General features: G+C 57.7%; 65 protein-coding genes (2 of these 65 running past the window's edge). 26 read left to right on the forward strand and 39 right to left on the reverse strand.

Translation table 11 applies throughout. The features are described 5' to 3' along the window. From dnaA to mutM, 4 genes are all read right to left on the reverse strand, one after another. Window positions 1-300, reverse strand: partial view of a chromosomal replication initiator protein DnaA gene (gene dnaA / locus AC2FIO_RS18895; RefSeq protein ID WP_058276502.1) — the 5' end (the start) only. The gene continues 1,086 nt to the left of window position 1, outside the view; the window shows 300 of its 1,386 coding nt (coding positions 1-300); the start codon lies at window positions 298-300; its stop codon lies beyond the left edge, outside the window. 540 nt (window positions 301-840) lie between these two features. Next, entirely contained in the window at window positions 841-1,104 is a 264-nt protein-coding gene (gene rpsT / locus AC2FIO_RS18900; protein WP_058272970.1) for a 30S ribosomal protein S20, read from the reverse strand. 232 nt (window positions 1,105-1,336) lie between these two features. Then, window positions 1,337-2,113, reverse strand: coding sequence for an acryloyl-CoA hydratase (gene acuK / locus AC2FIO_RS18905; RefSeq protein ID WP_058276503.1), 777 nt, complete (start codon window positions 2,111-2,113; stop codon window positions 1,337-1,339). A gap of 66 nt (window positions 2,114-2,179) precedes the next feature. After that, a complete protein-coding gene (gene mutM / locus AC2FIO_RS18910; protein ID WP_109311257.1) occupies window positions 2,180-3,031 on the reverse strand; it encodes a bifunctional DNA-formamidopyrimidine glycosylase/DNA-(apurinic or apyrimidinic site) lyase in 852 nt (283 codons plus the stop codon). 86 nt (window positions 3,032-3,117) lie between these two features. Here mutM and ubiE point away from each other — a divergent pair, with 86 nt between their 5' ends. Next, window positions 3,118-3,870: a bifunctional demethylmenaquinone methyltransferase/2-methoxy-6-polyprenyl-1,4-benzoquinol methylase UbiE gene (gene ubiE, locus AC2FIO_RS18915; RefSeq protein WP_058272973.1), complete on the forward strand. Its 753-nt coding sequence runs from the start codon at window positions 3,118-3,120 to the stop codon at window positions 3,868-3,870. Next, the gene (ubiB, locus tag AC2FIO_RS18920; RefSeq protein WP_496699596.1) at window positions 3,870-5,399 is read left to right on the forward strand and encodes a 2-polyprenylphenol 6-hydroxylase; all 1,530 of its coding nucleotides are present in this window, start codon (window positions 3,870-3,872) and stop codon (window positions 5,397-5,399) included. The genes ubiE and ubiB overlap by 1 nt, the downstream gene beginning before the upstream one ends. A 95-nt stretch (window positions 5,400-5,494) precedes the next feature. Here ubiB and AC2FIO_RS18925 read toward each other — a convergent pair whose 3' ends face one another. Further along, on the reverse strand, window positions 5,495-6,670 hold the full coding sequence (locus AC2FIO_RS18925; RefSeq protein WP_496699598.1) for an acetyl-CoA C-acyltransferase family protein: 1,176 nt from the start codon (window positions 6,668-6,670) through the stop codon (window positions 5,495-5,497). Between the two features lie 118 nt (window positions 6,671-6,788). Here AC2FIO_RS18925 and AC2FIO_RS18930 point away from each other — a divergent pair, with 118 nt between their 5' ends. From AC2FIO_RS18930 to AC2FIO_RS18950, 5 genes are all read left to right on the forward strand, one after another. Next, complete coding sequence (locus AC2FIO_RS18930; RefSeq protein ID WP_496699600.1) at window positions 6,789-7,352, forward strand: helix-turn-helix domain-containing protein; 564 nt, start codon at window positions 6,789-6,791, stop codon at window positions 7,350-7,352. Window positions 7,353-7,462: 110 nt separating this feature from the next. Beyond that, window positions 7,463-8,647 carry a glycine C-acetyltransferase gene (locus tag AC2FIO_RS18935; RefSeq protein WP_496699602.1) on the forward strand — a complete coding sequence of 395 codons (1,185 nt, stop codon included), beginning with the start codon at window positions 7,463-7,465 and terminating at the stop codon, window positions 8,645-8,647. Window positions 8,648-8,661: 14 nt separating this feature from the next. Then, window positions 8,662-9,690: an L-threonine 3-dehydrogenase gene (gene tdh, locus AC2FIO_RS18940; RefSeq protein ID WP_282170894.1), complete on the forward strand. Its 1,029-nt coding sequence runs from the start codon at window positions 8,662-8,664 to the stop codon at window positions 9,688-9,690. Window positions 9,691-9,753: 63 nt separating this feature from the next. After that, entirely contained in the window at window positions 9,754-10,635 is an 882-nt protein-coding gene (locus tag AC2FIO_RS18945; RefSeq protein ID WP_282120891.1) for a tryptophan 2,3-dioxygenase, read from the forward strand. A gap of 3 nt (window positions 10,636-10,638) precedes the next feature. Beyond that, window positions 10,639-11,466: an alpha/beta hydrolase gene (locus AC2FIO_RS18950; protein WP_282120892.1), complete on the forward strand. Its 828-nt coding sequence runs from the start codon at window positions 10,639-10,641 to the stop codon at window positions 11,464-11,466. A gap of 154 nt (window positions 11,467-11,620) precedes the next feature. On the opposite strand, the gene AC2FIO_RS18955 is transcribed toward AC2FIO_RS18950, so the two are convergent. From AC2FIO_RS18955 to pip, 9 genes are all read right to left on the reverse strand, one after another. After that, window positions 11,621-12,958 carry a metal-dependent hydrolase family protein gene (locus tag AC2FIO_RS18955; RefSeq protein ID WP_282120893.1) on the reverse strand — a complete coding sequence of 446 codons (1,338 nt, stop codon included), beginning with the start codon at window positions 12,956-12,958 and terminating at the stop codon, window positions 11,621-11,623. A 270-nt stretch (window positions 12,959-13,228) separates the two neighbouring features. Then, complete coding sequence (gene infB, locus AC2FIO_RS18960; RefSeq protein ID WP_058272980.1) at window positions 13,229-15,712, reverse strand: translation initiation factor IF-2; 2,484 nt, start codon at window positions 15,710-15,712, stop codon at window positions 13,229-13,231. Window positions 15,713-15,720: 8 nt separating this feature from the next. Then, window positions 15,721-16,344 carry an RNA-binding protein gene (locus tag AC2FIO_RS18965; protein ID WP_058272981.1) on the reverse strand — a complete coding sequence of 208 codons (624 nt, stop codon included), beginning with the start codon at window positions 16,342-16,344 and terminating at the stop codon, window positions 15,721-15,723. A gap of 22 nt (window positions 16,345-16,366) precedes the next feature. Further along, on the reverse strand, window positions 16,367-17,974 hold the full coding sequence (gene nusA, locus AC2FIO_RS18970; RefSeq protein WP_282152819.1) for a transcription termination factor NusA: 1,608 nt from the start codon (window positions 17,972-17,974) through the stop codon (window positions 16,367-16,369). Continuing rightward, window positions 17,974-18,564 (reverse strand): ribosome maturation factor RimP, encoded by a 591-nt coding sequence (rimP, locus tag AC2FIO_RS18975; RefSeq protein WP_058272983.1) that lies wholly within the window; start codon window positions 18,562-18,564, stop codon window positions 17,974-17,976. The genes nusA and rimP overlap by 1 nt, the downstream gene beginning before the upstream one ends. Before the next feature lie 164 nt (window positions 18,565-18,728). Beyond that, the gene (locus AC2FIO_RS18980; protein ID WP_472722368.1) at window positions 18,729-18,899 is read right to left on the reverse strand and encodes a hypothetical protein; all 171 of its coding nucleotides are present in this window, start codon (window positions 18,897-18,899) and stop codon (window positions 18,729-18,731) included. Between the two features lie 9 nt (window positions 18,900-18,908). Further along, window positions 18,909-19,787 carry a hypothetical protein gene (locus AC2FIO_RS18985; protein WP_496699608.1) on the reverse strand — a complete coding sequence of 293 codons (879 nt, stop codon included), beginning with the start codon at window positions 19,785-19,787 and terminating at the stop codon, window positions 18,909-18,911. Between the two features lie 132 nt (window positions 19,788-19,919). Then, window positions 19,920-20,741 (reverse strand): ABC transporter substrate-binding protein, encoded by an 822-nt coding sequence (locus AC2FIO_RS18990; protein ID WP_496699610.1) that lies wholly within the window; start codon window positions 20,739-20,741, stop codon window positions 19,920-19,922. Continuing rightward, entirely contained in the window at window positions 20,738-21,715 is a 978-nt protein-coding gene (pip, locus tag AC2FIO_RS18995) for a prolyl aminopeptidase (RefSeq protein ID WP_282170832.1), read from the reverse strand. Before pip ends, AC2FIO_RS18990 begins: the two co-directional genes overlap by 4 nt. A 48-nt stretch (window positions 21,716-21,763) precedes the next feature. On the opposite strand from pip, the gene ubiG reads away from it, so the two are divergent. After that, a complete protein-coding gene (ubiG, locus tag AC2FIO_RS19000; protein ID WP_496699611.1) occupies window positions 21,764-22,510 on the forward strand; it encodes a bifunctional 2-polyprenyl-6-hydroxyphenol methylase/3-demethylubiquinol 3-O-methyltransferase UbiG in 747 nt (248 codons plus the stop codon). A 10-nt stretch (window positions 22,511-22,520) separates the two neighbouring features. Next, a complete protein-coding gene (locus tag AC2FIO_RS19005; RefSeq protein WP_496699613.1) occupies window positions 22,521-23,102 on the forward strand; it encodes a hypothetical protein in 582 nt (193 codons plus the stop codon). Window positions 23,103-23,202: 100 nt separating this feature from the next. On the opposite strand, the gene AC2FIO_RS19010 is transcribed toward AC2FIO_RS19005, so the two are convergent. From AC2FIO_RS19010 to AC2FIO_RS19025, 4 genes are read right to left on the reverse strand one after another with little or no spacing between them, the layout of a single operon-like run. After that, window positions 23,203-23,643, reverse strand: a complete 441-nt coding sequence (locus tag AC2FIO_RS19010) for a MarR family winged helix-turn-helix transcriptional regulator (RefSeq protein WP_472722373.1) — start codon at window positions 23,641-23,643, stop codon at window positions 23,203-23,205. Between the two features lie 14 nt (window positions 23,644-23,657). Further along, window positions 23,658-24,488, reverse strand: coding sequence for a carbon-nitrogen hydrolase family protein (locus AC2FIO_RS19015; RefSeq protein ID WP_496699616.1), 831 nt, complete (start codon window positions 24,486-24,488; stop codon window positions 23,658-23,660). Further along, window positions 24,488-24,745, reverse strand: a complete 258-nt coding sequence (grxC, locus tag AC2FIO_RS19020; RefSeq protein WP_108861637.1) for a glutaredoxin 3 — start codon at window positions 24,743-24,745, stop codon at window positions 24,488-24,490. The genes AC2FIO_RS19015 and grxC overlap by 1 nt, the downstream gene beginning before the upstream one ends. Window positions 24,746-24,782: 37 nt before the next feature. Next, the gene (locus tag AC2FIO_RS19025; protein WP_496699619.1) at window positions 24,783-25,511 is read right to left on the reverse strand and encodes a double zinc ribbon domain-containing protein; all 729 of its coding nucleotides are present in this window, start codon (window positions 25,509-25,511) and stop codon (window positions 24,783-24,785) included. Between the two features lie 16 nt (window positions 25,512-25,527). On the opposite strand from AC2FIO_RS19025, the gene AC2FIO_RS19030 reads away from it, so the two are divergent. Together AC2FIO_RS19030 and hemH are read left to right on the forward strand one after the other, a co-directional pair. Further along, window positions 25,528-26,358, forward strand: coding sequence for a methyltransferase domain-containing protein (locus AC2FIO_RS19030; protein ID WP_282170835.1), 831 nt, complete (start codon window positions 25,528-25,530; stop codon window positions 26,356-26,358). A 57-nt stretch (window positions 26,359-26,415) separates the two neighbouring features. Continuing rightward, window positions 26,416-27,465 carry a ferrochelatase gene (hemH, locus tag AC2FIO_RS19035; protein ID WP_496699621.1) on the forward strand — a complete coding sequence of 350 codons (1,050 nt, stop codon included), beginning with the start codon at window positions 26,416-26,418 and terminating at the stop codon, window positions 27,463-27,465. 76 nt (window positions 27,466-27,541) lie between these two features. On the opposite strand, the gene AC2FIO_RS19040 is transcribed toward hemH, so the two are convergent. Both AC2FIO_RS19040 and AC2FIO_RS19045 read right to left on the reverse strand, forming a co-directional pair. After that, the gene (locus tag AC2FIO_RS19040; protein WP_010442520.1) at window positions 27,542-27,724 is read right to left on the reverse strand and encodes a hypothetical protein; all 183 of its coding nucleotides are present in this window, start codon (window positions 27,722-27,724) and stop codon (window positions 27,542-27,544) included. Between the two features lie 140 nt (window positions 27,725-27,864). Continuing rightward, complete coding sequence (locus tag AC2FIO_RS19045) at window positions 27,865-28,464, reverse strand: L,D-transpeptidase (RefSeq protein WP_109311276.1); 600 nt, start codon at window positions 28,462-28,464, stop codon at window positions 27,865-27,867. 169 nt (window positions 28,465-28,633) lie between these two features. On the opposite strand from AC2FIO_RS19045, the gene dalA reads away from it, so the two are divergent. Beyond that, the gene (gene dalA, locus AC2FIO_RS19050) at window positions 28,634-29,149 is read left to right on the forward strand and encodes a divisome-associated lipoprotein DalA (RefSeq protein WP_282120905.1); all 516 of its coding nucleotides are present in this window, start codon (window positions 28,634-28,636) and stop codon (window positions 29,147-29,149) included. A 62-nt stretch (window positions 29,150-29,211) separates the two neighbouring features. Here the strand turns inward: dalA and AC2FIO_RS19055 are convergent, their stop codons facing one another. From AC2FIO_RS19055 to AC2FIO_RS19085, 7 genes are all read right to left on the reverse strand, one after another. Further along, entirely contained in the window at window positions 29,212-29,676 is a 465-nt protein-coding gene (locus AC2FIO_RS19055) for a PTS sugar transporter subunit IIA (protein WP_058273066.1), read from the reverse strand. A gap of 60 nt (window positions 29,677-29,736) precedes the next feature. Then, window positions 29,737-30,300, reverse strand: a complete 564-nt coding sequence (gene hpf, locus AC2FIO_RS19060; protein WP_058273067.1) for a ribosome hibernation-promoting factor, HPF/YfiA family — start codon at window positions 30,298-30,300, stop codon at window positions 29,737-29,739. A gap of 253 nt (window positions 30,301-30,553) precedes the next feature. Next, window positions 30,554-31,312, reverse strand: coding sequence for an LPS export ABC transporter ATP-binding protein (lptB, locus tag AC2FIO_RS19065; protein ID WP_058276524.1), 759 nt, complete (start codon window positions 31,310-31,312; stop codon window positions 30,554-30,556). Then, window positions 31,312-31,803: an LptA/OstA family protein gene (locus tag AC2FIO_RS19070; RefSeq protein WP_058272997.1), complete on the reverse strand. Its 492-nt coding sequence runs from the start codon at window positions 31,801-31,803 to the stop codon at window positions 31,312-31,314. Before AC2FIO_RS19070 ends, lptB begins: the two co-directional genes overlap by 1 nt. 3 nt (window positions 31,804-31,806) lie before the next feature. Next, window positions 31,807-32,406 carry an LPS export ABC transporter periplasmic protein LptC gene (gene lptC / locus AC2FIO_RS19075; protein ID WP_058272998.1) on the reverse strand — a complete coding sequence of 200 codons (600 nt, stop codon included), beginning with the start codon at window positions 32,404-32,406 and terminating at the stop codon, window positions 31,807-31,809. A 15-nt stretch (window positions 32,407-32,421) separates the two neighbouring features. Continuing rightward, a complete protein-coding gene (locus AC2FIO_RS19080; RefSeq protein ID WP_496699625.1) occupies window positions 32,422-33,384 on the reverse strand; it encodes a KpsF/GutQ family sugar-phosphate isomerase in 963 nt (320 codons plus the stop codon). Beyond that, the gene (locus AC2FIO_RS19085) at window positions 33,381-33,995 is read right to left on the reverse strand and encodes a ribonuclease D (RefSeq protein WP_496699626.1); all 615 of its coding nucleotides are present in this window, start codon (window positions 33,993-33,995) and stop codon (window positions 33,381-33,383) included. Before AC2FIO_RS19085 ends, AC2FIO_RS19080 begins: the two co-directional genes overlap by 4 nt. Before the next feature lie 134 nt (window positions 33,996-34,129). On the opposite strand from AC2FIO_RS19085, the gene AC2FIO_RS19090 reads away from it, so the two are divergent. The 8 genes from AC2FIO_RS19090 (at window position 34,130) to AC2FIO_RS19125 (ending at window position 41,148) form a co-directional block, all read left to right on the forward strand. After that, entirely contained in the window at window positions 34,130-34,393 is a 264-nt protein-coding gene (locus AC2FIO_RS19090) for a metal-sensing transcriptional repressor (RefSeq protein ID WP_496699627.1), read from the forward strand. A 3-nt stretch (window positions 34,394-34,396) separates the two neighbouring features. Further along, window positions 34,397-35,629 carry an MFS transporter gene (locus AC2FIO_RS19095; RefSeq protein WP_496699628.1) on the forward strand — a complete coding sequence of 411 codons (1,233 nt, stop codon included), beginning with the start codon at window positions 34,397-34,399 and terminating at the stop codon, window positions 35,627-35,629. Window positions 35,630-35,663: 34 nt separating this feature from the next. Further along, window positions 35,664-36,092, forward strand: coding sequence for an Lrp/AsnC family transcriptional regulator (locus AC2FIO_RS19100; RefSeq protein WP_108861647.1), 429 nt, complete (start codon window positions 35,664-35,666; stop codon window positions 36,090-36,092). A gap of 73 nt (window positions 36,093-36,165) precedes the next feature. Beyond that, window positions 36,166-36,855, forward strand: coding sequence for a lytic transglycosylase domain-containing protein (locus AC2FIO_RS19105; protein ID WP_496699629.1), 690 nt, complete (start codon window positions 36,166-36,168; stop codon window positions 36,853-36,855). A 9-nt stretch (window positions 36,856-36,864) separates the two neighbouring features. After that, window positions 36,865-38,952, forward strand: coding sequence for a flagellar biosynthesis protein FlhA (gene flhA / locus AC2FIO_RS19110; RefSeq protein WP_496699630.1), 2,088 nt, complete (start codon window positions 36,865-36,867; stop codon window positions 38,950-38,952). Beyond that, complete coding sequence (locus AC2FIO_RS19115; protein ID WP_496699631.1) at window positions 38,949-39,722, forward strand: flagellar biosynthetic protein FliR; 774 nt, start codon at window positions 38,949-38,951, stop codon at window positions 39,720-39,722. The genes flhA and AC2FIO_RS19115 overlap by 4 nt, the downstream gene beginning before the upstream one ends. After that, complete coding sequence (gene flhB / locus AC2FIO_RS19120) at window positions 39,719-40,804, forward strand: flagellar type III secretion system protein FlhB (protein ID WP_282152838.1); 1,086 nt, start codon at window positions 39,719-39,721, stop codon at window positions 40,802-40,804. Before AC2FIO_RS19115 ends, flhB begins: the two co-directional genes overlap by 4 nt. Then, the gene (locus tag AC2FIO_RS19125; protein ID WP_282152839.1) at window positions 40,804-41,148 is read left to right on the forward strand and encodes a hypothetical protein; all 345 of its coding nucleotides are present in this window, start codon (window positions 40,804-40,806) and stop codon (window positions 41,146-41,148) included. Before flhB ends, AC2FIO_RS19125 begins: the two co-directional genes overlap by 1 nt. Window positions 41,149-41,185: 37 nt before the next feature. On the opposite strand, the gene AC2FIO_RS19130 is transcribed toward AC2FIO_RS19125, so the two are convergent. Genes AC2FIO_RS19130 through AC2FIO_RS19170 form a run of 9 tightly spaced genes read right to left on the reverse strand, consistent with a single transcriptional unit; the run spans window position 41,186 to window position 45,754 of the window. Beyond that, window positions 41,186-41,713 (reverse strand): flagellar basal body-associated protein FliL, encoded by a 528-nt coding sequence (locus AC2FIO_RS19130; protein WP_496699632.1) that lies wholly within the window; start codon window positions 41,711-41,713, stop codon window positions 41,186-41,188. Between the two features lie 12 nt (window positions 41,714-41,725). Then, window positions 41,726-42,457 carry a flagellar basal body L-ring protein FlgH gene (gene flgH / locus AC2FIO_RS19135; protein ID WP_496699633.1) on the reverse strand — a complete coding sequence of 244 codons (732 nt, stop codon included), beginning with the start codon at window positions 42,455-42,457 and terminating at the stop codon, window positions 41,726-41,728. Beyond that, window positions 42,457-42,873: a flagellar basal body P-ring formation chaperone FlgA gene (flgA, locus tag AC2FIO_RS19140; protein WP_472722387.1), complete on the reverse strand. Its 417-nt coding sequence runs from the start codon at window positions 42,871-42,873 to the stop codon at window positions 42,457-42,459. Before flgA ends, flgH begins: the two co-directional genes overlap by 1 nt. Then, a complete protein-coding gene (gene flgG / locus AC2FIO_RS19145) occupies window positions 42,873-43,658 on the reverse strand; it encodes a flagellar basal-body rod protein FlgG (RefSeq protein ID WP_496699634.1) in 786 nt (261 codons plus the stop codon). Before flgG ends, flgA begins: the two co-directional genes overlap by 1 nt. A gap of 21 nt (window positions 43,659-43,679) precedes the next feature. Beyond that, window positions 43,680-44,390, reverse strand: a complete 711-nt coding sequence (locus AC2FIO_RS19150) for a flagellar hook-basal body complex protein (RefSeq protein ID WP_282170850.1) — start codon at window positions 44,388-44,390, stop codon at window positions 43,680-43,682. Next, window positions 44,390-44,662, reverse strand: coding sequence for a flagellar biosynthetic protein FliQ (locus tag AC2FIO_RS19155; protein ID WP_282170851.1), 273 nt, complete (start codon window positions 44,660-44,662; stop codon window positions 44,390-44,392). Before AC2FIO_RS19155 ends, AC2FIO_RS19150 begins: the two co-directional genes overlap by 1 nt. Window positions 44,663-44,666: 4 nt before the next feature. Next, window positions 44,667-44,957, reverse strand: coding sequence for a flagellar hook-basal body complex protein FliE (fliE, locus tag AC2FIO_RS19160; protein ID WP_282120920.1), 291 nt, complete (start codon window positions 44,955-44,957; stop codon window positions 44,667-44,669). 11 nt (window positions 44,958-44,968) lie between these two features. Then, window positions 44,969-45,355, reverse strand: a complete 387-nt coding sequence (gene flgC / locus AC2FIO_RS19165) for a flagellar basal body rod protein FlgC (RefSeq protein ID WP_282120921.1) — start codon at window positions 45,353-45,355, stop codon at window positions 44,969-44,971. 12 nt (window positions 45,356-45,367) lie between these two features. Then, entirely contained in the window at window positions 45,368-45,754 is a 387-nt protein-coding gene (locus AC2FIO_RS19170) for a FlgB family protein (RefSeq protein WP_496699635.1), read from the reverse strand. Window positions 45,755-45,840: 86 nt separating this feature from the next. Between AC2FIO_RS19170 and AC2FIO_RS19175 the strand changes: the two genes are divergently transcribed. The 6 genes from AC2FIO_RS19175 to AC2FIO_RS19200 all read left to right on the forward strand — a co-directional run bounded on the left by AC2FIO_RS19175 (window position 45,841) and on the right by AC2FIO_RS19200 (window position 53,081). Continuing rightward, on the forward strand, window positions 45,841-47,175 hold the full coding sequence (locus tag AC2FIO_RS19175; protein ID WP_496699636.1) for a FliI/YscN family ATPase: 1,335 nt from the start codon (window positions 45,841-45,843) through the stop codon (window positions 47,173-47,175). 87 nt (window positions 47,176-47,262) lie between these two features. Then, window positions 47,263-48,099 (forward strand): flagellar motor protein MotB, encoded by an 837-nt coding sequence (locus AC2FIO_RS19180; protein ID WP_496699637.1) that lies wholly within the window; start codon window positions 47,263-47,265, stop codon window positions 48,097-48,099. Between the two features lie 99 nt (window positions 48,100-48,198). Beyond that, on the forward strand, window positions 48,199-49,494 hold the full coding sequence (locus AC2FIO_RS19185) for a flagellar hook protein FlgE (protein WP_282120925.1): 1,296 nt from the start codon (window positions 48,199-48,201) through the stop codon (window positions 49,492-49,494). Between the two features lie 34 nt (window positions 49,495-49,528). Continuing rightward, on the forward strand, window positions 49,529-50,980 hold the full coding sequence (gene flgK / locus AC2FIO_RS19190) for a flagellar hook-associated protein FlgK (protein WP_496699638.1): 1,452 nt from the start codon (window positions 49,529-49,531) through the stop codon (window positions 50,978-50,980). 2 nt (window positions 50,981-50,982) lie between these two features. Continuing rightward, the gene (locus AC2FIO_RS19195; RefSeq protein ID WP_282120927.1) at window positions 50,983-51,990 is read left to right on the forward strand and encodes a flagellin; all 1,008 of its coding nucleotides are present in this window, start codon (window positions 50,983-50,985) and stop codon (window positions 51,988-51,990) included. Continuing rightward, the gene (locus AC2FIO_RS19200) at window positions 51,987-53,081 is read left to right on the forward strand and encodes a flagellar basal body P-ring protein FlgI (RefSeq protein ID WP_496699639.1); all 1,095 of its coding nucleotides are present in this window, start codon (window positions 51,987-51,989) and stop codon (window positions 53,079-53,081) included. Before AC2FIO_RS19195 ends, AC2FIO_RS19200 begins: the two co-directional genes overlap by 4 nt. 62 nt (window positions 53,082-53,143) lie before the next feature. Here AC2FIO_RS19200 and AC2FIO_RS19205 read toward each other — a convergent pair whose 3' ends face one another. The 3 genes in view from AC2FIO_RS19205 to AC2FIO_RS19215 are tightly spaced (at most 11 nt apart) and all read right to left on the reverse strand, a layout consistent with a single transcriptional unit that may run on beyond the window. Further along, on the reverse strand, window positions 53,144-53,788 hold the full coding sequence (locus AC2FIO_RS19205; protein WP_496699640.1) for a DUF1523 family protein: 645 nt from the start codon (window positions 53,786-53,788) through the stop codon (window positions 53,144-53,146). An 11-nt stretch (window positions 53,789-53,799) separates the two neighbouring features. Next, on the reverse strand, window positions 53,800-54,066 hold the full coding sequence (locus AC2FIO_RS19210) for a hypothetical protein (protein ID WP_109311285.1): 267 nt from the start codon (window positions 54,064-54,066) through the stop codon (window positions 53,800-53,802). Further along, a protein-coding gene (locus AC2FIO_RS19215; protein WP_496699641.1) for a DUF6638 family protein crosses the window boundary here: on the reverse strand, window positions 54,067-54,417 show its end. Its footprint extends 987 nt past the window's final position; only the last 351 of its 1,338 coding nucleotides appear in the window; the start codon falls outside the window, past its right edge — the gene reads right to left on this strand; the stop codon is at window positions 54,067-54,069.

Here is a 54,417-nt window from a genome sequence, read left to right on the forward strand (position 1 = left end):
TGCATCCCGCACAACAGTCGGCTCGGATTCGGTGTCTACTTTAGGGCGCGCCGGTGAGTTAGCAGCGACGCGAAAGGCCAGTCGTTGAACCGTTTCCCCTGCGGTGTTCATCTCATACAGTATGAGATCCGCAAAGTTCTGACTGACATAGTTGCCCATGAAATTAGTCGGCACGGAAAACACCGCTACGCCGTCCTGCAACTCTTGGAATTCAAGAGGTTCAATCCAGGTCGTGTAGTTGTTTTTTCCGATAGCCTTGAGCAACTTGTTACGTAGTAGTCCCCATTTCTCTTGTGTCATTAAGCGCCTCACGCATCCCATTCTTTATTGGCCTGTCGGCCTTATTGCTATTTTCCGGTTGCCCGGATTATGCTTTCACACGCAAAGGGATACACGACGCCAAACCGCAGAAGTTTGGCGGGTGTGTTTTAGAAAGTCCGCACATCCCTACTTGCCGGCGCTCCATACCCGGAACGCCCTGAAAACAGGGTTGCGCAACGCAATCTCAAATTCGACAGGGCTTGGTTCCCTGGTGACCCAAGGACCGCAGCAGATTAGCAAACCAGTTGCCAACATTCGTTCCTGACCGTCCTGATGCCCGTCAGTTTAGTCGTTGGAACAGCCTGTCCCCCCAAGCGAGTGAATCGCTGTAACAGTGGTAGCAAGAGGCCAAGGCATCCGGCAACGAAACTCTGATATTGACTCGTATCTTTCGCCGAAAGAATCTCTCGGTTTTGTGAAGGCGCGGCTTTCCGGCAACAGCAAAAAAAAAGCGCCGCTGGGCGCGGCGCATTTTCTATCATTTCACCTTGCTTGGTTGACCCAAGGTCAACCCGGGCCTTAGCCCAGCGCTTTTACACGAGCCGACAGGCGCGACATTTTACGCGACGCTGTGTTCTTGTGGAAAACGCCTTTTGTGACGCCGCGCATCAGTTCAGGCTGAGCTGCGCGCAGTGCTGCGGTTGCAGCGTCCTTGTCGCCGGATGCGATCGCTTCTTCTACCTTACGCAGGTAGGTACGGATGCGCGAACGACGTGCTTTGTTGATTGCGAAACGGCTCTCGTTCTGACGAGCGCGTTTTTTTGCTTGGGGCGAATTAGCCATGTGTGTCTCTGACCTTTGGTTCGGTACGTTGTCTAGGGTTGCGCGCCACGGAATATCCGCACCAGATCAGAAATCACGAGTGTGAGTCGGGCCAAGCGGGCCGCACGCGCATGTATGGTGGCGGTTATTACCCAAGTTGGCCGGGTTTGCCAAGGCGATTCCTTTGATGCGCATAGCTGGTATGAAAAAGGCGGGCAAAGGCCCGCCGGTTTCGATTTGATCAGGGAACCGCTTATTTGTCGCGGAATTGCGCGGCGCGTTTTTCCAGGAACGCGGCCATACCTTCTTTTTGATCCTCGGTCGCGAACATTGAATGGAACACGCGGCGTTCGAACAGCATGCCTTCGCTCAGCGGCAGCTCATAGCTGCGGTTTACCGACTCCTTGGCTGCCATAGCGGACAGTTGGGATTTTTCGGCAATCTTCTGGGCTGCGCCCATCGCCTCATCCATCAGCTTCTTGGCGGGAACGACGCGGCTGACAAGGCCAGCGCGTTCAGCTTCTTCTGCGTCCATGAAACGGCCGGTCAGGTTCATGTCCATGGATTTGGACTTGCCGACAAACCGCGTCAGACGCTGGCTGCCCCCAAGCCCGGCAATGACGCCAAGATTGATCTCAGGTTGGCCAAATTTGGCAGTGTCCGCTGCGATGATGAAATCGCACAACATCGCAAGTTCGCACCCGCCGCCCAACGCATATCCGGCTACGGCAGCGATGATGGGCTTGCGGATCGCGCACACGCGGTCGTTCAGAGCACCAAACAGGTTCGAGCTGTAAACGTCCACAAAGCTCATCTCGGACATTTCCTTGATGTCCGCGCCCGCAGCGAACGCCTTGTCCGACCCGGTGATGACGATGCAGCGCACTTTGTCGTTGCTATCCGCATCTTCCAATGCCGAGCACAATTCCTGCGCCAGTTGTGAGTTCAGCGCGTTCAGCGCATCGGGCCTGTCGAGCTTGATAAGGGCGACGTGGTCTTCGATTTCGACGATGATCGTCTCAAAAGCCATGAGGTGAAAGCTTCCGGTTGTTCCGTTCAGGTACGATTCCTTACCACGCGCATTCGCTGGATCAAGCTATCTTTGGCATTGCGCACAGTAGAAGGATGAGCGACCGGACTGGGTGATTCTTTTGATTGGAGCCCCACAACCGTCAGTCCTGCAGGGTTCTCCCTCACGGCCATAGACGTCAAAGCTGTGCTGAAAATATCCAAGTTCTCCATCGGCTTGGCGGAAATCGCGTAGGGAAGATCCACCTGCTTCGATGGCGTCCTGCAATACCTTCCTGATGATCGGAACAAGTGCTGCGACTCGGGTCGCAGAAATTTGGCCGGCTTTGCGACGTGGCGACACTCCGGCTCGAAATAGCGCCTCGCACACGTAGATATTGCCCAGGCCGGCAACGATTCCCTGATCCAGCAGCGCCGATTTGATCGGAGTGTTCTTTCCCCGAAACGCATCGATCAGATGTTGTTCGTGAAAATCATTACCCAAAGGTTCAGGCCCGAGGACAGACAGCAGCTTGTGATCGTCCGCAGTTGCTGTCTGCAATAGGTCCATCGCACCAAACCGGCGCGGATCGTTGAACGTGACACGTGCGCCATTCGCCATGTGAAAGACCACATGGTCATGTTTTTGGGTTATCGGATGTTCATGCACGAATTGCCCAAGCGGATCGCCGGATACGGTCATCCGGCCTGACATGCCCAAATGGATCAACAAGGTTTCACCACTGCTGAGATCGGCAAGAATGTATTTTGACCGACGACGCAATTTTTGAACCGTCTGCCCGGTCAACCGCTCGGCCATCCGTTCAGGGAAAGGCCAGCGCAGATCGGGGCGATTCACATCTGCCCGGTCGATCACCACGCCTTCCATCGCTGGGCTCAGGCCGCGTCTTACTGTCTCGACCTCGGGCAATTCCGGCATTACACGGCTCCTATTCCAAAGGGCCGCATTGTGCCCCGGTTCCAGAGCCCTATAACAGAGGCGAAATTCGAAAAACGGCAAGGCTAATGTCCGACAACAGCGACAAGACCACTCATTTTGGGTTCGAAACCGTACGTGAGGCTGAAAAGGCCGGGCGTGTACAGGGCGTGTTTAACTCGGTCGCCTCGAAATATGACGTGATGAACGATGTCATGTCGATGGGCATTCACCGGGTCTGGAAAGACGCGATGATGGACTGGCTTGCGCCGCGCCCAGGCCAGCGCCTGCTGGATGTCGCAGGTGGCACCGGAGATATCTCGTTCCGCTTTTTGAAACGCGCGGGCTATGGCCATGCTACCGTGCTGGACCTGACCGAACCGATGCTGGTCGAAGGCCGACAGCGCGCCGAGGCCGACCAGATGGCCGACAGCCTGAACTGGGTGGTCGGCGACGCGATGGCTCTGCCCTTCGACGACAACACATTCGACGTCTACACCATCTCGTTTGGCATCCGGAACGTGACCCGCCCGCAGGAGGCCCTGAACGAAGCATTCCGTGTGTTGAAACCCGGCGGCCGACTGATGGTGCTGGAATTCAGTCAATTGCCTAATGACGGGCTGCAAAAGCTCTACGATCTTTACAGCTTCAACGTCATCCCGCGTATGGGGAAACTCATCGCCAATGACTACGACAGCTATCAATACTTGGTCGAATCGATCCGCAATTTCCCGGATCAGGAAACGTTTCTGGGCATGGTCCGCGCGGCCGGATTTGAAAATGCCAAGTACCGCAACCTGAGCATGGGCATCGCCGCGCTGCATTCCGGCTGGAAAATCTGATGCGCGGACCACACAACATCATTCGCCTGATCCGCACAGGCGCCACTCTTGAGCGCACAGGCGCCATGAACGTTGTGCTGGACGCGTTCGAGGCTCCGCGCGCACTGCGGTTTCTGGCGCATGCTTTGGGAAAACCGTTCCAATGGCTGGGGTACAAAGGCGATCCTGACATGCCCCCCGCCACAAGGGCGCTGACGGCGCTTGGGCCGGCATACATCAAGTTTGGTCAGGTACTATCGACCCGTCCCGATGTGGTCGGGGATGAGTTGGCCGAACAATTGCGCGTGCTGCAGGACAAGCTTCCCCCGTTCTCTAAAGCCGAAGCCATGACCGAGGTTGAAAAGGAACTGGGCCAGCCGGTATCCGAAGTGTTCAGCGAATTCAGTGAACCCATCGCCGCGGCCTCGATTGCTCAGGTCCACAAGGCCAAGCTGGTTAGCACCGGCGAAGACGTCGCCGTCAAAGTTCTACGCCCGAACATTGAACGCGCCTTCCGCAAGGATGTAGACGCATTTTATTTCGCCGCACGCATCGTGCAGCTATTCGCCCCCGGTGCGCGCCGCCTGCGCCCGATGGAGGTTATCGAACATTTCGACGGCGTCGTACGCGGCGAGCTCGATCTGCGGCTGGAAAGCGCTGCCGCATCAGAATATGCGGCCAACACCAAGAACGACGCAGGCTTCTGGCTGCCCCCGGTCGTCTGGTCCCTGTCCGCCCGCCGCGTGATGACGCTCAGCTGGGCCGACGGCGTTCCGCTGGGCGACAATGCCGCACTGGACGCCGCCGGGCACGACCGCGGCGACCTGGCGGAACGCGTGCTGCGCTTGTTCCTGCTGCACGCACTGCGTGACGGTTTTTTCCACGCTGACATGCATCAGGGCAACCTGAAGGTCGCGGCCAACGGGGACATCATTGCCTACGACTATGGCATCATGGGTCATATCGACGAATATACCCGCCGGGTTTATGCCGAGATCCTCTTTGGCTTTATTCGCCGCGACTACAAACGCGTGGCCGAAGTGCATTTCGAAGCTGGCTATGTTCCTGCCGACAGGGACGTCGACGAGTTTGCCCGCGCCTTGCGCGCGGTCGGAGAGCCTATCTTTGGCATGGATGCCACTCATATTTCGATGGGACGCCTACTGAATTACCTGTTCGAGGTGACAGAACGGTTCGGCATGGAAACCCGCACGGAACTGATCCTGCTGCAACGGACAATGGTGGTCGTCGAAGGCGTGGCGCGGTCGCTGGACTCGCGCATCAACATCTGGGAAGTCGCCCGTCCGGTTGTCGAAGATTACATCAAGCAATCCATCGGTCCCCGCGCAGCACTACGGGATTTTGGCAAAACTGCCATGGTGCTGGCCCGCTTCGGCCCGCGCCTGCCCGCTTTGGTGGAAAATGCGCTGATCGCGCAGACGCATAAGGACGACACTCAAAACAGAGGCCTATCGGCGGCCATTCTTCCGGCAACCATCGGCGCCGCTGCTGGCGCCGCAATTGTCCTGCTCCTAACAGCCTTCACCTAAGGCAAATCCGCCAGTTTCACCTGGCCAAAACATCCTCGGGGGGAATCGCGCAAGCGCGATGGGGGGCAGACAGCCCCCCCTCTGCCCGATCCGGATCAGATCCGCTCGAAGGCAATGGCGATACCCTGTCCGCCACCAATGCACATCGTGACCAGGCCCTTCGATCCCCCGATGCGTTCCAACTCATACAACGCCTTAAGGGTGATAATCGCGCCTGTAGCGCCCACCGGGTGCCCCAAAGCAATTGCCCCCCCGTTCGGATTCACCTTGGCGGCATCCAGCCCCAGTTCTTTGTTTACGGCCAAGGCTTGCGACGCGAAGGCCTCGTTGCTTTCGATCACATCGAAATCCTCAATCGACAGGCCCGTACGCGCCAACAGGTTCTGTACAGCCGGAACCGGTCCGATCCCCATGACCTCGGGGCGAACACCGGCGTGGCCATATCCCAGAATGCGCGCCTTGGGTTTCAGACCTGCTTTCTCAGCAGCCTCTGCCGTAGCCAGAACCATCGCGGCGGCACCGTCATTGATGCCGGACGCGTTCCCAGCCGTCACCCGGCCGTCCTTCTTGAACGCCGGACGCAGTCCTGCCAGCGCTTCGGCCGAGGTCTGCTTGGGGTGTTCGTCAACCGTGAAGTCGACCATGTCACGTTTGACTTTGACCTGCACCGGCGCGATCTGGCTTTCAAAATAGCCAGCCCCAATCGCAGCAGCAGCCCGCGCCTGGCTGGCAAGGGCAAATTCGTCCATTTGCTCACGCGTGATCTGATGTTCATCCGCCACGTTCTCGGCTGTCACACCCATATGACCGGTGCCAAAGGGACAATTCAGGGCACCCAGCATCATATCGAGCGATTTAACATCCCCCATCTTCGCACCCCAGCGCGCCTGAGGAACGATGTAGGGGCTGCGCGACATGCTTTCGGCACCTCCGGCCACGGCAAATTCTGCATCACCCAACATCAGAGACTGTACAGCGGACACAATCGCCTGCGCTCCCGACCCGCACAGGCGGTTCACATTCATCGCAGGTGTTTCGTTCGGAATGCCCGCTTGTTTTGCAGCGGCGCGCGACAGGTACAAGTCGCGTGGCTCGGTGTTGATAACATGACCAAAAACAACGCTGCCGATCTGGGTCGGCTCGACCCCTGAACGTTCCATTGCCGCTTCCGTCACCACGGTCGCAAGATCAATCGGCGCGGTTGAGGCCAATGCCCCGCCAAAGGTGCCGATCGCCGTGCGGGCACCATCAAGAATCACGATGTCTTTCATGTCTCTACTCCTCCGGACTTTGACGGAATTATGCATCTGCGGCATCAGGCTGTCCTATGGAACGTACCGTCACAAGCAGAATTGACATATGACGGACAAACGCGCATGAGATTCCGTCATGACGGAAAACCCAGATGATATCCTGACACGCCTGCCCGCACGCCTGAAAGAGGCCCGCCGTGCCAAGGGCTTGTCGCTTGAAGCCGTGGCAAACCTCAGCGGCGTCTCCCGATCCATGGTCAGCCAGATCGAGCGCGGCGAAAGCAGCCCGACGATCTCGACCCTGTGGAACCTGACCCGTGCGCTACAGGTGGATTTCGCGGGTCTTCTGGAGGAAGCGAACAGCGCGAACCAGATCGAAGTCCTTAGGAAATCCGAGGTGCCCAGCATCGACAACATGGGCCAAAACTGCCGGATTCGCATTCTTTCACCGCCCGAGGAAGCAGGTGGTCACGAGGTCTACGATATTGAGTTCGACAAAGACGGCGCTCTAAACAGCCAGCCCCACGCCCGTGGAGCCAGAGAACAGTTGACTGTGCTTGAAGGCGCCGTGCGTGTGACTTCCGGTACGGCTTTCAGTGATCTGCAACACGGTGACACCGCACGCTATGCAGCGGATGTCGCGCATTCGATCGTTGCCAACGGGCCTGCGCGGGTCTTCCTGATCGTTAAAAACGCCTGATATCGGCGAAAATCCGCGTTCACGGATTTTTTTCCCGTATATTGTAATTCCCCTATTTGGGAATTATATCCGCTATGTTAGATATGCGACTCAGACAAACGGAGACCGCCATGGCTGATGCATTCCTGTCCCACATAACGGACACCCTCGCGCAGATCGAATCTGAGGGTCTGTACAAACGCGAACGAATGATCACCTCGCCTCAGGGAGGTGAGATTACGGTGGGCGGTAAGCAGGTGATCAACTTGTGCGCCAACAACTATCTGGGTCTGGCTGATCACCCCGCGTTGATCGAGGCCGCCAAGGGTGCGATGGAACCCAAGGGGTTCGGCATGGCCTCGGTCCGGTTCATCTGCGGCACGCAGGACATTCACCGAGAGTTGGAGCAGAAGCTGGCAAAGTTTCTGAACAAGGATGATTCGATCCTGTTTGCAGCGTGCTTTGACGCCAATGGCGGGCTGTTCGAGCCCTTGTTAGGGTCTGAAGACGCCATTATCTCGGACAGCCTGAATCACGCCTCGATCATCGACGGTGTGCGGCTGTGTAAAGCCAAGCGCTACCGCTACCTGAACAATGACATGAACGATTTGGAGGCCTGGCTAAAGCAGGCGCGTGAGGATGGGGCGCGGCATATCATGATCGCGACCGATGGCGTGTTCTCGATGGATGGCTATCTGGCCAACCTGCCGAAAATTCGCGAATTGGCCGATATATATGACGCCATTGTCATGGTCGATGACTGTCACGCCACCGGCTTCATGGGACCGAGGGGTGCAGGAACACCGGATCATTTCGATGTCGACGTCGATATTCTGACGGGAACCTTGGGCAAGGCACTTGGGGGAGCAATCGGCGGCTATATCGCCGGGCCGCAGCCAGTGATTGATCTGCTACGGCAGCGGGCGCGGCCCTATCTGTTCTCGAATTCGCTGCCACCTTCCATCGTCGCCGCAGGAATTGAGGCAATCCGTCTGGTTGAAGAGGGCGACATGCTGCGTGCCCAACTGGTCGGCAATGCCAAATACTGGCGCGCGGGGCTTGAGAAGCTGGGCTTCGATCTGCTGCCCGGTGAGCATCCGATCATCCCTGTCATGCTGGGAGAAGCAACGCTGGCGCAAGAAATGGCGTCGCGACTGTTTGACGAAGGCGTCTATGTCTCGGGCTTCTTTTTTCCCGTCGTCCCGCGTGGGCAAGCAAGGATCAGAACCCAATTGAATGCGGCTCTAACAAAGAATGAATTGGACCGTGCGCTGGCAGCCTTTGGTAAGGTCGGCAAGGAATTGGGAGTGATCTGATGCGACCCAACACAATGAAAGCTCTGGAAAAGTCCAAACCTGAAGAAGGTCTTTGGATGGTGCAGGCCCCTGTGCCTGAAATTAATGCGGACGAGGTTCTGATCCGCATCAACAAAACCGGCATCTGCGGGACAGATATCCACATCTGGAATTGGGATGACTGGGCCGCGGCCACAGTGCCAATTCCGATGATTACCGGCCACGAGTTTGCGGGTGAGATCGTCGAGATCGGCCGCAATGTGTCCGGTCTGGAGATCGGCCAGCGTTGTTCTGGCGAGGGCCACCTGATCACCAACGACAGCCGCCAAAGCCGAGCCGGGAAGTTTCATCTGGATCCGGGCACCCGTGGGATCGGGGTCAACGAACAAGGTGCCTTTGCCCAATACCTGAAACTACCCGCTTTTAATGTGGTACCCTTGCCCGAGGACGTGCCAGACGAGATCGGAGCCATCCTCGACCCCCTCGGCAACGCAGTGCACACCGCGCTCAGCTTTGATCTGCTGGGTGAGGATGTTCTGATCACCGGCGCGGGCCCCATCGGCATTATGGCTGCCGCAGTCGCGCGCCATGCCGGGGCGCGGCATGTGGTGATCACAGATATCAACCCGGATCGTCTGAGACTGGCCGAACATGTCGTGCCGACCCTGCGGACGGTGGATGTCAGCAAGGAAGACCTGCAGGACGTCATTGCCGAACTCGGCATGCAGCAGGGGTTCGATGTGGGCTTGGAAATGTCCGGCTCACAAGCTGCGCTGGACCAGATGGTCGAGGCTCTGGTGATGGGCGGCAAGATCGCTTTGCTGGGTATTCCGCCCGGAAAGTCTCCGGTGGACTGGTCCCGCATCGTGTTCAAAGCGATTACCATCAAAGGCGTTTATGGGCGCGAAATGTTCGAGACCTGGTACAAAATGATTGCGATGCTGCAGAACGGTCTGGATGTCAGCCGGGTCATCACGCACCACATGAAAGTCGACGATTTCGCCGAAGGCTTTGCCGCGATGAAATCCGGCCAATCCGGCAAAGTGGTTCTGGACTGGACTTAACGCTCTGGAAGTGCGCTGATTTAGACCCTAAACAGGGGCGAACTCATGCGTTTGGAGGAGCAAATGGGCGATAAGGATCATCGGTATCTTGAGCGTGGAATCGAGGACACTCTGGTCACCGATTTCGCGGAAACCCATCGCAAGAGCTATGGCGATTTTCTGCAGCTCAAAACCCTGCTGAACTTGCAAAAGACCTTTCAGGACCCTGCGCAGCCGGATGAAATGCTGTTCATCGTCATCCATCAGGTCAGCGAGCTGTGGCTGAAACTGATGCATCACCAACTGGTCGAGGTGCGCCGGTTCCTGCAACAGGATGAATTCGGCCCCGCGATGAAGAACCTCGACCGGGTCAAGGCGATTCAGCGCCAGCTGATCTCGGCTTGGGAGACGTTGTTGACCATGACGCCGGCCGACTACATGACCTTCCGCGAGGCATTGGGCAGTTCGTCGGGCTTCCAAAGCTACGGCTATCGTCAGATCGAATTTATTCTGGGCAACAAAGATGCCTCGACCCTGAAAGTGCACGAACATGACGCCGAGGTCATGAGCTTACTGAATGCCGCGCTGACAAAACCGTCCTTGTATGACGAGGTGCTGCATATGTTGTCCCGTCAAGGTTTCGATGTGCCCGATGATTTACTGAACCGGGACTATGCGCAGCCTTATTCCGGCGACAACCGCGTGGTGAAGATATGGGGGCAGGTGTTCCGCAACACGGACCGTTATTGGGATCTTTATGCGCTAGCCGAAAAGCTGATGGACGTCGAATCCCTGTTCCAACGCTGGCGTTTTGACCATGTCACGGCTGTGGAACGTGTCATCGGCAACCAACCCGGCACGGGTGGATCCAGCGGCGTGTCCTTTCTGCGCAAGGCCCTGGATTTACGCTTCTTCCACGACCTCTACGATGTGCGCACCGAATTGATGTATGCGGGGCAGGAGTAGGCGATGCTGTATCGAGGGTTCTCTCAGGATGAGCTGGAGCGTGAATACGCCCCTAGTTCGATGATCGGTGGCGATCTGACACCCTATCTAGACAGCTATACCGCACTCAGCGCGCAGCACCGGGCGAGGATGGACGTGAAGGAAAACGTCGCCTATGGCGATTCGCCGGCGCAAGTGCTGGATTTCTTTCCCGCGAAAGGAGCAGGTGCGCCTCTGCACGTCTTTGTTCACGGCGGATATTGGCAAGCGCTCAGCCAACGAGAATCGGCGATGATGGCTCCTGCGCTGATTGAGGCCGAGCAATCCTTTGCCACGTTGAATTACACGTTGGCCCCGGATGCGCGGCTGGATCAGATGGTCAACGAATGCCGCGATGCCCTGCTTTGGCTGGCAGAGAACGCGTTCAATCTGGGCTTTGATCCGTCGCGGATCACCCTATCGGGACACAGTGCTGGCGCGCATCTGGTGGCCATGGTCATGGCGACCTCGGCGGATGCGTTGGCCCGCGCAGGATTGCGCGTGCGCGATGTTATTCTGATCAGCGGCGTCTATGATCTGGAACCGATCAGCCTGACCTCGGTGAACGACCCGCTGCAGTTGACCCCGGTCGAGGTGCACGATCTGTCCCCGATCCTGCACCTGCCACCCCCCGGCCCACGCTATCACGTGACAGTGGCGGAACGGGACACGCCGGAATTCATCCGCCAAAGTCGTGATTATGCGGAAGCTCTGCGCAAAGGCGGGCATTCGGTCAGTTTCGATTTGCAAAAGGGCATGCAGCACTTCGATATCATCATGCATCGAGGGACGTTTTTGCCGGCAAATCGGTAGTCAAAGGCATCGAAAATCAACTGATTTGATATTTTCCCGGGAAATTAACACAACCATTACAAACCTTATCTTTGTAGCCAAGCTTCGAACGCCCGGTTCGAGCCCAACGCAGTCGTTACAAAATTGGCTTTGAGCAAAGGACTTCATCTGGAACTCATTCCAGCGTGTTCTTGTAGACTTTGCCGTCTTTCATGATCAGATCGAAATTCTCATGCGGGTCTGCGATCAGGTCGATATCTTGCAGCGGATTGCCGTCCACCAGGATTAAGTCGGCATAAGCGCCCTTTGCGATCACACCCAGGTCACCTTGTTGATAAGGGTGGCGCGGGCCTGAGAGTTTGAGCAGTTCAGCATTGGTTGAAGTCGCCATTTTCAGCACCTCGAATGGCGTGTACCAGCGCTGCAATTTGGCAAGGAACGCACCCTGACGTTCGGCCAGTTTGGGATCGAACAGGATATCGGTGCCAAAGGCGACTTTCACACCAACATCTTTCGCAGTTTTATAGGTGAAATCTGTGCCGTTGGTGACGTCGATCCATTTCTGCTGGCTGACAGGGTCGTCGAAAGAAAAGCCATCCTCGTCATCCAGAAGAGGCTGCACAGACAACCACACGTCGTTGTCGCGCATCAGTTCCATCGTTTCGCGGCTCATCAAAAAACCATGCTCGATGGACTTAACGCCAGCGGCAACGGCAATTTCCACAGCCTCGTCCGTGAAGACATGAGATGCAACATAAGTGTTGTAGGTGTCGGCCACCTCTACAAAAGCCTCGATTTCGGCCTTGGTGTATTGGCGTACATCCAGAGGATCATAGGTGGATGACACCCCGCCACCGGTGGAAATCTTAAGTTGGGTTGCACCCATGCGCATGATCTCACGCGCGCGTTTGACCACTTCCGGAACACCATCAGCTTGCGCCATCAAACCAACGCTGTACCAGTACCATTGCGAATCCGCGCCGTTCGTCGGAACCGCTTGGTAGGGGCGATAGTCAAAGTGGCCGCCGGTTTGTGTCACGGGTGGGCCGGACGGCAGGATACGGGGGCCTTCGATCTCGCCTGCGTCAATCATCCGTTTTATGGCAAATGAATTGCCGCCAACGTCGCGCACCGTTGTAAAGCCGCGCATTAACGTGCCTTCGGACCCGATGGCACCCCGCACCGCGACCTCAAGAATATCGCCGGTCACAACCACACTCTGCGGATTGCAACAGTAAAGCGTGTGCCAGTGTACGTCGATCAGGCCCGGCATCAACGTTCGCCCGCCGCCATCGATGACGATACCATTGGCGACGGCGAGGGGTTCTGAGGACACATCTGTGATCAGATTGTCGGTTACAACAACATAGGCATTTGTAATCATTTCCTCATTCACACCATCAAACACGTTGACGTTTGTGAACAGTATCGGCCCCCCATCCTGGGAGAGCGCTTGCGAACTGGCTATAGTGAGAAAAATCGACGAAACCGCCGCAAGTTTGGGAAAATGCATTCTAAATTCCTCAGAAAATTCTGTCGGAGAAACCATCCCAGCGGAAGCAAGCTTTTTCAAGGATTCCCTCACTTTTCTGCAAGGTCGGCTTTGTCCGCATAGCCGACCTTGAAGTCAGACTCATCTCATAATTAGGGCAGGATTGTAAAACGCACCGTACTGACTGGATTCAGAGAATCTCATACGCACAATCAAAGGCTTGCAATCATTCACAAAAATAAAACAGCGGCCCGAGTGAGCCGCTGTTTTCTGTTTTACTGTACTACCGGATCAATCCAGCGTCCGGGTGACCTCTTCGCGTTCGAAGATTTCGATCACGTCGCCTGCACGGATATCGTCGTAGTTCTCGAACGCCATCCCGCATTCCTGACCTGACTGAACCTCGGCCACTTCGTCCTTGAAGCGTTTCAGCGTCTTCAGCGTGCCTTCGTGGATCACCACGTTGTCGCGCAGCAGGCGGACACCTGCGGAACGACGCGCCACGCCTTCGGTGACCAGACAGCCAGCAACTTTGCCGACGCCTGTAACCTTGAAGACTTCGCGGATCTCGGCGTAACCGATGAACTTTTCGCGGATCTCGGCGCTCAGCAGGCCGGATGCGGCGGCTTTCACGTCATCGACCAGATCGTAGATCACCGAGTAGTAGCGGATTTCCACACCCTTCTGGTTCGCGGTATTCCGTGCCGACGCATTGGCACGCACGTTGAAGCCCAGGATCGGCGCACCGGATGCTTCGGCAAGGCCGACATCGGTTTCGGTAATCGCACCTACGCCCGAGTGCAGCACGCGCACGCGTACCTCGTCGTTGCCGATCTTCTCCATCGCCTGAACGATGGCCTCAGCCGAGCCCTGAACGTCTGCTTTCATCAGAATTGGCAGTTCGTTGACGTTCTCGTCTTCCTTGGCCTTCTGCATCAGCTGCTCAAGGGTCGTTGCGGCGCCAGCGGCGGCACGTTTGTCCTTGGCGGCCTGTTCGCGATATTCCGCGATCTCGCGGGCCTGCGCTTCGGTCTCGGTCACGTTCAGAACGTCGCCAGCTTCGGGCGTGCCGTTCAGACCCAGAACCTCGACAGGAACCGAGGGGCCAGCTTCCTTGACGCGTTCACCCTTGTCGTTGATCAGCGCACGGACTTTACCGTATTGCTCACCCACGACGAAGATATCGCCCTGACGTAGCGTACCGTTCTGAACCAGAACAGTCGCGACCGGGCCGCGACCCACGTCCAGCTGCGCCTCGATCACGGCACCCTGGGCGGCGCGATTCGGGTTGGCTTTCAGCTCCAGAATCTCGGATTGCAACGCGATGGCTTCCAGCAACTCGTCCAAGCCCTGACCGGTGATGGCAGAGACTTCGACGTCCTGAACCTCACCCGACATTTTCTCGACGATGACTTCGTGCTGCAGCAGGTCGGTGCGCACCTTGTCCGGGTTCGCGCCTGGCTTGTCGACCTTGTTGATCGCCACGATCATCGGCACTCCGGCCGCTTTCGCGTGGTTGATCGCTTCGACCGTCTGCGGCATCACCGCGTCATCGGCGGCAACAACCAGAACCACGATATCCGTGACCTGAGCACCGCGCGAGCGCATCGAGGTAAAGGCCGCGTGACCCGGCGTATCCAGGAAAGACAGTGTGGTGCCGCTATCGGTTGTCACCTGATAAGCACCGATGTGCTGGGTGATGCCACCCGCTTCGCCTGCCACAACCCGCGCATCGCGGATCGCATCCAGCAGCGAGGTTTTGCCGTGGTCAACGTGACCCATGATGGTGATGACCGGCGGACGCGATTTCAGATCTTTGTCGTCGTCTTCGACCTCTTTGATGACGTCCTCGACATCCGAATCAGAGACACGGGTCACTTTGTGACCGAATTCTTCGATGATCAGCTCGGCGGTATCGGCATCAATGGTCTGGTTCTGCGTGACCATCATGCCCATGTTCATCAGCGATTTGACAACGTCTGCCACACGCTCGGCCATACGGTTGGCCAGCTCTGACACCGTGATCGCCTCGGGCAGCTGTACGTCGCGGATTACCTTTTCGCGCTCGACCGTACCACCCATGGCTTTCTGACGCGCCCGCTCCTGCTTGCGTTTCATCGCCGCCATAGAGCGGTGACGATTACCTTCCCCGCCCGTTGCCTGACCCAGTGTCAGCTTGCCGGACCGGCGGTTGTCATCACGGCCTTTGCCACGATTTCCGCGCTGTTCACGCTCGCGATCGTTTTTCCGCGGCGTTGCAGCCGGTGCAGGCTTGTTGGCCGGGCTGCGCGGAGCAGCCGCCTTGGGCTCTGCCGGTGCAGCCGGAGCAGCTGCGCGTTGGGCCGCTATTTCAGCCTCTTTGCGCTTGCGATCTTCTTCTTCGGCCTTGGCACGTGCACGTTCTTCGGCCTCGCGCTGTTCGCGTTCCTTGGCCTCTTGCTCCGCACGACGACGGGCGCGCTCTTCTTCACGCGCTTTTTCAGCTGCCTCGCGGGCGGCGGCCTCTTCGACCTCACGGGCCTTCGCGGCCTGCAGCGCCTTCATCCGGCGGGCCATCTCCGCATCGGAAATCCCGGCAGGGCGGCGCGACGGATCACCCGAGGGCGTTGCTCCGCCACCCGGCTTGCCGGCACCCGGCTTGGGAACCACCACGCGCTTGCGTTTGGTCTCCACCACGACATTCTTGGTACGTCCGTGGCTGAAACTTTGTTTCACATTTCCGGGGCGTGCCCCGCCACGAAGACCCAATGTCTTTTTGCCGTCATTATCGCTCATAAAGCTTCTTACCCTTCCGCGCGGCCCCTGCCGCCGTCATCCGTTTCGCGCAAGCCACGCAGGCGCTGCGCTTCCTCTACAACACGTTTGGCGAGTCCGCCAGAGGCGAGCGCCGCATGAATCACGGTTTGGCGCCCAAATGCCTGTCCCAGCTCGTCCGCCGTCAGCCAGCCGATGTATGTTCCGAAGTGCGGCGTGCTCAGTTTCGACTTGCCGCGCCCTGATCCATCAGAGGCTTGTATCAGTACCTGGGCCTCTTCCCGGTCCAGCCACGTCTTGACCTTTTCGTAACCGGCGATCGCATCACCGGATTTGCGCGCAAGGCTCACCAACTCGATCACACGGCGCGCAATCTGACGCTCAACTTCATCCGCGAGATCGTTGGGCACACTGACTTGCGCCTTGAAACCACGTGCAAACAGCTTTTTGCCCACGGCCTTGTCCAGCGCGCTGCGATCCGCCGCGACATAGACGCCACGTCCCGGCAGTTTTGCCGCGACATCCGGAAAGACCTGACCATCCGGCCCCGTCACAAAGCGGATCAACCCATATTTAGGTTGAACCTCGCCCGTGGCGATGCACTTGCGTTCAGGTCCTTCGGACCGATCCTTATGGACGCCACCGCGACCCATTTGCGCCACCCGAAGCCTGAGATCAGGCCTCGGCCTCCTCTTCGGTAACTTCTTCTTCGGCCTGCTCCAACTCAGCAGGATCGACCCAGCCCAGCATGATCCGAGCTGTCATGACCAGATCCTGCGCCTCTTCCAGCGTTACACCGAAAGGTTCCAGAACACCGTCATCTTTGATTCGCTGGCCGTCGACCGTGGTCCAACCACCGGCCAGTTCCCAGTCAGCGCAGGTGGCGAAGTCTTCCAGGTTCTTCACATCGTCCTTGGCCAGCGCTTCAACCATCTGGGGTGTCAGGCCTTCGAATTCAATAAGACTGTCTTCGGCACCCAACGCGCGGGCGCTTTCCAAAGCTGCCTTGGCCTTTGCTTCCAGATATTCGCGCGCCCGTGTTTGCAGCTCTTGCGCGGTGCCTTCGTCAACGCCGTCGATCACCAGCAGTTCTTCGATTTCCACATAGGCTACCTCTTCGAGGTTGGTGAAGCCTTCGGACACCAGCAACTGAGCAAAGAACTCATCCAGATCCAGGCTGTCCATGAACAGCTGGGTGCGGGCTTCGAATTCTTTCTGACGACGCGCCGATTCTTCGGCCTCGGTCATGATGTCGATATCCAGATTAGTCAGCTGGCTGGCCAGACGCACGTTCTGACCGCGGCGACCGATGGCCAGCGAAAGCTGTTCCTCGGGAACCACAACCTCGATTTTGCCGGCTTCTTCGTCCAGAACCACCTTGGAAACCTCAGCAGGCTGCAGCGCATTCACCAGGAAGGTCGGTTGATCTTCGTTCCACGGAATGATGTCGATTTTTTCGCCCTGCAGCTCGTTCACAACGGCCTGCACGCGGCTGCCGCGCATACCAACGCAAGCACCAACGGGATCAATCGAGCCGTCATAGGAAATCACGGCGATCTTGGCGCGCGAACCGGGGTCACGGGCCACGGCCTTGACCTCGATAATGCCGTCATAGATTTCCGGCACTTCCATCTTGAACAGCTCGGCCATGAATTCCGGCGCGGTGCGCGACAGGAAGATCTGGTGGCCACGAACTTCGCGACGCACTTCCTTGATATAGGCACGAACACGGTCATTCGGACGATAGCTTTCGCGACCGATCTTGTCATTGCGGCGTAGAACGGCCTCAGCACCGCCCAGATCGACAATGACATTGCCAAACTCTTCGCGCTTGACCGCACCGTTGATGATGGTGCCCGCACGATCCTTGAAATCTTCGTACTGACGGTCGCGCTCGGCTTCGCGAACCTTCTGCAGGATCACCTGCTTTGCGGATTGTGCCGCGATACGGCCCATTTCAACTGGCGGCACTTCTTCAACGAAGACGTCACCAACTGAAGGCGTTTCCATATACTGCTTGGCCTGCTCGACAGTCATCTCGGCCTGATAGTTTTCCAGCTCTTCATCTTCGACCACGGTGCGAACGCGGGTGAATGTTGCTTTGCCAGTCTTGCGATCGATGCTGACGCGGATGTCCATTTCAGCGCCGTAACGGCTCTTGGCGGCACGGGCGAGCGATTCCTCCATCGCTTCGACAACCAGACCGGGGTCGATCATCTTTTCGCGGGCCACGGCCTCGGCGGTCTGCAGCAGCTCCAGCTGGTTGGCTGAGGTGATTGCCATCAGTTCGTCTCCTCTTCGGACCCTTCGGTCTCAATCTCGTCGAAAGCGTTTTCGTTCAGGGCACCGGCGTCTTTGCGCTGGCGCAGCATTTCCTTGATCAGGTCGTCGGTCAGGACCAGCTTGGCGTCGCTCAGCCAGTCGAATTGCAGTCCGATGGTGATCGTCTCGTCCCCCTCGGTGAGATTGATCAGGACCTCATCTCCCTCGATCCCGGCCAGCTCACCTTTAAAACGGCGGCGTCCGTCGATCAGTTCGGCGGTTTCGATCTTGGCCTCATATCCTTCGAACGCCTCAAAGTCCTTGAGACGGGTCAGGGGGCGGTCGATGCCGGGGCTGGACACTTCCAGCGCATAGGCGTCAAGGATCGGATCCTCAACATCCAACGTGGCGCTGACCGCGTTCGAGATCTCGGCGCAATCATCCACTTCGATACCGCCATCAGGCTTGTCAGCCATGATCTGCAGCGTGGTTTGTTTGCCGCTCATCAGGCGAATACGCACAAGTTCATACCCCAGATCCTCGATCACGGGAGTGATGATCTCGGCCAGTCGCCGGTCGATGGCTGCTTTGGCTATCAGGTCATTTGTCATCTGGTACTCTACCCTGTCAGTCGGGCACAAAAAAACGGGCGCGCGGCCCGTCGATCTTTTCCGGTGGAGCCCCGGACCGAAGCCCGACACGCCGCTGTTAACGGCCATATAGCCAAGCGACTGCAAGATTGCAAGCCCAAGCGCCAGGATGGGCAATCACAATATCAGTCTGACAGAATCCACTCGCCATTTTCACACAGGTAAGGACCAACGCGGTCCCCGTCTTCGTAGACCTCGCCGTCAAACAGGCATTGACGTCCCTGGGCATGTGCCACGCCTGACAGAGCGACGGTCACAAGTGCAATAATGGCAGAGAGAACAGCAAGTTTATTCATGGAAAGCTCCTATTCCGCCGAAGATGCAAAAAGCGCAGGCTGCGTATTGCGCGGGTAGATAATCACCGAAAGAGTGCCCCTGCCCTGAAACTGCTCGGCATTCGCCGTCCGCGGCGGGAAGAGTTGATCAAAGGCCACCCGGTTCAGCCCCAGCTTCATTTCTGAACCCGACAAAAACTCGAACGGTGTCCGCGCGGCGCAGGCATGAAAAACAGGATCTTGCCGCACCGTGAACTGACGCATGATATTGGATGACCCGCCGGTCGGTTTGATCAGGACGGTAATCCCCGGCTTCAAAAAACTGTCGGGGCAGGTGTACACCATCGGTTTTTCGTTCCTATTTGCGTCATGCAACAACACGCCCTCGGCCGTTACCTCGTGCTTGAAGGGGCTGAACACGGTCTCTTGCTGAATGAAGTTCGTGTAAAGCGTCGCAAATAGCTGGCTGTCACCACGCGGTTCGGACTTTATACCCTCGTACAGATCAGCGATCGCCTGCCACATCCGTGAATCCGCCCCACGCAATGTTCCGGGCAGCGAAAACGGACCTTCCAGATCATACAGCACGTCGCGCAGCCCGGCCGACAGGGGATCCTCCTTTTCCAGCCCTCTAATTTCGTGAACCAGATCCGAATCGTTCAACGCATAGTAACCATGCGACTTCAGCGTGCGGGTCAGAGCCCGCATATCGGACAGTTTCCGCGCTGTCGTCTCTGCACTATCTTCGGGGTTCGCCTCTACGGCCTCAAAACCCTTGTCCAGCAACTGGGTCAGCGACTGCCCTTCGCGGGCATCCAGCTCTATCGTCCCGTTTTTGCTGACTTTTACGGTAACGTCTTTACCTGATTTCAGGGCAAACACCGCAACAACCGCCAATGCTACGGACAAAATGGAAATTGATATATTCTTTAAGCTTTCAACCCTCATGGGAATTCTCCCATTTTCGAAACAATTAAGCTAATACAGCGCGTACAATAGCAAAATTTTGCACAAAGTAGAAGTCAGGCGAATTTTCGGCGTTTAAATCAACCACCAACGCTCGGCAACGCGGCCATCATCCAGGGGGCGATCCGTTCCGATCTGACGGGGCATGCCGACATGCCCTGCTACAGCCAGCGCCATATCGGATTCGCTTGGAAAAAAGCGCAATCCGCGGTGCGGGCTGAACCCTTCGCCCTGCGGCAGTGCCGCGATATCCACAAAGCCGTCTCGCAGTGCCTCGGTACGCACGCGAGCGTCGGGAATCACGATAACTTCCAGGGTATCGGCCCAGCCAGCCAATCCATCCTTGTAGTGGCCCGCCACACGGCGCCCAAGGAAATGACGATCATCCTCCGCCCGTTCAACTCGGTAGCATCCGGTGCCGTTCGCCGCCTGCAAGGGCGTGACACCTTGCCCGTTGCGCGTAATAACGAACCTGCTGTCGGCCAAAAGGAAGGGTAGACCCGGGTTGGCCTGAGCCAACTCCAGACGCACGCGATTATCTGACAAGGCGTCGACCTGCCCGACATCGCCCAGAACCGCCATCACATCCCTTACATCAAGGACTGCGCCATCGTGAAAACGAGCGTTCTCGCGCAGATCAAAGCTCCAGATGCGGGCTTGGGAATCAGTTTGCCAACCGGTCGCAAGCTCTCCGCGCAGGGTGCCGTCGGGTGCAATCTCGGTCAGGGTGTCGAACACGGCCCCACGGGCAACCTGCTCCAAACTGTCATCGCGGGGCACGGCAAGGCGCAGCGTACCACCCACTTTGGGCGTATCGGCTAAAGACGCACCGGTCGCCGCGAGCAGAGCGGCGGCAGCACCGGAAGCAAACAGAGCACGACGGTCGATGCGGGTCATAATGCGCCCTCCGCCACGCGGTCCATGATGCGAACCAATTCCGCGCTAATTCCGGGTTCGGACAGCGCATGCCCGGCCTGGCGCACCATCTTCAGCTCGGCATTGGGCCACAGCTGGGCAAGGTTCCACGCGGCCTGAGGCGGACAGATCATGTCATACCGACCCTGCACGATATGGCCGGGGATATGTGCGATTCTGTCCATCTGGTCCAGAATCTGCCCGTCCTGTTCAAGGAACGCGCGGTTGATGAAATAGTGATTCTCAAGCCGCGCAAAGGCGCGCGCGTATTCCCCCGGGCTTTCCCCAGTTGCGCCATGCGAATGGATCGAAGCCAGCGCGTTTTCCCAACTGGACCAGGCGCGCGCATACAGAATCTCGGTCGCGCGATCACCCGAGAACAGGCGTTTGTTATATGCGCCGATCGTGTCGCTTAGTTCACTTTCCGACAGCAGAGCGGTGAACTTCGCCCATTGCTCGGGCCAAAATTTGCCCGCGCCACCACCATAAAACCAGTCCAGCTCGGCCTGCGTCGCAAGGAACACACCGCGCAGCACCAGGCGATTGACCCGATCCGGGTGGGACTGCGCATAGACCAGCGCAAGCGTCGCCCCCCAGCTACCGCCAAAGACAATCCAGTCGTCGATATCCAGCAAGGTTCGCAGACGTTCGATATCGTCCACCAGATGCCAAGTGGTGTTGTCAGTGACCGAGGCATGCGGGCGTGACCGTCCGCATCCGCGCTGATCAAACAGAATCACCCGGTAAACGTCCGGATCGAAATAACGCCGCATAGCCGGGCTGCAGCCGCCACCGGGTCCCCCATGCAGAATCACCACCGGAAGGCCATTGGGATTGCCGCATTGTTCCATATAGATACGGTGTCCATCGCCCACATCGACCATACGCTGATCGAAAGGATCGATCGGCGGGTACAGATATTGAACTGCGCGCTTTTGGTCCGGGTACTTGTCCATTATGGCCCTATATAGTCCTTAAGCGTAAAAGAGCATACGGAGACAGGAATGCAAGCGCATCCGAACACGGTTGACCCTTCCGAGATCGCAAAATTCGAAGCGATGGCCGCAGAATGGTGGGATCCGCATGGAAAATTCAAACCACTGCACATGCTCAACCCCTGTCGGCTGGATTATATCACACAGCAGATCGCGGGCGAATTCGATCGCGATTTAAAGTCGCCAAAGCCGTTCGAGGGCTTGCGTTTGCTAGATATCGGCTGCGGCGGCGGGCTGCTGAGCGAACCGATGGCCCGCCTTGGGGCCGAAGTGGTCGGAGCGGATGCCGCCGAAGGCAACCTGCCCGTCGCGCGAATCCACGCGGAACAATCCGGGCTGGAGATCGACTACCACCACACCACAGCCGAGGACATGGCCGCTGCAGGCGAACAGTTCGACGTGGTGCTGAACATGGAAGTGGTCGAGCATGTTGCCGACCCGTTGGGATTTCTGACAGCCTCGCAGCAATTGCTGAAACCGGGCGGGTTGTTGATCTGTTCGACCATCAACCGCAATCCGAAATCTTATGCTATGGCCATTTTCGGGGCCGAGGTCGTCATGCGCTGGTTGCCCCGCGGCACGCATGAGTGGAACAAGTTCATCACCCCCGATGAGCTGTTCGACCTGCTGCGCCAAGCCGGGCTGGACCCGGTGGACCGCAAGGGTTTCGTGTTCAACCCGATCCTGTGGAGTTGGTCGATCTCGGACCGCGACCTGAGCGTGAATTATGTGACGGCGAGTGTGAAGCCGAATTAAGGAAGATTTTTTGACTCGATCTTTAAGTTACGCGCCGTGGCGCGCGGTATTTTTTGGTGCGGCAATTTCCGCTGCTACCTTGTTCAATAACACGCTAGCCACAGCAGAAGAGAATGCGGGCGTGTTCGTGTACGAACATGAAGGCGTTCCGCTTCTTGGCTACATTAGCGATCCTAAAGTTTCTGAGGCGACTCAGGAAATAGCAGATCGGTACTTGGGTTCGAACTCGAACAACTATGATCTGGTAAGGGCGTTGTATTTTTTCGTCTTTATTGACCCCGAGATAGTTTCGGATGGCAAGTTTGTGAAACCAGTCGAATTAGAACTGACGGAGGAGACGACAGAACCATTTTCCAAACACGAACTCTCTGACGAAGGATGCAACGTAGGAAAAATAAGTTCTACTAATGAAGATGTAAAAGGTGAGTATTTGATATGGCTTATCCATGGCGGTGAATTCGAGGGCGTGGATGGAATAGAAGCCTGCCTTCTATTCGCAGCAGCGGCGGCGGCTGGAGTTGGCTTGCAAGGCAACCCAAAAATGGAGGCCAGTGATTTGCGGCAGCTTCTGGATAGAATGCTCTTAGAATGAAGTGGCCGTTTAGTCCGCGGCACATTGCATGAGCATCAAGCCTGCCAGCGCCCGACCACACCAGTCCTGGATCCACCTTGGGACAACGGTTCGCTGATCCCTACTCCCCCTCCAACTGCAACCGCAAATCCCGCAACACGGGCAGCGTGCTGCGGACGCGCTCCAGCCCCAACTCTCCGACCACGCGGTTGATCAGGGGGGCGATTGACGCAATCGCCTGATCGCGGGCACGGCGACCGGCGGGGCTGATCGCCACCATCTTGCGGCGGGCGTCGTCCCAGTCGGGGCGGATATGGATGTACCCGGCCCATTCCAGCTTGGCCAAGGTGTTGGTCATCGCACCACGCGTGACGTGGAACGTATCGGCCAATTGTGCCGGGCTACGCTCGTTCCCGACAAAAACCAGGTGGTTGAGCACCGAGAAATGCGAAATCTCCATACCCTTGGGCAGCACCCGGCTAAGCCGATTACGCAACAGCTGGTCGGCGGTCAGGATTTCGCTGAACAGCGTGACCGCAAGGGCATTGTGTTCGTCAGTCATGGTCCGGTTCTGGATCAGGGTCCGTCAAAGCGACGGACGTGAGTCAACGAGGGCACCCGACGGCGCGCCTCAGACACAGAACTATCACGCAAATCGAAAATGTGAATGCCCGGATCGGTCCCTGCGTCGATGACAACCTCTCCCCAAGGGGCAATTACCATGCTGTGGCCATAAGTATAGCGCGTCTTGCCGCGGGCCTTAGGGTGTTCGCCAGTTTGTGCGGGGGCCAGAACCCAACAGCCGGTCTCAATCGCCCGGGCGCGCAGCAACGATTCCCAATGGGCCGCACCCGTGACCGGCGAAAACGCGGCCGGAACCGTCAGGATTCGCGCCCCTGCCTGCGCCAACGCCGCATAGAGCGCCGGAAACCGGACGTCATAGCAAACGGTCATGCCAAGCTTGCCAAAATCAGTGTCGGCAATCACCGCCTTGTCGCCGGGGCGGTAATTTTTTGATTCGCGGAAGGTCTCGGTTTCGGTGACCTGCACGTCGAACATGTGTATCTTGTCATACCGCGCCACGACCTGCCCCTGCGGGTCGATCATGAAGGACCGGTTGGCGAACCGACCGTCTGCATCATGGGTCTTGATCGCCAAAGACCCGATCAGCAGCCAGACACCCAGCGCGGCGGCCTGATCCTGCAGGCCGGCCAGCGATTGGTCATCTTCTTCGTGCTGCAGGACTTCGCGCTGCCGCGTGGTGCTGGTGGACACGCAATTCGTCACCTCGGGCGTCAGGATGAACCGCGCGCCTTGTTCCGCAGCCTCGGCCATCATGGCGCGCACCCTGTCCAGATTTTCGGCCGGATCATCCGACGAGGTGATTTGCAGCAGCGCGGTCTTCATCAGGCTGCGAGCAGGCGATCCAGCTTGCCCTGACGCTCCAGCTCATACAGTTCGTCACAGCCGCCCACGTGCTGCGCACCGATAAAGATCTGTGGCACGGTTCGTTTGCCACCGGCGCGCTGGATCATCTCGGGCTTGCGCTTGGGGTGCATAAGCACGTCGACTTCCTTGAATTCGACGCCTTTCTGTTTCAGCAAGCGTTTGGCCGCGTGACAAAAGCCGCAGAGCGGCGAGGTGTAGATTTCTACCGGTTTCATATTCCGTACCTTCGCGTTTCGCATAATCTTGGGCGAATTAGGCATCCTTGGCAACGCGCGCTAGGGTCAACACGGAAATATGATTTGCTCCGGATGCAAGGCAGACACGCGCGCAAGCCGCCAGTGTTGCGCCGGACGTCATCACATCATCCACCAGCAGGATATCGCGGCCCCGCAAGCGGTCTTGCCGCTTTGGATGGGCGATGATCGCGCTTTTAAGGACTTCAGCCCGCTCTGCCGCTGTTTTGCCATCCAGAACAGGCGTCTTTCGGTGGCGAAGCAAAAGGTCCGGGCACACCTCAAGCCCTTCCTCTTTCCCAAGGTGCTGCGCCAGTAGGGCGGACTGGTTGTACCGGCGTTTCAACAACCGGGACCAGTGTAAAGGCACCGGCGCAAGCAGCATCCCCTCGCGGAATATCTCTTGCCCGGCCCGCGCCAGCCAGCGTGCGGCAGGGCGCGCCAGTTCGGGCCTGTCACCATGTTTCAAGGCCAGCACCAGCGACCGCGCTTTGCCATCGTACAAAAGGGCCGAACGCCCATCTTGCCAGGGGCGCGGCGCAGCCAAGCAATCGTCGCACTCAATCCGGTGACCGTCTGAAACCCCCGGTAACGGCACCCCGCAGCTTTCGCAAACAACTCCTCCGATAAAGGACGTCTCGCGCCAGCAGGGCCCACACAGCCCGAAATCCGATTCGGTCAGGTCCCCGCAGCCCAGACAGCGCGGCGGATAGATCAGCGCGACAGCGGTTTGAATCTGGTGCCACATGCGATAATTGCGCCCTATGAAACTGCCTGTGTCCAATACACCCTCTTTGTTTGATCGCCAGGTCCTTACCCGGCACCGCGCCCGCGCGAAGGATGAGGCCCTGTTCCTGCATCGTGCCGCTGTGGACGAAGTGCAGGATCGGCTCTCCATGGTTAACAAAACCTTTACGGCCCCGGCGATCGTGACGCCATTTGCGCATATCTGGCAGGACGTGCTGCCCGGGACGCGGATCGTTGCGGATGATGAGGTTCTGGATCTGACCCCCGGTGCGCATGATTTGGTCATCCACGCCATGGCGCTGCATTGGGCCAATGATCCTGTTGGGCAACTGATCCAATGTCGCCGTGCTCTGCGCCCCGACGGGTTGCTGTTGGTTGTGTGTCTGGGCGGAGAAACCCTGCACGAGCTGCGCGCCGCATTGGGACAGGCCGAAATCGAAGTGACCGGAGGCCTCAGTCCGCGCATCGTCCCGATGGCCGAGCTGCGCGAACTTGGCGGGTTGCTGCAACGGGCGGGGTTTGCGCTGCCGGTCGCCGACACCGCGCGCCTGACGGCGGAATACCGCGACATGCAGCACCTGATGCATGACCTACGCGCCATGGGTGAGACCAACAGCCTGTCCGGGCGCATGAAACAACCCACCAAGCGACAGGTTTTTACGCGCGCGCAGCAGGTCTATGCCGACAACTTCTCAACACCCGCGGGGCGGTTGGCCGCCACCTATGAATTGATCTGCTTGACCGGCTGGTCTCCGGATGACAGCCAACAGAAACCATTGCGCCCCGGATCGGCCAAAGCGCGGCTTGCGGATGCGCTGGGCACAAAAGAAGGTAAACTGTCCAATTGACGACCGGGCTTTTCCGGTTATCTCAGGCCAGTACAGAGAAATCTCAGGAAGCATCAGATGTTTGACGCCACTCGCCCCGATCATACCGCCGCAGACCACCCAAAGGTCAAAATGGGCCGCGTCGGCATTCTGCTGGCCAATCTCGGTACACCGGATGACTACAGCTATTGGCCGATGCGCCGGTATCTGAACGAGTTTTTGTCGGACCAACGCGTGATCGACTATCCCAAGTGGAAGTGGCAGCCGATTCTGCAAGGCATCATCCTGTCCAAGCGCCCGTTCAGCTCGGGTGAGGCCTACAAGTCGATCTGGAACCATGACAAGGGCGAAAGCCCGCTGATGACGATCACCAAGGACCAGACAGCCAAGTTGCGCGATGCGATGCAAGAACGGTACGGCGATCAGGTGATGGTCGATTTCTGCATGCGCTACGGCAATCCCTCAACCAAATCCAAAGTACGTGAAATGGTGGCCGCGGGCTGTGATCGAATTCTGTTCTTCCCGCTCTACCCGCAATATGCGGGCGCGACCACGGCAACAGCCAATGATCAGTTTTTCCGCGCGCTTATGGACGAAGCCTGGCAACCTGCGTCTCGCACCGTTCCAGCCTATTTCGACGAGCCTGTCTATATCGACGCTTTGGCCGGGTCAGTGGAAAAAGCCTATGCGGCGCTGGAGACCAAACCGGATGTCCTGGTCTGTTCCTATCACGGCATGCCAGAGCGCTATTTGCAGCAGGGCGACCCGTATCATTGCCAATGCGCGAAAACGAGCCGATTGCTGAAGGAACGGCTGGGCTGGTCGGACGATCAGCTGGTCTCAACCTTCCAATCGCGATTCGGTCCCGAAGAATGGCTGAAACCCTATACCGTGGATCACGTGGCTGATTTGGCGCGGCAGGGAAAGAAGAACATCGCCGTTATAGCGCCCGCGTTTTCCGCCGATTGCATCGAGACGCTGGAAGAGATCAACGAAGAGATCAAGGAAAGCTTTGAAGAGGCCGGCGGTCAGACCTTTACCTATATCCCCTGCCTCAATGACGATGATTCGCACATTGGCGCACTGGGCAAGGTAATCGAAGACAATCTGAAGGGCTGGCTCGACTGACCGTTTCCCATCATCAAGAAATGAAAAAAGGCGGTGGATCGCTCCACCGCCTTTTCTCTAGATTTAGCTCGTCAAATTAGCTTGCTGCAACAGCTGCGGCAACTACGACCAGCAGGATCAGCGGCAGGATGATACCCTGCGACGAACCCTGAGTTTCCTCTACAACAACCGGTGCTTCAACAACCGGCTCTTCCAGGTTACCGGCATAAGCGGTCGAAGCAGCAGCAGTCAATGCAGCGGCGAGAACGAGTTTTTTCATATTAACCTCCAGAGTTTGCACGGCTCCATCAATCGGATCCGCACACCTAAGACTTACCTCGTGGTTTTTTTCTAATCAGCTATATGACTGGAATGCAATTGCAACTTGAGCCACAAGCGGGTTCGTGCGCGAAAATGTCGTCAAATAAGCAACACTTGCGTGCCGACCTTCGCCATCGAGAACAGCTCAGCGATATCTTCGTTGAACAGGCCGATGCATCCGTTCGACGACCGGCGACCAATTTTGCGCGTGTCATGCGTTCCGTGAATCCGGTAGTATTTCCAACTCAGGTATAAAGCATGTGTTCCCAATGGGTTATCAGGGCCCGGCGGAATATGATCTGGCCATTCGGGATTTCGTTTCTTCATAGAAGGTGTCGGTGACCAACTGGGACCCTCAACTTTGCGGATGACGCTGGTGCGGCCCCGGCGGGTCAATTCTTCGGTCAGCGGAACGGATGAGGGGTAGAGTTTGTAAACAGATTGATCATCTGACCAATAATGCAGCGCTCGGGACACCGTATCGACCAGAATGGCCCCATTTCTCGTATTCGAGAAATAAGGCTGCCAATCCAGGGCGCGGAACCCCGAGACATTGCGACGCACGTCTGGCTCGGCCTCGGGTGCTGGGCGCAGTGGGTCACCTGGAATGTACTGGGCAATCGCCGGCGATGCCAGCAGGGCCGAAGCACCGGCCAGAAATCCTCGGCGGCTAGATGAGTGAATGGGTTTCTTGACCATAGTGACCGGTCCTTTGCGAAAGATGTCCTGAAATTTTTACGTATTTTATTGCCAGAATGCGTCAATCGCAAATCAAACCGGCAGAAACATGCAAGAATCAGCCATTGCAGGTTTGCCCAAGGCTGCATGGCGCGCTATGCCGTATATCGACACAATAATCAGGTCGATCATGACGCGTATTATCACATTACTGTTTCTTTGCTTTGTTGCGCTGGCTGCATGTACCCCAAGCAGCACCCCAACTTACGGATCAGATGGCCGTCCACTGCCATCGGTCTACAAGATTCGCGGCAACCCCGAAAAGCTCCAGTTCCGTATGCTGGATTCGGTAAATGCCTTGCGCCAGGCTCAGGGTTTGCAGGCGGTGCAGCTGAACTCGCAGCTGAATGCTGCGGCCGCGACCCACTCTAAGGACATGGCGCGCCAGAACCGCCCATGGCACTTCGGTTCGGACGGCTCGTCGCCCATAGATCGCGCGCAACGCGTTGGTTATTACGGGACTTTCCTGGGTGAGGCGATCTCGGAAACCTATGAGACCGAAACCGAAACCTTGGCCGCCTGGATGCAGGAACCTGGCCCCCGAGCCGTGATCATGGACCCCAAAGCATCACAAATGGGCTTTTCCTGGCATCAGGAAGGCGGCGGGAAAATCTGGTGGACACTGGAAATGGGAGCAGGCGGGTAAGCAAAAGCCGCCTCGAAGAAAAAAGCCCCCAGCTTTCGGGGGCTTTTTTTATTTCTGCAAGGTCAGGCGGCCTGCATGGACTGCGCTTCGGTCAGAATCGCGTAAAGCTTGACCGGATCAGGGTTGGCCCGCAGCTTTGTACAAACTGACGTGTCGCGCAGAGTACGGGACACCAGCGCAAGCGCCTTAAGGTGATCGACACCCGCCTCTTCCGGCGCAAACAGTGCAAATGCGATGTCCACCGGCTGCCGGTCGACCGATCCAAAATCAATCGGTTTTTCGAGCATTACAAACACACCCGAGACAGAGTCCAGATCTGTCAGCCGAGCGTGCGGCAAGGCGACACCGTGCCCAACCCCGGTCGGCCCCAGACTTTCGCGCTCCAGCAGGCAATCGACGACAGTCTGCGCATCCAGGTGCAAAGTCCCGGCGGCAACATCACCAATTTCCTGAAACAACCGCTTCTTACTAGAAGCGGCGGACAACACACGTACTGCTTCGGGCTTTAATATGCTCGAAAGCTCCATCATCACGCTCCACGGCGGGGCCCCTGCAATTGCAGGGGCGTGCCTTGCTAGTCTTGCCTGTTACGGATCAATCCAGCCGATGTTACCGTCCTCGCGACGGTACACGACATTCAATCCGTCCTTGTTTTCGTTTCGGAACACAAGCACCGGCGCACCGGCAAGTTCCATCTGCATGACCGCCTCTCCAACACTCAGCGATGGGATCTTGGTTTCCATCTCAGCCACGATCATGGGCTGCAGAGTATCGGGCTCGTCAGCCGTCTCCGATTCGTCAGAGGCGAGGATATAAGACGACGCTCCGAAGAGTTCAACAGGCTCGGACCGATCTTTGTGGTGGTCTTTCAGTCGGCGCTTATAACGGCGCAGTTGCGTTTCCATCTTGTCGCAGCATCCCTCAAACGCCGCGTAAATCTCGGTTGCGTGTGCCTTGGCCTGAGCGGTCAGACCTGTGGAAAGATGCACTGTGGTTTCGCATACATATTCATGCGCTGAACGGGAAAAGACGACGTTGGCATCTGTCGGACGTTGGGCATATTTGCCCACGACCTCGCCCAGTTCGGTCTGCACATGAGTCTGCAGGGCCGCACCGATGTCGATCTGTTTTCCGCTGATTTGGTAACGCATGTGATCTCCTTCACTATTCACACCCATTTCTGACGTCACGTAATGCGACGCGCTTGTTTTTATCGGGTGGGGGACATCGGCAAATCCTGCGGTAACCGCACCGGCCCCCCTTCAAGGAAGGGGCGTCGTGATCCAGTCGGGAACCGAAGAAATGCCATAGTCCAATTGAGGCAAGAGACGGCGGGAGAGTCAATCAAAACAGGCGTGTATATACGTGATTTCCGCTATGCGCCCGGCGAAAATCTGCGCAAGCTCATGAAATACGGAAGTTTTCGCCCAGGTAAACCCGGCGCACGTTTTCATTTTCGACCACTTCATCGGGTGTGCCGGACATCAGGACCTGACCGTCATGCAGGATGTAGGCACGATCCACGATCTCTAGAGTTTCGCGCACGTTGTGATCGGTGATCAACACGCCGATTCCACGCTTTTTCAGGTCCGCAACCAGGTGGCGGATATCCCCGACGCTGATCGGGTCGACCCCCGCAAAGGGTTCATCCAACAACAGATATTTCGGATCTGCTGCCAAACAACGCGCGATCTCGACCCGGCGGCGTTCACCGCCCGACAGGGCCAGCGCGGGTGCGCGGCGCAGGTGTTCGATCGAGAAGTCGGACAACAGCTCTTCCAGCCGCTCTTTTCGGCGGTGGGCGTGGTTGACGGTGATATCCAGAACGGCGGCGATGTTGTCCTCGACACTCATGCCACGGAAAATCGACATCTCTTGCGGCAGATATCCGATCCCAAGACGCGCGCGGCGATACATAGGCAGCGTTGTGACAACCTGACCGTCAATCGTAACAGTGCCAGCCTCAGGAAACACAAGGCCCGCGACCGAATAGAATGTGGTGGTCTTGCCTGACCCGTTCGGGCCCAAAAGCGCAACCACCTCGGATCGGCCCAAGGTCATGGAAACGTCGCGGATCACTGTCTTTTTTCGGTAAGACTTGCGAAGCTTTTCGATTTTCAGGCCAGAGGTGCCTTCGGCTACCGTCAGGTTTGGCTGAGCCATCAGTTGGCCCCCTGCTGCAGGATGGTCTTCACGTTGCCGGTCATCGTCGCTTTGCCAGTGGTCAGGTTGGCGTTCATCTGGTCGCCGCTGATCGTGCTTGGCCCCTGCAACAGCAGAACGTTGCCCTTCATGACGATCTCACCTGAATCGATGGTGTATTCCGCCCAGTCGCCTTCGGCCGCATCCGGAGGGCTGACCAGAATCACATCCTCGGTCGCTTCCATCCGTTCGATGCCTGAACGGTCTTCGTTGTAAATGACAAGCACGCGTTCCGCCGTCAGCCGCATTTCGCCCTGAATGACGATCACGTTGCCCAGAAACTCGGCCGAGCCGTCTTCCTGATTTACGTTCAGCTTTTCCGAGGTCACCTCGACCGGCAGGCTTGGGTCGGCATTGGCCGAACCGAAAGCAACCTGAGTTTCCTGCGCTGTCGCAGAGATCGCACCAGTTACCAGAGCAGCGCTTACAAGGGCTAATCGAAAATAGAACACAGGTTATCTTTCTGCTTTTTGAGGCTCATACACCAACTTCACGCCATCTGTAAAAATAATATGGACCGGTCCATCTTTTTTTTCAGTCCCAAATGTCATTCTGCCCGCAGTAAAATCACCAATAATACCGGTTCCGTCGACCTGACCGGGCGTGTCGCCCTGAATTTCGTCCAGCGCGGTGTTCAATAGATCCGTTGTGACGACGATGCCGTCCGTTGTTGTTATAACCACATCCCCGACAAAGGTAGCCGTATTCTTGTCCGGACGGATCATGCCAGAGTTGGAATCCAAAGTGATTACGCCGCCATTCAGCAGGCCAAAGCGGCCCCGAAATTCGGCCGCTGTTGGCGCTTCGCCCTCAGTACCCTGCGTTGCCCGGCTTGCCTCGATCTGAACGTCTTCGCCTTTGCGGGTCGTTCCTTGGTAGTTGGGCTGCGTCACCACCTGATCCGCCAAACGTTCATCGATATCCTGCTGGTTGAAGGGCACGGACACATTGGTTTCAATGCTGCGCGACAGCAGGAACACAGTCGACAGCATAGCGATAGCCACCAACGGCAGCACCACCTTGAAGAACTGTACCCTGCGTGAGTGTCCGTCCACCGCACTACCCTCCGCTTAGCCCAATCCGACGCGCAGGCAGTCGTGGATATGCAGCAGCCCCTCGGCTGGGCCTTGTGTCTCGGGGTCGACCACGAACAGCGAAGTGATCTTGCGGTCGTTCATGATCGCCACCGCCTCTTCCGCCATTGCGTTCGGGGAAATGGTCAGCGGATTGGTGGTCATGACCTCTTTTGTGGTCTTGTCCAGAAGGCCGTCCATGTTCCGACGCAAGTCGCCGTCAGTCACGATGCCAATCAGGCGGCCCGTCTCATCCGTCACGCCGACAACGCCAAAGCTTTTCTGGCTCATGACCAGCAGTGCCTCGCTCATGGGGGTGCCCTCAGACACAACTGGCAGATCAGCGTGCATCAAATCCCGCACGGTTGAAAGCTGCGCCCCCAGCTTGCCGCCAGGGTGGAAGGCGCGGAAGTCCTCGGGCTTGAAATCACGGTACTTCATCAACGCAATGGCCAAGGCGTCGCCCATCGCCAACGTCAAAGTGGTTGAAATCGAGGGCACCATGCCAAAACCGCAAGCTTCGCCCAGCGACGGGATCAACAGATGCACATCCGCCTGCTTCATCAGCGTGCTTTCCGGTTTGCTGGACAAACCAATCAAGGGAATGCCAAAGCGGCGGGTAAAGGCCAGCAGATTGACCAGCTCCGGCGCTTCGCCCGAATTGGAAATCGCCAGAACCACATCGCCTTTTGACACCATGCCCAGATCGCCATGGCTGGCCTCGGCCGGGTGCACGAAATAGGCGGGCGTGCCGGTGCTGGCCAGCGTGGCGGCAATCTTGTGGCCAATATGACCAGATTTGCCGATACCGCTGATGATGATGCGGCCCGGAGCCTGTAGGATCATCTGCACGGCTTCGGCAAAATCTTCATTCAGGCTTTCGGCAAGCACGTCCAGCGCGCGGGCCTCGTCGGTGATGACCTGACGTGCGGTTCTCAGGAATGCTTCGTTATCGGTCATGAGTGCGCAAAAATATCCGTTTCGGGCCAACCGGCGAGGTCCAGTTTCGCACGCATCGGCAGGAAGTCAAAACAGGCCTGCGCCATTTCGCTGCGGCCTTCGCGGGCCAAGCGCCCGTCCAACGCCTCGCGCAGTTGATGCAGGTACAGTACGTCCGAAGCCGCATAATCCAGCTGCGCATTTGTCAGGGTCTCGGCCCCCCAGTCGCTCATCTGCTGCTGTTTTGAGATATCGACACCGATCAACTCCTGACACAGGTTCTTCAGCCCGTGGCGATCCGTATAGGTGCGCACCAACCGGCTGGCGATCTTGGTGCAATAAACCGGAGCGGCCAATGCGCCAAATGCGTGGTACATCGCAGCAATGTCGAAACGGCCAAAGTGGAAAAGCTTTAGCACGTCAGTGTTTTCCAGCATCGCACACAGGTTCGGGGCCTCGGTCTGGCCTATTTCGACCTGAACAATATGGCTGTCTCCGTCGCCGCCCGACATCTGGATCACGCACAGCCGGTCCCGATGCGGGTTTAGCCCCATAGTCTCGCAGTCAATGGCCACAACAGGGCCCATATCCAACCCGTCCGGCAGGTCGTTTTTGTAAAGATGGTTTGCCACGGGGCTTGTCCTTTGTCCGGTATCGCCCCCGAGATAGGAGGTTTGGTCTCTAAACTCAACGCTATCCATGACAGTGCGGCAGGGACCCGCAGGTTACGTTGACCATATCCCTATGGGGGGGATAGGGTTATTGCATGACACAGCACAAACACGAATCGCACCAGCAGATCCACGCGCGTCTGAAACGGGCACACGGGCATCTGGCCCGGGTAATATCCATGCTCGAAGATCAAGAGCCCTGCACCAACATCGCACAGCAACTTTTTGCGGTTGAAAAGGCGATTACCAACGCCAAACGGGCCTTGATCCACGATCATATTGATCACTGCCTGTCACCAACGACCGCAACCAAAAACCCGGACGTGGAAGGTTTCAAAACCATCACAAAGTACCTCTGACCGATGCTGAGCGTCCTGAAGAACCGCGTCTATCGCCATTTACTGGCGGCTCAGGTGGTTGCGTTGATGGGAACCGGGCTGGCGACGGTTGCCTTGGGGTTGCTCGCCTTTGATCTGGCCGGTGACGCGGCGGGTATGGTTCTGGGAACCGCCCTGACCATCAAGATGGTGGCCTACGTGGTTGTCGCCCCGCTCGCCGCTGCGTTTGCGGAACGACTGGATCGACGCAAAATGTTGGTGGTGCTAGATCTTGTGCGTGCCGCCGTTGCGCTTTGTTTGCCGTTCGTGACCGAGATCTGGCAGATCTATGTGCTGATCTTCCTGCTGCAATCGGCCTCTGCTGGTTTCACCCCAGCCTTTCAGGCGACGATTCCGGATGTTCTGACGGATGAGCAGGACTATACCAAAGCTCTGTCGCTGTCTCGGCTGGCCTATGACCTCGAAAGTCTGCTCAGTCCCGCTCTGGCTGCAGCGCTGTTGTTGATCATTAGCTTTGACAGCCTGTTCTGGGGCACAAGTATTGGGTTCGTTGCCTCGGCAATCCTTGTCGTGTCGGTCGCCCTGCCTTCGCCCAAACCGACGAAACGGAGGGGGATTTACGACCGGACGACCCGTGGCATCCGCCTATACCTTGGTACGACACGGTTGCGCGGCTTGCTGGCGCTGACCTGGACTGCCGCGTCACTCAGCGCGATGGTCATCGTCAACACTGTCGTAATCGTGCGCGCCGATCTTGGGCTAACGGAAAGCGCTGTGGCCGCTGCATTGGCCGGGTATGGGGCCGGCTCGATGGTGGCTGCCTTCATCCTGCCGTCTCTTCTGAACCACTACGAGGATCGCAGCGTTATGCTGGCTGGTGCAGCATTCGGGACACTCACGATGGCCGTTGCCGCGGGGTTGTTCGCCTCGACCCAGATGACTTTGTGGGGGCTCGCAGTGTTATGGGCGGGTGCTGGCTTTGCCTATTCAGCCACTCTGACACCCTCCGGCCGCCTGCTGACACGCACGGCCCGCCCGGAAGACCTACCAGCAGTTTTCGCCGCGCAGTTCACCCTGTCCCATGCGTGCTGGCTGGTGCTGTACCCGCTGGCCGGGTGGCTGATGACCACCAAAGGAACCGAACAGACATTGATCTGGATGACTGTGGCGGCCCTTTCAGGGCTTGGTGTTGCGCTTCTGATCTGGCCGCGCTCCAAGCAGAAAATCACGTCGGGCGAACACGCTGACAAACCTTGAGCATCCCAAGGTATTTGCACTACACCTTGGCCGTATGGATCAGCTTGACCGTCGCATCATCACAGCCCTGCAACACAACGCCCGCGAATCTACGACCAAGATCGCGGCGAAACTGGGTGTGGCCCGGACCACCGTGCATGAACGCATTCAGCGGATGGAAGAACGCGGCGTGATTGCCGGGTATTCGGTGGTTCTGAGCGCCCCTGAAGACGCCCCGCGCGTTCAGGTCGTTGTCTTGCTTGAGGTTCAGCAAAAAGAGACCAAACGTATTATCAAGCGGCTGGAAGCCTATCCCGAGGTCAAGCTCTGCCTGTCGATCAATGGGGAGTTCGACCTGCTGCTGTCCGCCGAAGCCCCCAGGATCGAGGATCTGGACATTCTGGTCGACGAATTGGCAAAGATCCCCGGGGTTTTGCGAACCAACACAAGTGTCGTGTTCGGCCGCCGGATCGACCGAAACTGAGCGGCCGATAACCCTCTGTAAACCCTGACACAGCTAGCTTGGCCCGGACTGATCAGAATCCCGGACCGGCAGAATGCCATATCGAATGATCTTAGGACTGACCTTGGCGGCGCTGTTGGCGGCACCGCCGGGTTTTGCCATGCCCAACACCGGAACGGCCAGCATCTGCGACCACGCCGCCCAGCGCGCCGCCCGGTCCGAAGGTGTGCCACTGGATGTCATGCGTGCAATCGCTCGGGTTGAGACAGGCCGCACAGCTGACGGGGCGCTGCAACCCTGGCCCTGGACGATCAATGTTGAAGGAAAGGGCATTTGGTTCACCTCACAGTTCGAGGCAAAATCATATGTGTTCGAAATCTTCAAAGCAGGAAAACGCAGCTTTGATATCGGGTGCTTCCAGATCAACTACCGTTGGCACGGCAAGGCGTTCCGCTCGATCGACGCCATGTTCGACCCAGATGAAAACGCCACATATGCCGCGCGGTTTCTGAAAGAGCTGTATGCCGAGCTGGGCTCGTGGAGCGCCGCCGCCGGGGCCTACCACTCGCGCACACCCGCTTTGGCAAACGCCTACGTGACGCGTTTTCAAACCGTTCTGGCTCAGTTGGATCAGCAAACTCCAAACGCATTTGCGACGCGCGATCCGTTTACCGGGGCTGCCGATCCATTAATTCCACCCCGGGCAGAACCCACCAACACCGGCACGATGGGATCGCTGGTGCCGGTGGCCGGCGCCGCGACTGCCTTTATCCAGTTCAACTAGGAGCTTTGTGTGCCCAAGATCGACGCCCGTTCGCTTTTCTCTCCGACCGTGCTGCTGGCGCTGGCGTTGATGACTGTCATCGTGATGATGATCCTTCCTATGCCCGCCTGGGTACTGGATGTTGGCCTGTCCGCCTCATTTGCATTGGCGATTCTGATCTTCACACTGACGTTGTTCATCGAGCGCCCGCTGGATTTCTCGTCCTTTCCAACGATCCTGCTTGCCTCGCTGATGCTGCGGCTGTCGCTGAACGTGTCGTCGACCAAGCTGATCATCGGTCAGGGCCATACCGGCCCCAGTGCTGCCGGAGACGTGATTGAAGGGTTTGCGAATTTTGTCATGGGCGGCAGCATTTTTCTGGGCCTGGTTGTTTTTGGTGTGCTGCTGATCGTGAACTTTATGGTCATCACCAAGGGTGCGGCCCGCATGGCCGAAGTCGGCGCGCGATTTGCTCTGGACGGAATGCCCGGCAAACAACTGGCCATCGACAGCGACATGTCCGCCGGGGCCATTGATCATCAGCAAGCGAAAGAGCGCCGCGAACGTGAACAACAGGAAACCACGTTCTTCGGCTCGCTCGACGGGGCCTCGAAATTCGTCAAGGGGGATGCGGTTGCGGGGCTGTTGATCACGCTTCTGAACCTTGTGATGGGCCTGATTATGGGCGTGATCGTGCAGGGAATGCCCATCTCTGCCGCGTTTGAGACCTATGCCATTCTGACTGTCGGCGACGGGCTGGTTTCGCAAATTCCCGCTGTGATCATCTCGATCGCCTCGGCGCTATTGCTGGCGCGGGGTGGTACTCAGGGTGCAACCGACAGCGCGATTTTTTCGCAATTGGGTCGACACCCGGCCGCATTGGGTACAGTGGCCATGCTGATGGTCTTGTTTGCGCTGGTGCCCGGCCTGCCCTTTCTGCCCTTCATCCTCGGCGCGGGCGTTCTGGGGTATGCGGCATACTCGGTTCACCGCAAACAAAAGGCCGAAACAGACGCGGAACAGGCACCTTCATCAGAGGATGAAACCCCGGTTTCCCAAGCCATCGGGGACATTCTGGATCTGGATGATGTTCATCTGGAATTCGCCCCTGATCTTGTCAGCATGGTTCTCAACCCCGGCACCGGGTTGGACGCACGAATTGCCAATATGCGCACATATGTCGCCTCGGGCTTTGGACTGATCCTGCCTGACATCCGCCTGACCGACCGGGCAGAACTTCCACTGGGAACCTATGTGATCAAGGTACAGGGGGTCGAGCAGGCGCGCGGTGTTCTCAACCCAGATCTGGTATTGGCGCTGGTGCAGGACGGCCATGACATGCTGCCCGAAGGCAATGATGTGACCGAACCTGTTTATGGCGCCCCGGCGCGCTGGATTCTACCAAAGGATCAGGAAGCCGCGGCGCTGAGCGGCGCGACCATCGTTTCTCCCCCCGAGATTTTGGCGACTCATCTGCTTGAGATCATCAAACAGAACTTCGCGCGGCTGCTGACTTTGAAATCCCTGCGCCGCCTGCTGTCCGAGATGACACGGCTTAGCGATCCGGTTCGGGCTGAAGCGAACCGCAAGCTGCTGGACGAGCTGATCCCGGACAAGGTGCCGATCGACACGTTACATTCTGTATTACGACTGCTGCTGGAGGAAAAAGTCTCGATCCGTAACATGGCCCTGATCCTTGAAACTGTGGCTGAGGCGCGCCTGACGACGACCCAACCCGAAGGGATTTGCGAACTGGTCCGGCAGAGATTGGGTTTCCAGTTGGTTGCCGACATGAAGCGGGGAGACGGTTCCATTCCGCTGATCCAGCTTGCGCCTGAATGGGAAGACACGTTTGCCTCGTACCAGATCGACGCGCCCAACGCCGGATTGGATGTCGCCCTGCCGCCGAACCTGTTCAACAAACTGGCAGATGGTGTCGTCGAAACCGTCTCGCAATCCGCTGATCACGGGGTGTTCCCGGCCGTCGTGACCTCGACCCGCCGGCGTCGACTGCTGCGCACGATCATGCAGGCGCGGGGGGTGTCGAATCCGGTCCTGTCCTTTGAGGAAATCGGGCTCGAGGCCAGACCCGCTTTGGTCGGAACGATACCCGCATGATCGCCGTGCCGCCCGCATTGCTACCGGAACTGGCAGATGGCCTGTGGCACCTCTTTGCTGTCTTCCTGCGCGTGTCGGCGCTGGTATCGCTATTACCCGCCTTCGGGGAACGCAGCATTCCAACCCGCCTCAAGCTGGGGATCGCCGCGGCATTTACACTGATCGTTACGCCCGCTGTTCCTGCGCCCGACCACGGGCAAGGTGTGTTGCCTTTGGTGCGGATGATTGGCACCGAAACACTTGTCGGATTGGCAATGGGCATTGGTTTGCGTTTGTTCGTGCTGGCCTTGCAAACTGCGGGGTCCATCGCGGCGCAATCGACATCGCTGTCACAGATTCTGGGCGGGGCCGCTGTCGATCCTGTTCCTGCAATGGGATATCTGTTGACACTCGCAGGTCTGACATTGGCGGTTCTGCTGGGCCTGCACATCCGCGTTGCGCAGTTCTTGATCCACAGTTACACGCTGTTTCCAATGGGCGTTGTTCCACTGGCACCGGACCTGTCGCAGTGGGGCGTGCAACAAATCGCGCGCAGTTTTGGTCTGGCGTTCAGCCTGGCCATGCCCTTTGTCATCGCGTCGCTGATCTATAACCTTGCGCTTGGGGTCATAAACCGGGCGATGCCGCAGTTGATGGTGGCCTTTGTCGGCGCCCCCGCGATCACCTTCGCGGGTTTGTTTCTGCTGTTTGCGGGCACCCCTTTGATCTTGTCGGTGTGGTCCGATGCCCTGTTCGCCTTCATTGTGAACCCACTTGAGGTTGCAAGATGAGCGGTCAGGACGACGACAGTGACAAGTCCTTTGAGGCGACACCGCAAAAGCTGCAGAAGGCGCGCGAAAAAGGGGAAATCGCCAAGTCCAACGATCTGAACGTCGTAGCGGCCTATGTCGGTTTGCTGATTGCCATATTTGCTGCGGGGCAATTCGCTGTGGACCGTATGGGCACATTGTTCGTCGTGTTGATTGATCAGGCTGATGATTTTGGCCAACTGCTGACAACAGGTTCGGCTTCCAGCCCCGTGGGGGGGATGCTTCAGGCGGCTGCTTGGTCTGTTCCGGTCCTATTTGGCCTGCCTGCTGCCGCCGTCCTGCTCAGCCTGATTTCGCAACGTGCGCTTGTTTTTGCGCCCACCAAACTGAAACCCAAGCTGTCGCGCATTTCGATACCGTCCAATGCGAAGAACAAATTTGGACGCAGCGGCTTGTTCGAATTTGCCAAGAGCTTTGCAAAACTGGTGATCTATTGCACATGCCTGGCGCTTTTTCTGCGCGCCAACCTCAGCGAGATTCTGTCTGCAAGCGCGACGCAAGCCCAGTCTTCAGTGATGTTTATGATGAATCTGCTAATTCGGTTCATGTTCATCGTCATTGCGGTGGCTCTGACCATCGGGGTGATCGATTATGTCTGGCAATACGCCGAACACATGCGCAAGAACCGGATGTCGCGCAAGGAAATCCAGGATGAGACCAAAGATGCCGAAGGCGACCCGCATGTAAAACAGCAGCGCCGCCAGCGCGCCCAGGACATCGCAACCAATCAGATGATGGCCGAGGTACCAAAAGCCGATGTTGTAATCGTCAACCCAACCCATTTTGCCGTCGCGCTGAAATGGTCCCGGACCGCCGGATCGGCACCGGTCTGCGTGGCAAAGGGCGTGGATTCCGTCGCAGCCGCCATTCGCGAGGCCGCCGGGCATGCCGGCGTCCCAATCCACCCGGATCCGCCAACGGCGCGTGCTCTGCATGCCACGGTCGAGATCGGGCAGCAGATCTCGGAAGAACATTACCGCCCCGTCGCCGCTGCGATCCGGTTTGCTGAGGCGATGCGCAAACGGGTGAAGGGGCAAATCTGATGCAACGCACACAGCTGCAGGATCTGGCCAAAGTGACCGAAGCCTCGTTTCAGCGAGAATACCAATCCCTGCGCCCGCTGCTGGAGGCCGAGGCACGGGTACAACAGCAATTGGCCCGACTTGACGCCCAAGTCCAACAAACCCGGCAAGAGACAGCGTCTGCAGAAGGCTACCGTGTTACCGGAACGGATGTTCTCTGGAACGGGTGGGAATCGGCGACACGCAGGCAGCTCAACATGCAACTTGCGCGGTTACGAGCACAAAAGCTGACGGCCCTTGCGAATCTGCGCGTCGCATTCGGGCGCAAGCAGGCGGTTTCAAATTTATGCAAAAAACCCCAGTAAGGACCTGCCCGTGATCCAACCAAGGCCCGCCGACCCGTCACGTATCCTGACGGTTCACACTCATGATCAGAACCTTTGAGACATCGTTCCCCAAATCCTTGCGCGCCTCATCCAGCAGTGCCTCGCGTAAGACCCCCAGGTTATCCGAGCGGGTGAAATTCCCGTCAAAACCACCGGTATTGGCGTGGTCGAACAGCACCTGTAAAAAGCGGTCACGAAGTTTGGGTTCCGAGGCATAGAACGGCTCGGCCATTCCAGGTGTGACCTCAAGGCTTAGCGACATGGTGACAAGTGCTGCAATCCGATCAGATTCCACGATCGGAACCACGAATTGCTTGGTCAGCTTCAGATACTCATAAGAACCCGAACCTTCCTTTTTGTCCGCTTTGCCGGACTTATTTGTCGTGGTATTCGGATCTTTCTTCCTAGTCTTGTCTTGTTTTGACTCGACGTTCATATCTTTGGCAACGTCTGCCTTTTTGTCCGAAGGGGCCAGAAACACGCCTGCCGCGATGCCGCCACCCAAGCCCGCGAAAAGAAGGACGACCGGGATCAGTTTTTTCATCACTCTCTCCCCTCAGAATGGCAAAATTGAATCCAGGATTTGCTGCCCGTAACGGGGCTGCTGAACGTCAGAGATCTGACCGCGACCACCGTAGGACACACGCGCCGACGCGATCTTGTCGTAGGTAATCTCATTCTGGCGCGAGATATCCTGAGGGCGCACGTAGCCCGCGACCAAAAGTTCACGCAGCTCAAAGTTGACGCGCAATTCCTGCGACCCCGAGATCGAAAGCACCCCGTTTGGTAAAACATCAATCACGGTTGCGGCCACCCGCAGGGTCAGCTTTTCCTTTCGCTTTACTGATCCTTTGCCTTTGCTGGTCGACGAGGAATCGATCGAAACAGCTTCGTCCAGGGATGCGCCGTTTGGCAGGTGCTCAGCCGCGCGTTGCGGTAATCCAAAAAGCCCCGGCACCTCAAGACTTTCCGAGCCGCTACGGGATCGGTTGGTGTCATTCGATATCTCGGCCTTTTCGTCCAACTCGATCACGACCGTCATGATGTCCCCTTTCTTGATCGCGCGCTGATCTCCCAGCAAGGACTGCTGGCCACCGCTCCAAAGCGATGATTTGTCAACGTTGCGCGCCGGTTGGGTATGCAAGGGCAAACCCGGCCAAAGCATCGCCACATGTTCCGGCGACTCATCATTGGACGTAAAGCTTGGCGGTTTGCCAAGGTGATCCACGCGGCCGCAGGCCGACACGATGAGAACGGCAACCAACAGAGTTTTAGAAAGTGCTGACATCATTTTACCTCAATCTGGCCGTTCGGCCGGATACGTCCGGTGACGGTTGTGCGTGACGACAGGTTCATGACCCGGATACGATCCCCGACCGCGCCGCGACCCAATGCGCGACCTTCGGCGGTGATGGACAGGGGGCGGCGGTCAAAAACAAGAACGACAAGATCGTTTCGATCCACAATTGCCGGAGGACCGAAATCGCCCTCGTGAATCGGACGCCCAGGGTACAGTGCGACGCGCGCCTCTTGCCCAACCAGAAAGTCCGCACTGCTCACCGCGTTTGGAACCATCTGATCCTTGGTTTCCAGGTCAGTGGCTGAAATGATTTCCTTGGCCCGGATGGTACGTTTCGACACCACAATTTCAGCCATTGCCGGGATCGGAGCCGTCAAGGCCAGAACAAAGCTCAGAACCCGCATCACCGCACCTGCGTCGTTGCGCCCATCATCTGATCGACGGCGGATATGACCTTGGCATTCATTTCATATCCTCTTTGTGCCTCGATCAGTTCGGTGACCTCGCGCACCGCATCGACCGAACTGTCCTCAAGATAGCCCTGCCGCAGCGTGCCCACCCCATCCTCTCCAGGTGCGCCAACCACAGGCGCGCCCGAAGCTTCGGTTTCCTTGAACAGGTTGCTGCCAATCGCCTCGAGCCCCTTGGCGTTGGAAAAACTGGCCAGGGTGAACTCTCCCAGCAGTTGCCCCTCTGGCGCGTCGTCGAAATAGGCATAAACCTCGCCCGCTGGGTTAATCGAGATCGACCGCGCATCGTCAGGAATGGTAATTTCGGGTGCTACGGCAAACCCGTCCGAGGTTACGATCAACCCCTCAGCGGATCGATTCAGGCTGCCATCGCGGGTATAGCCGGACTGTCCGTTGGGCAGCGTCACTTCCAGATAACCGCGCCCTTCGATTGCAACATCCAGATCGCTTCCGGTGGCTGACAGGGCGCCCTGCGACAGCTGCGTGGTCACGGCAGCCGGGCGCACCCCAAGGCCCAATTGGATACCCGTTGGCAGAACCGTGCCGTCATTGGCATTGACCGCACCCGGCCGCGCCATCTGCTGATAGTGCAGATCGGCAAACTCGGCCCGCCGCGCGTTGTAGCCCGTAGTGTTCATGTTCGCGAGGTTGTTCGAGATCGTCTCGACCCGCATTTGCTGCGCCGTCATTCCCGTTGCCGCAATTTTCAAAGCTCGCATGTCAAATTCTCCTTGTTCAAATCATCGCATCAGCGCCTTGAGCGCACCGCGCACCCGTTCGTCTTCGGCTTCCAGAAAGCTCTGACCCAATTCATAGGCGCGCTGGATTTCGACCATGCGCGAGACCTGCGCGATGGCATTCACATTCGATCCTTCGAGAAAACGGTGAACGACCACCGGCTCTTCGACTGGTTCAATGTCACCCTCGGCTCGGAACTGCGTGCTGCCTTCACGCATCAGCGTTTTAGGATCGGCAACGCCGTAAACCCCGATCTGGCCCAGCAATTGCCCGTCGACACTCAGCGTGCCGTCGCTGCCGACATCAATGGATGACGCATCAGGCGGGATAAAAACGGGCGCGCCATTGCTGTCCAGAACGCGGTGCCCATCCATGGTCACCAGATCCCCGTCCGCACTGGACGAGAAAGCACCAGCCCGGGTCAGCCGATTGCCCGCTGGGGTTTCGACCATAAAGAACCCATCCCCTTCGATGGCAAAGTCGAACTGCCCTCCGGTTTCGGTCAGCACGCCTTGCTGCAGCGAAGTATTGCGCACTTCGGCACGGCTCATGGACAGGGATGGATTTCCGGGCATATCGCGCACGAATTCCGAGAACACCAAACCTTGCGCGCGGTAGCCCGTGGTATTTGCGTTGGCGATGTTGTTCGCGACCAGCCGCATTTCGTTTATCAGACCCGATTGCCGGGACAGGGTGACATAGGCGGTATCCATCAGCGACCTCCTGCGATTAAAGGGATGAGTGTTCCTGAAAAAAAGGTGACCAGCGTCTGGGTCATGAATCCCATGGAAATCCAGAACACGATGACTATGGCGATCAGTTTGGGCACAAAGGTCAGCGTCATCTCCTGCACCGAGGTCAGCGCCTGGAACAGACCAACGATCAGGCCCGAAACCAGCGCCACCGCCAGGATCGGAACCGAGGTGATGACCGCGACCCAAAGCGCCTGACGTACGATGTCATAGAACAGACCTTCGCTGAGCATTGCGTCAGACCGGCATCCGCAGGATTTCCTGATAGGCCTCGACCACCTTGTTGCGCACGATCACAGCCGTTTCCACGGCCAGTTCGGTCTGCGCCAGCGCCTGAACCAAGGCATGCGGATCCGCATGCCCGGTCATTGCGGCCTGCGACATCTGCTCGGACTGTTTCAACGTCGCCGCAAAATCCTGAAACCCAGACCGCAGCCCCTGCGCCATTCCGGCATGGTCTGGATCAGCCTGCGTTGCCGGGCGCGCGCCTGCATAACTCTGGGCCGCATTGATTGCTCGGATATCCATTCTGGTGTCCTTTACTTTCTGAGGAGGTCCATCAGGCTCGACGACATCTGACGTGTCTGATCGAACATTTTGAGGTTGGCTTCGTAACTGCGCTGCGCCTCGCGGGCGTCGGCGATCTCGATCATCAGATCGACGTTCGAGCCGCGAAAATGGCCTGTGTCATCGGCCATCGGATGACTTGGGTCATAGACGCGCGACAAAGCGCGGCGGTCCAGCTTGACCCGCCCTGCCTGCACCATTTCTTTGCCGTCTTTGTTCACGGCTTCAAACGGTACCGTCTTGCGGCGATAACCCGGTGTATCCGCGTTCGAGATGTTTTCGGACACATGGCGCAAACGTGCGGCCTGAGCGCGCAGAGCGCTGGCCGAGGCGGTCAGGGAATGAGAAAAGTCACTCATCCTATGGCCCCCTTATGCCCGGCCGACGCTGCTGCGCAGAATGTTCATTGAAGATTTGTAGATCGCCAGGGCGCGATCATGCTGACGCTTGACCTCAACGCCCTTTAGCATCTCTTCCTCGACGGAAACGCCATTGCCATTTGGGTCACCCGAAGGAGTGGCTTCAATCTCAGCCCAGGGCATTGGGCCACCAACACCATTCAAATGTCCCGCCCGCGTGGCAGTCATGGCGACCTCACGACCCGAGCTTTCGAATACTCTTTGAAAGGCCTCGATATCGCGGGGCTGGTAGCCTGGCGTATCCGCGTTGGCCATGTTTCGTGCAATGACGGATTGCCGTTGCCCGGCATGGGTTGCCATTGCGTACGCGGTCTTAAAGACGTTCAGGTCATAGAACATCGGGGCTTCTCCCTCGATCAATTTCAATCAAGGCTTAACCCCGATTCCTTTAAAAACCGTTTTCAGAAACCGTTGGAGAACCCACGATGTCCGATCTCGACCCGATGCTATTGAAATGTGAAATCGACCGCCTGACTGCTACACGCCATATGGGGCATGTGGCCAGCGTCGCGCGCGGGGTTATAGAGGTTGATGGCCTCGCAGCGCATGCGCGGATCGGGGATCATGTGACCTTACGCCGACGCACTGGGCCGGATCTGGCAGGCGAGATATTGCATGTCGAATCGGATCTGATTCACATGCTGCCCGCCACGGCACCGGACGGGGTCTGCCTTGGTGACAGAGTGATTCTGAACCAAACACCAGCCTTTGCGCCGGGAATGCACTGGTTGGGACGGGTGGTCGACCCGTTTGGCAATCCATTGGACGGAAAACCGCTGCTGTCAGGAGTTCAGGAGCAGGACATAATGCAAACCCCTCCACCTGCGGTCGATCGCAAACCTTTGGGCCAACAAATGGAGACTGGTCTTGCCATGCTGAACACTATGCTGCCCATCGTTCAGGGTCAGCGCGTAGGACTGTTCGCCGGCTCTGGCGTGGGAAAGTCCACGCTGCTTGCGACGCTGGCGCGGTCGATGCATGCGGATGTGGTTGTCGTTGCGCTGGTCGGTGAGCGTGGGCGCGAAGTGAACGAATTTGTCGAACACGCGTTGGGTGCTGAGGGGATGAAGCGGTCGATAGTGGTGGCCGCTACGTCTGATCAATCCGCCCTTGCGCGCCGCCGTTGTGCCTGGTCCGCGATGTCGGTGGCGGAATACCTGCGCGATCAGGGGTTGAATGTCCTGTTTCTGGTCGATTCCGTCACCCGTTTTGCCGAAGCGCATCGCGAGATTGCCGTTACGACAGGCGAACAACCGTCGCTGCGCGGGTTTCCACCGTCGGTGACCCCATTGATTGCGAGCCTTTGCGAACGCGCAGGTCCGGGCACCGGCGAACAGGGCGACATCACGGCCGTGTTCAGTGTTTTGGTCGCAGGATCGGACATGGATGAACCCATAGCCGATATCCTGCGCGGTGTTCTCGACGGCCATATCGTCCTGAGCCGCGAGATTGCCGAGCGGGGCCGGTTTCCGGCGATCGACCTCGGCCGCTCTGTCTCGCGCAGCCTGCCCGATGCGGCCACCGAGGAAGAAAACCAGTTGATCTCGCAAGCCCGCCGACTGGTTGGCAGCTATGAACAGTCTGAGGTGATGATCAAAGCCGGGCTCTATTCTGAGGGCGCCGATCCGCTGTTGGATCAGGCCGTGCGCGTGCATGATGAGCTGGACGCCTTTTTCGCCAAGCCCGAAACAGATGGAATCAAAAACAGCTTTGATCGCCTGCAACTGATCCTGCGCCGCGCCGGAGCCGCCTTGGTGTAGCAGCGATATCGCAACAGTTTTAAACGTTAAGCCCGCCTTAAGACCTGCACTGCTACCCCGGTAGCGGGTGATAAAAAGGTGGTGGAGATGGGTGCGCAATCCAATGCGGCGCCAATCATCATCAAGAAGAAACGTGTGTCCGGTGGCGAAGGTCACCACGGTGGCGCGTGGAAAGTCGCATATGCCGACTTTGTCACGGCCATGATGGCGTTCTTCATGTTGATGTGGCTGCTGAATGCAACGACGGAAAAACAACGCAAAGGACTGGCGGATTACTTTTCGCCTACAATCCCGGTGAATCCGGTGTCAGGCGGCGGTGACGGCGCCTTTGGCGGCAACAATATGTTCTCTGAAAAGACCATGGTGATGGATGGTTCGGGCGCCAGCCAGAAAAGCCCGACGGTTGCCCGGCAGGCGCGCGGTTCGGTCGGCGTGAACGCGGAAGGTGGTAAAGAGACCGTCGAGGATTTTTCGACACTCGAAGCCGAGCTTCTGGGGCGCACGGGCGAAAGTCTGGTTTCGGACAAGGTCCGGAAACATATCGTCACACGCGTCACTGACGAAGGCTTGGTTGTCGAGCTGTTCGATACCGAGGATCAACCGCTGTTCGAATCGGGAACCGACAAGCCCACCGCCATGATGCGCGCGCTCGCCTTGCTGGTGGCGCGATCTTCGGACCTGGTGCAGAACTCCATTGCTGTCGAGGGACATGTGCGTGCCTCGCCGGTCGTTCTGGCGCAAAACCCGGCCTGGGATTTGTCGACGACCCGCGCTCAGGCCGTGCGCCAGATGTTGCAAGGTAAGGGTCTGGCTGCCGAAAGGCTGGATCGGGTCACGGGGCACGCAGACCGCGAGTTGACGGCCAAAAACCCGATGGCGGTTCGCAACAACAGGATCGAGATCATTTTTCTGCGCACGCCGTAGAATTCAAAAGGATAGAACGCATTTTACCTGTTAGCGTGCTGTTAAGGGCCAGTACGTTAGCTGTTGCATCACGTTTTGACGCAACAGAAGGGCGTGCCAATGACAATTTCCTCTTCGCTGAATGCCGGTGTGGCCGCTTTGAAGGCCAACGCGAACCGGCTGGCGACCATCTCTGACAATATCGCCAACTCGTCCACCTTTGGCTACAAACGAGTCGAGACCGACTTTCACTCGATGGTCACCTCCGGTCAGGGCGGAAGCTATTCGGCAGGTGGTGTCAGAACCACAAGTCAACGCATGATCGACCAGCGCGGATCGCTGGTCACAACGAACAATTCAACCGACCTGGCAGTGCGCGGCCGTGGCCTGCTACCCGTGCGGCCCAGCTCTCAGGTGGCGTCAAACTCGAATGAAATGCTTCTGACCACAACCGGCTCGTTTCGCACCAATGAGCAGGGTCATCTGGTAACGCAATCGGGGCTTGTTTTGTTGGGTTGGCCCGCTGGCCCGGACGGATCGATCCCTAATGTGCCAAGGGATACACCAGCTGCGCTGGAACCCGTCAAACTCAGCGTCAATCAATTGACCGGCTCGCCGACCACAAGCATGAACCTGCGCATGAACCTTCCGGCCACGGCGACGGATGCCGGCGCACCGGGTGACGCACAGCCTTTGTCGGTTGAATATTTTGACAACCTCGGAAAATCAGAATCCGTAAACATTGAACTGGTCCCGACTGTGCCCGGAACAGGATCCAGCAATGAATGGACCATGACGCTGCGCGATACCGCATCTGGCGGTGCGGTGATCGGAGAGTACCGCCTGACCTTCACCGACAGCCGAACCGCAGGCGGCACGCTGGCCAGCGTGACTACCATTTCAGGTGGTGCTTACGATCCGGCAAATGGCAGTTTTGTGGTAAACGTAGATGGTGGGCCGATGGAGATTAATATCGGTCAGATTGGCGACAAAGATGGGATTACCCAGCTGTCGGATACATTTGCCCCAGTATCAATCACGCGCGACGGTGCCCCGGTTGCGACGATGACCGGCGTAAAGGTGGATGAAAACGGATATGTCTACGCGCAATACGACAGCGGTGTCAGCCGGCGCGTGTACCAGATTCCGCTTGTCGATGTTCCCAACCCGAATGGGCTAACGGCGCTGGACAATCAGACCTATGCCCCATCCCGCGACAGCGGAACGTTCTTCCTTTGGAACGCGGGCGATGGGCCGACCGGCGATCTGGTATCCTTTGCACGCGAGGAATCCACGACCGATGTCGCAACTGAACTGACCTCGATGATCCAGACGCAACGGGCGTTTTCCTCCAGCGCCAAAGTGATCCAGACAGTCGACGAGATGCTGCAGGAAACCACAAACATCAAACGTTGATCCGGGGCTTTGAGCTAGGGAAAGGACCTGTCCGATGAACATGACGACAGCATTGAACAACGCGTTGGGCGGTCTGACCGCCGCAAGCCGCGGGGCCGCAGTTGTCTCGGGTAATATCGCCAACGCCCTGACACCGGGCTATGCGCGTCGCTCGCTGGAATTGGCGACAAGTCCGATCTCGGGCAACGGCGTGCGCACCGTCGGCGTGACGCGCCATCAGGACCCGGCCCTGATCGCCAACCGGCGCGATTCCGACACAAATCTTGCTGGTACAAGCGCAATCTCAGAGTTCTACACCCGTTTTGAAAAGGCCGTGGGTTCGGTTGATGACCCCAATTCCATTGCCTCTCGGTTGACCGAATTTGAGAACGACATGACAACGGCCGCCAGCTTGCCCGATTCCAAAGTGCGGCTGGATCAGGCGGCCCGCGCTGCCCGGAATTTGGCGGACAGCCTTAACGCGGCATCCGAAGGTTTGCGTCAGGCGCGTTCGGACGCAGACAGGACCATCGGCAAGCAGGTCAACCGCCTGAGCCAGTCCTTGCAGGACATCGAAAACCTGAACAACAAGATCCCCAGCATCAAGAATTCTGGAGGCGATATCAATGCCTTGCTGGATCAGCGCCAGGTATTGATTGATCAAGTGAACGAACTGATGCCGGTTAATGTCGTAGCGCGGGATAACGACCGTGTGTCGCTATATTCAGACGGCGGCCTGATCCTTTTAGAGGGGCAGGCAGCAGAATTCAGTTTTACGACTACCGGCGAAACCAAGCCGCACATGACAATTGCCAACAGCCTTTTGTCCGGTCTTGAAGTGAACGGGCAGCCTGTGCGCACCGGCGGCAATAGTGCGCAGCTTAGGGGCGGCGCGCTGGCGGCTCAGTTCGAGATTCGCGATGAACTGGCGGTTGAGGCTCAAGTACACTTGGACACCGCCGCCCAAGACCTGATCGAACGGTTCGAGACCGCCGGTCTTGATCCGACCGTCGCGGCAACTGATCCCGGCGTGTTCACCGATGATGGCAATCGCTACGACGCAACTGCGGCAATCGGATTGGCTTCGCGCATACGCTTGAACGTGACGGTGGACCCCGATGCTGGTGGTGACAGCTGGAAATTGCGGACGGGCCTCGGCGCCGCCACTCCAGGGGATCCGGGCGATGCAGCGCAGCTGAGGGCCTTTAGCGCGGTCCTGAACGATGCCCGTCCCGTTGCCGGGGCGGTATTTGGCACCGGCAACATGCGAGCTGCGGAAATTGCCGAGGCACTGCTGTCTAAGGCCGGGGCAAACGCCCATGCCGCCGAGGGGCGCATGACATTCGCCAAGCAATCACAACTAGAAATGGCCAAGATCGAAGCCGAACGCGGCGTGGATACTGACACCGAACTGCAAAATCTGATGCAGATCGAAAAGGCATATGCCGCGAATGCGCGGCTCATCTCGACCGTGGATGAGATGATGGACACTCTGCTGAGGTTATGACGATGAATTTGACATCCATAGGTGATCTGGCGCGCGGATTGACGCTGAGAACCCGGTCGACCGAGATCAAAAATCAGATCGAAACACTGTCCTACGAATTGTCATCCGGACGGGTTCAGGACTTGTCTGGCCATTTGGACGGTGATTACTCTCATCTGCTGGATCTGGATCGCAGCCTGTCCAGACTGGATGCGTTCAAAGTATCGACCGCCGAAGCCGGGTTGTTCACGGATGCGATGCAGCTGAGCCTGAACACAGTTGCCGGCGCTGTTGAGGGGATTACCGCCTCACTTCTGTCCTTTGGCACCTCAAATCAGGCGGTGACCCACGAAAACGCATCGGCTCAGGCCAGAAACGAACTGGACGCGATCGTATCTGCGTTGAACACCCGCGCCGGAGGGCGCAGCCTTTACTCGGGCACCGCAACGGATGTCTCTCCGCTTCCGTCCGCTGACACGCTGATCACCGCGCTAGAGGCCGAGTTGACGGGCGCAGCTACTGTCGCGGACATCCGGCAGAGGGCAGAGGATTGGTTCAACGATCCTACCGGTTTCGATGCGGTAATTTATCAGGGATCCGGCACAAAACTGGCCCCCATGCAGATATCCGAGAATGAAAGCGTTTCAATTCCTGTGACAGCGACCGACCCAGCCATCAAAGCCGCAATTCGCGACATTGCAGTCGCAGCCGTGGTCGCGGACAGCGGTCTGAATGTCCCGACGCAACAAAGAACGGCCCTGTTCAAACAATTGGGCGTCGATCTGGTCAACGCCAAGGATCAGTTGGTGGGGCTGCGCGCCGATGTCGGCGCGACCGAGGCTCGAATCGAACAGGCGCAAACGCGAAATAATGCGGCGCGGACCAGCCTGCAAAGCAGCCGAAGCAAATTGATCGCGGCGGATCCCTATGAAACCGCCACTCAGTTGCAAACCGTGCAGTTCCAACTGGAAAGCCTGTATTCGGTCACCGTTCGCAACGCGAACCTGTCGCTGGTGAATTTCCTGAGATGAGAGTTCTTGTTTTTCTTCTGATGTTGCTTCCTGGCCTGGCCTCCGCCGGCGCGATCCGACTGAAAGATCTGGTGGACTTCGACGGAGTCCGCGGAAACGATCTGGTCGGTTACGGTCTGGTTGTGGGGCTGAATGGAACCGGTGACGGGCTCAGGAATTCGCCCTTTACCGAAGAGATCATGTCCAACATTCTCGAAAGGTTGGGCGTCAACGTCAACGGCGAGGACTTCCGCCCCAAAAACGTGGCCGCTGTTCTAGTGACTGCAAGCCTGCCGCCTTTTTCGCGCGTTGGGGGGCAGATCGACGTGACGGTCTCTGCCATCGGAGATTCCAAAAGTCTACTGGGCGGTACGCTGATCATGACGCCATTGAACGCTGCTGACGGGCAGATTTACGCTGTTGCGCAAGGCACCGTTTTGGCAGGCGGCGTGTCGGCTGAGGGAGAGGCCGCCTCGGTTGTGCAGGGCGTTCCTACTTCCGGTGTGATCCCCTCCGGAGCAAGGGTAGAACGTGAAATCGATTTCGAACTTTCGGCTCTTACCCAGATGCGCCTTGCTTTGCGAGAGCCGGATTTTACTACGGCAGGCAGGATCGAGCTTGCCATCAATACCGAGTTCAACCGCGCGGTGGCCATCATGCGCGATTCCGGGACGGTTGAGCTGAACATCGCGGCAACGCAGGCAATTTCGACCGCCCACGCGCTTGGGCGGATCGAGAACATTCTGGTCGAACCCGAAACCAAGGCCCGCGTCGTGGTCGATCAGCGTTCGGGCACGATTGTGATGGGGCAGGAAGTGCGGATATCCCGCGTGGCGGTCTCGCAGGGCAACCTTACGCTAACAGTCGAAGAGGCGCCGATTGCGGTTCAACCCAACCCCTTCGCGCGCGGCGAAACCGTTGTGGTGCCCAGAACAATCGCGGGAATAGAAGAAGAGGAAGGCACCGGACTGGCTGAAATACCCGAAGCAGCAACCTTGTCCGAAGTTGTGGCAGGTCTGAATGCGCTTGGGGTGTCGCCCCGCGACATGATCGACATTTTGAAGACGATCAAAGCCGCCGGAGCGCTGCACGCCGAATTTATCGTACGCTGAGGAACTCAGGCCAACAGGTCACCGCCAAGGCTGAGGGAGGTGCCAAACGGCCCCACCAAAAACTATTTGGATTTCCAACTGTTCAGCCACTTTCGGAACCTGCTGCCCTGCTCTTCTATGGCGTCGCCAGCGGCATAAAGGCCATCTTCCATATTCTCGATCACGGGATCAACCCGCGCCTCGCGAAACCGGCGCCAGCGGACCCAAAGGGCCCAAACTATCGCGAAGAATAAGGTCAGGAAAATGATATTGAACCAGGGAATAATCCGAACGTCTTGGCTGTCTACTGACCAAATCTTCACTGCATTCGGGAAAATCGACAGGAACTCACTTCGCCAACCGTAGTGGCGAACAACCACCCAGCGAGGCGCTTCGTTTGTTGATTTCAAGTCTGCGGCTTCGGCCTGCAGGTTCGACGAGTTTAGTTTAAAATAAGGTGGCCAGCCCCAGCCCGTGTCTTCGTTCCGATACACCATGACCTTGCCGTTGGTCTTGCGGGTCTGAATGAAAAACACATCGCGGTTTGGCGTTGTCGCATCACTGCCGACGTCATGAACCGACCAGAAGATGCTGTTCTCACCGGGGTCGATCCGTTTCTCATAGGTATCCGAAATCCGAACCACATCGTGCTGCGGAAGGGTGTAATTCAACACCGCGGCAATTGTGCCCCAGAACAGGATGATGATAGCCCATTTGATGTAACGCATCAGCGAAACCCTCACATGAAATTCGTAACATAAATCAGGATTGCGATCAGGCCCAGCGGCACCACGTAAATCCCAAGGATCAGTTTGCGTCGAAACGATCCGTCGTACTTTTTTAGCCCTCGCTGGACAAATGCATCGCGGTCGCCGGTCAGACCCTTTTTCTCCCAATGGGCGATCAACTTATTGCGCCGTATCCAGCGGGAATAGATTGATACGCCCACATAAATGACCGTCAGAACGACCAGCAACGGGATCAAGAAACGCAGTGCGACGAACATTTAACTTCTCCCTACTGCGCCCCAGGGGCCGACGCGTGCGATGATGTCTTCGCTGATCCGGTCATTACCGCTCATATCCGGTTCGTGGCCGAATAGTGCGGCCCGAGCGCCAGCCTTATCCACCTGATACTCGCGCGCAAGGAAGTCGGCAACATAGGCTTTTTTGGCCTCGGGCCAAGTCGCATAGGTGCGGTAGAACAGTTCCTTATGGCAAATGAACACCTGACGCGGGTCCAACGGGGCCAGTTCCGCCAGCAGCATGTTCACCAGATCGCGGTTCGGTGTGTTGGTCGCCCGCAGCGTATAGAAATAGGCCGGGTGATCCGAGGTGATACGCGGCCACGGCCCGCC

It is taken from the genome of Ruegeria sp. CDSB086, assembly GCF_059611065.1.

Bases quoted from the DNA above. Each gene is read 5' to 3' on its own strand.
- rpsT (WP_058272970.1), bottom strand. From the start codon at position 1,104: ATGGCTAATTCGCCCCAAGCAAAAAAACGCGCTCGTCAGAACGAGAGC.
- acuK (WP_058276503.1), bottom strand. From the start codon at position 2,113: ATGGCTTTTGAGACGATCATCGTCGAAATCGAAGACCACGTCGCCCTT.
- mutM (WP_109311257.1), bottom strand. From the start codon at position 3,031: ATGCCGGAATTGCCCGAGGTCGAGACAGTAAGACGCGGCCTGAGCCCA.
- ubiE (WP_058272973.1), top strand. From the start codon at position 3,118: ATGTCCGACAACAGCGACAAGACCACTCATTTTGGGTTCGAAACCGTA.
- ubiB (WP_496699596.1), top strand. From the start codon at position 3,870: ATGCGCGGACCACACAACATCATTCGCCTGATCCGCACAGGCGCCACT.
- AC2FIO_RS18925 (WP_496699598.1), bottom strand. From the start codon at position 6,670: ATGAAAGACATCGTGATTCTTGATGGTGCCCGCACGGCGATCGGCACC.
- AC2FIO_RS18930 (WP_496699600.1), top strand. From the start codon at position 6,789: ATGACGGAAAACCCAGATGATATCCTGACACGCCTGCCCGCACGCCTG.
- AC2FIO_RS18935 (WP_496699602.1), top strand. From the start codon at position 7,463: ATGGCTGATGCATTCCTGTCCCACATAACGGACACCCTCGCGCAGATC.
- tdh (WP_282170894.1), top strand. From the start codon at position 8,662: ATGAAAGCTCTGGAAAAGTCCAAACCTGAAGAAGGTCTTTGGATGGTG.
- AC2FIO_RS18945 (WP_282120891.1), top strand. From the start codon at position 9,754: ATGGGCGATAAGGATCATCGGTATCTTGAGCGTGGAATCGAGGACACT.
- AC2FIO_RS18950 (WP_282120892.1), top strand. From the start codon at position 10,639: ATGCTGTATCGAGGGTTCTCTCAGGATGAGCTGGAGCGTGAATACGCC.
- AC2FIO_RS18955 (WP_282120893.1), bottom strand. From the start codon at position 12,958: ATGCATTTTCCCAAACTTGCGGCGGTTTCGTCGATTTTTCTCACTATA.
- infB (WP_058272980.1), bottom strand. From the start codon at position 15,712: ATGAGCGATAATGACGGCAAAAAGACATTGGGTCTTCGTGGCGGGGCA.
- AC2FIO_RS18965 (WP_058272981.1), bottom strand. From the start codon at position 16,344: ATGGGTCGCGGTGGCGTCCATAAGGATCGGTCCGAAGGACCTGAACGC.
- nusA (WP_282152819.1), bottom strand. From the start codon at position 17,974: ATGGCAATCACCTCAGCCAACCAGCTGGAGCTGCTGCAGACCGCCGAG.
- rimP (WP_058272983.1), bottom strand. From the start codon at position 18,564: ATGACAAATGACCTGATAGCCAAAGCAGCCATCGACCGGCGACTGGCC.
- AC2FIO_RS18980 (WP_472722368.1), bottom strand. From the start codon at position 18,899: ATGAATAAACTTGCTGTTCTCTCTGCCATTATTGCACTTGTGACCGTC.
- AC2FIO_RS18990 (WP_496699610.1), bottom strand. From the start codon at position 20,741: ATGACCCGCATCGACCGTCGTGCTCTGTTTGCTTCCGGTGCTGCCGCC.
- pip (WP_282170832.1), bottom strand. From the start codon at position 21,715: ATGGACAAGTACCCGGACCAAAAGCGCGCAGTTCAATATCTGTACCCG.
- ubiG (WP_496699611.1), top strand. From the start codon at position 21,764: ATGCAAGCGCATCCGAACACGGTTGACCCTTCCGAGATCGCAAAATTC.
- AC2FIO_RS19010 (WP_472722373.1), bottom strand. From the start codon at position 23,643: ATGACTGACGAACACAATGCCCTTGCGGTCACGCTGTTCAGCGAAATC.
- AC2FIO_RS19015 (WP_496699616.1), bottom strand. From the start codon at position 24,488: ATGAAGACCGCGCTGCTGCAAATCACCTCGTCGGATGATCCGGCCGAA.
- grxC (WP_108861637.1), bottom strand. From the start codon at position 24,745: ATGAAACCGGTAGAAATCTACACCTCGCCGCTCTGCGGCTTTTGTCAC.
- AC2FIO_RS19025 (WP_496699619.1), bottom strand. From the start codon at position 25,511: ATGTGGCACCAGATTCAAACCGCTGTCGCGCTGATCTATCCGCCGCGC.
- AC2FIO_RS19030 (WP_282170835.1), top strand. From the start codon at position 25,528: ATGAAACTGCCTGTGTCCAATACACCCTCTTTGTTTGATCGCCAGGTC.
- hemH (WP_496699621.1), top strand. From the start codon at position 26,416: ATGTTTGACGCCACTCGCCCCGATCATACCGCCGCAGACCACCCAAAG.
- AC2FIO_RS19040 (WP_010442520.1), bottom strand. From the start codon at position 27,724: ATGAAAAAACTCGTTCTCGCCGCTGCATTGACTGCTGCTGCTTCGACC.
- AC2FIO_RS19045 (WP_109311276.1), bottom strand. From the start codon at position 28,464: ATGGTCAAGAAACCCATTCACTCATCTAGCCGCCGAGGATTTCTGGCC.
- dalA (WP_282120905.1), top strand. From the start codon at position 28,634: ATGACGCGTATTATCACATTACTGTTTCTTTGCTTTGTTGCGCTGGCT.
- AC2FIO_RS19055 (WP_058273066.1), bottom strand. From the start codon at position 29,676: ATGGAGCTTTCGAGCATATTAAAGCCCGAAGCAGTACGTGTGTTGTCC.
- hpf (WP_058273067.1), bottom strand. From the start codon at position 30,300: ATGCGTTACCAAATCAGCGGAAAACAGATCGACATCGGTGCGGCCCTG.
- lptB (WP_058276524.1), bottom strand. From the start codon at position 31,312: ATGGCTCAGCCAAACCTGACGGTAGCCGAAGGCACCTCTGGCCTGAAA.
- AC2FIO_RS19080 (WP_496699625.1), bottom strand. From the start codon at position 33,384: ATGACCGATAACGAAGCATTCCTGAGAACCGCACGTCAGGTCATCACC.
- AC2FIO_RS19090 (WP_496699627.1), top strand. From the start codon at position 34,130: ATGACACAGCACAAACACGAATCGCACCAGCAGATCCACGCGCGTCTG.
- AC2FIO_RS19095 (WP_496699628.1), top strand. From the start codon at position 34,397: ATGCTGAGCGTCCTGAAGAACCGCGTCTATCGCCATTTACTGGCGGCT.
- AC2FIO_RS19100 (WP_108861647.1), top strand. From the start codon at position 35,664: ATGGATCAGCTTGACCGTCGCATCATCACAGCCCTGCAACACAACGCC.
- AC2FIO_RS19105 (WP_496699629.1), top strand. From the start codon at position 36,166: ATGCCATATCGAATGATCTTAGGACTGACCTTGGCGGCGCTGTTGGCG.
- AC2FIO_RS19115 (WP_496699631.1), top strand. From the start codon at position 38,949: ATGATCGCCGTGCCGCCCGCATTGCTACCGGAACTGGCAGATGGCCTG.
- flhB (WP_282152838.1), top strand. From the start codon at position 39,719: ATGAGCGGTCAGGACGACGACAGTGACAAGTCCTTTGAGGCGACACCG.
- AC2FIO_RS19125 (WP_282152839.1), top strand. From the start codon at position 40,804: ATGCAACGCACACAGCTGCAGGATCTGGCCAAAGTGACCGAAGCCTCG.
- AC2FIO_RS19130 (WP_496699632.1), bottom strand. From the start codon at position 41,713: ATGAAAAAACTGATCCCGGTCGTCCTTCTTTTCGCGGGCTTGGGTGGC.
- flgH (WP_496699633.1), bottom strand. From the start codon at position 42,457: ATGTCAGCACTTTCTAAAACTCTGTTGGTTGCCGTTCTCATCGTGTCG.
- flgA (WP_472722387.1), bottom strand. From the start codon at position 42,873: ATGCGGGTTCTGAGCTTTGTTCTGGCCTTGACGGCTCCGATCCCGGCA.
- flgG (WP_496699634.1), bottom strand. From the start codon at position 43,658: ATGCGAGCTTTGAAAATTGCGGCAACGGGAATGACGGCGCAGCAAATG.
- AC2FIO_RS19150 (WP_282170850.1), bottom strand. From the start codon at position 44,390: ATGGATACCGCCTATGTCACCCTGTCCCGGCAATCGGGTCTGATAAAC.
- AC2FIO_RS19155 (WP_282170851.1), bottom strand. From the start codon at position 44,662: ATGCTCAGCGAAGGTCTGTTCTATGACATCGTACGTCAGGCGCTTTGG.
- fliE (WP_282120920.1), bottom strand. From the start codon at position 44,957: ATGGATATCCGAGCAATCAATGCGGCCCAGAGTTATGCAGGCGCGCGC.
- flgC (WP_282120921.1), bottom strand. From the start codon at position 45,355: ATGAGTGACTTTTCTCATTCCCTGACCGCCTCGGCCAGCGCTCTGCGC.
- AC2FIO_RS19170 (WP_496699635.1), bottom strand. From the start codon at position 45,754: ATGTTCTATGACCTGAACGTCTTTAAGACCGCGTACGCAATGGCAACC.
- AC2FIO_RS19175 (WP_496699636.1), top strand. From the start codon at position 45,841: ATGTCCGATCTCGACCCGATGCTATTGAAATGTGAAATCGACCGCCTG.
- AC2FIO_RS19180 (WP_496699637.1), top strand. From the start codon at position 47,263: ATGGGTGCGCAATCCAATGCGGCGCCAATCATCATCAAGAAGAAACGT.
- AC2FIO_RS19185 (WP_282120925.1), top strand. From the start codon at position 48,199: ATGACAATTTCCTCTTCGCTGAATGCCGGTGTGGCCGCTTTGAAGGCC.
- flgK (WP_496699638.1), top strand. From the start codon at position 49,529: ATGAACATGACGACAGCATTGAACAACGCGTTGGGCGGTCTGACCGCC.
- AC2FIO_RS19195 (WP_282120927.1), top strand. From the start codon at position 50,983: ATGAATTTGACATCCATAGGTGATCTGGCGCGCGGATTGACGCTGAGA.
- AC2FIO_RS19200 (WP_496699639.1), top strand. From the start codon at position 51,987: ATGAGAGTTCTTGTTTTTCTTCTGATGTTGCTTCCTGGCCTGGCCTCC.
- AC2FIO_RS19205 (WP_496699640.1), bottom strand. From the start codon at position 53,788: ATGCGTTACATCAAATGGGCTATCATCATCCTGTTCTGGGGCACAATT.
- AC2FIO_RS19210 (WP_109311285.1), bottom strand. From the start codon at position 54,066: ATGTTCGTCGCACTGCGTTTCTTGATCCCGTTGCTGGTCGTTCTGACG.